53 protein-coding genes, 12 tRNA genes and 1 rRNA gene (1 of these 66 running past the window's edge) are annotated in these 57,671 nt (G+C 40.5%); 58 read left to right on the forward strand and 8 right to left on the reverse strand.

Annotated features, from left to right (window positions below; genetic code table 11):
- From rrf to EKM98_RS05155, 13 genes are all read left to right on the forward strand, one after another.
- A 5S ribosomal RNA gene (gene rrf / locus EKM98_RS12310) occupies positions 1–77 on the forward strand; the annotation flags it as partial.
- Positions 78–88: 11 nt separating this feature from the next.
- A tRNA-Asn gene (locus tag EKM98_RS05100) sits at positions 89–161 on the forward strand.
- 9 nt (positions 162–170) lie between these two features.
- A tRNA-Ser gene (locus EKM98_RS05105) sits at positions 171–261 on the forward strand.
- Positions 262–273: 12 nt separating this feature from the next.
- A tRNA-Glu gene (locus tag EKM98_RS05110) sits at positions 274–345 on the forward strand.
- Positions 346–351: 6 nt separating this feature from the next.
- A tRNA-Val gene (locus EKM98_RS05115) sits at positions 352–424 on the forward strand.
- Between the two features lie 6 nt (positions 425–430).
- Positions 431–504: transfer RNA gene (locus tag EKM98_RS05120), tRNA-Asp, on the forward strand.
- Positions 505–515: 11 nt separating this feature from the next.
- Positions 516–588: transfer RNA gene (locus EKM98_RS05125), tRNA-Phe, on the forward strand.
- 5 nt (positions 589–593) lie between these two features.
- A tRNA-Tyr gene (locus tag EKM98_RS05130) sits at positions 594–674 on the forward strand.
- Between the two features lie 11 nt (positions 675–685).
- Positions 686–759, forward strand: a tRNA-Trp gene (locus EKM98_RS05135).
- A 5-nt stretch (positions 760–764) separates the two neighbouring features.
- Positions 765–837 (forward strand) — tRNA-His (locus EKM98_RS05140).
- 10 nt (positions 838–847) lie between these two features.
- Positions 848–919: transfer RNA gene (locus tag EKM98_RS05145), tRNA-Gln, on the forward strand.
- Between the two features lie 31 nt (positions 920–950).
- Positions 951–1,021, forward strand: a tRNA-Cys gene (locus tag EKM98_RS05150).
- Positions 1,022–1,060: 39 nt separating this feature from the next.
- Positions 1,061–1,144 (forward strand) — tRNA-Leu (locus EKM98_RS05155).
- A 419-nt stretch (positions 1,145–1,563) separates the two neighbouring features.
- On the opposite strand, the gene EKM98_RS05160 is transcribed toward EKM98_RS05155, so the two are convergent.
- Positions 1,564–2,070 (reverse strand): monooxygenase, encoded by a 507-nt coding sequence (locus EKM98_RS05160; protein ID WP_125981011.1) that lies wholly within the window; start codon positions 2,068–2,070, stop codon positions 1,564–1,566.
- Between the two features lie 155 nt (positions 2,071–2,225).
- On the opposite strand from EKM98_RS05160, the gene EKM98_RS05165 reads away from it, so the two are divergent.
- From EKM98_RS05165 to EKM98_RS05180, 4 genes are all read left to right on the forward strand, one after another.
- The gene (locus tag EKM98_RS05165; protein ID WP_125981013.1) at positions 2,226–2,966 is read left to right on the forward strand and encodes an MBL fold metallo-hydrolase; all 741 of its coding nucleotides are present in this window, start codon (positions 2,226–2,228) and stop codon (positions 2,964–2,966) included.
- Between the two features lie 177 nt (positions 2,967–3,143).
- On the forward strand, positions 3,144–3,542 hold the full coding sequence (gene spx / locus EKM98_RS05170; protein WP_125981015.1) for a transcriptional regulator Spx: 399 nt from the start codon (positions 3,144–3,146) through the stop codon (positions 3,540–3,542).
- A 503-nt stretch (positions 3,543–4,045) separates the two neighbouring features.
- The gene (locus EKM98_RS05175; protein ID WP_125981017.1) at positions 4,046–4,738 is read left to right on the forward strand and encodes an adaptor protein MecA; all 693 of its coding nucleotides are present in this window, start codon (positions 4,046–4,048) and stop codon (positions 4,736–4,738) included.
- Between the two features lie 164 nt (positions 4,739–4,902).
- Complete coding sequence (locus EKM98_RS05180) at positions 4,903–6,009, forward strand: competence protein CoiA (protein ID WP_125981019.1); 1,107 nt, start codon at positions 4,903–4,905, stop codon at positions 6,007–6,009.
- Between the two features lie 554 nt (positions 6,010–6,563).
- Here EKM98_RS05180 and EKM98_RS05185 read toward each other — a convergent pair.
- Positions 6,564–7,196, reverse strand: a complete 633-nt coding sequence (locus tag EKM98_RS05185) for a DsbA family protein (RefSeq protein ID WP_125981021.1) — start codon at positions 7,194–7,196, stop codon at positions 6,564–6,566.
- A gap of 153 nt (positions 7,197–7,349) precedes the next feature.
- Entirely contained in the window at positions 7,350–7,925 is a 576-nt protein-coding gene (locus EKM98_RS05190; protein WP_125981023.1) for a CYTH domain-containing protein, read from the reverse strand.
- A 143-nt stretch (positions 7,926–8,068) separates the two neighbouring features.
- Here EKM98_RS05190 and EKM98_RS05195 point away from each other — a divergent pair, with 143 nt between their 5' ends.
- The 4 genes from EKM98_RS05195 to mgtE all read left to right on the forward strand — a co-directional run bounded on the left by EKM98_RS05195 (position 8,069) and on the right by mgtE (position 11,911).
- On the forward strand, positions 8,069–8,758 hold the full coding sequence (locus EKM98_RS05195) for a GTP pyrophosphokinase (RefSeq protein ID WP_125981025.1): 690 nt from the start codon (positions 8,069–8,071) through the stop codon (positions 8,756–8,758).
- A gap of 8 nt (positions 8,759–8,766) precedes the next feature.
- A complete protein-coding gene (locus EKM98_RS05200) occupies positions 8,767–9,576 on the forward strand; it encodes an NAD kinase (protein WP_125981027.1) in 810 nt (269 codons plus the stop codon).
- Positions 9,573–10,475 (forward strand): RluA family pseudouridine synthase, encoded by a 903-nt coding sequence (locus tag EKM98_RS05205; RefSeq protein ID WP_125981029.1) that lies wholly within the window; start codon positions 9,573–9,575, stop codon positions 10,473–10,475. The genes EKM98_RS05200 and EKM98_RS05205 overlap by 4 nt, the downstream gene beginning before the upstream one ends.
- A 62-nt stretch (positions 10,476–10,537) precedes the next feature.
- Positions 10,538–11,911, forward strand: coding sequence for a magnesium transporter (mgtE, locus tag EKM98_RS05210; protein WP_125981031.1), 1,374 nt, complete (start codon positions 10,538–10,540; stop codon positions 11,909–11,911).
- Between the two features lie 128 nt (positions 11,912–12,039).
- Here mgtE and EKM98_RS05215 read toward each other — a convergent pair whose 3' ends face one another.
- Complete coding sequence (locus EKM98_RS05215) at positions 12,040–12,684, reverse strand: copper homeostasis protein CutC (protein WP_125981033.1); 645 nt, start codon at positions 12,682–12,684, stop codon at positions 12,040–12,042.
- A gap of 11 nt (positions 12,685–12,695) precedes the next feature.
- Positions 12,696–13,733: a lactonase family protein gene (locus EKM98_RS05220; protein ID WP_125981035.1), complete on the reverse strand. Its 1,038-nt coding sequence runs from the start codon at positions 13,731–13,733 to the stop codon at positions 12,696–12,698.
- 193 nt (positions 13,734–13,926) lie between these two features.
- Here EKM98_RS05220 and EKM98_RS05225 point away from each other — a divergent pair, with 193 nt between their 5' ends.
- Together EKM98_RS05225 and EKM98_RS05230 are read left to right on the forward strand one after the other, a co-directional pair.
- The gene (locus EKM98_RS05225) at positions 13,927–14,304 is read left to right on the forward strand and encodes a PTS glucitol/sorbitol transporter subunit IIA (RefSeq protein ID WP_125981037.1); all 378 of its coding nucleotides are present in this window, start codon (positions 13,927–13,929) and stop codon (positions 14,302–14,304) included.
- A gap of 214 nt (positions 14,305–14,518) precedes the next feature.
- Positions 14,519–15,676, forward strand: coding sequence for an AI-2E family transporter (locus tag EKM98_RS05230; protein ID WP_125981039.1), 1,158 nt, complete (start codon positions 14,519–14,521; stop codon positions 15,674–15,676).
- Between the two features lie 67 nt (positions 15,677–15,743).
- Here EKM98_RS05230 and rpsN read toward each other — a convergent pair whose 3' ends face one another.
- On the reverse strand, positions 15,744–16,013 hold the full coding sequence (rpsN, locus tag EKM98_RS05235; RefSeq protein ID WP_125981041.1) for a 30S ribosomal protein S14: 270 nt from the start codon (positions 16,011–16,013) through the stop codon (positions 15,744–15,746).
- A gap of 74 nt (positions 16,014–16,087) precedes the next feature.
- Positions 16,088–17,065 (reverse strand): GMP reductase, encoded by a 978-nt coding sequence (locus EKM98_RS05240; RefSeq protein WP_125981043.1) that lies wholly within the window; start codon positions 17,063–17,065, stop codon positions 16,088–16,090.
- A 439-nt stretch (positions 17,066–17,504) separates the two neighbouring features.
- Here EKM98_RS05240 and EKM98_RS05245 point away from each other — a divergent pair, with 439 nt between their 5' ends.
- The 14 genes from EKM98_RS05245 to EKM98_RS05310 all read left to right on the forward strand — a co-directional run bounded on the left by EKM98_RS05245 (position 17,505) and on the right by EKM98_RS05310 (position 35,746).
- Entirely contained in the window at positions 17,505–18,341 is an 837-nt protein-coding gene (locus EKM98_RS05245; protein WP_125981045.1) for a methyltransferase domain-containing protein, read from the forward strand.
- Between the two features lie 269 nt (positions 18,342–18,610).
- The gene (gene trmL / locus EKM98_RS05250) at positions 18,611–19,120 is read left to right on the forward strand and encodes a tRNA (uridine(34)/cytosine(34)/5-carboxymethylaminomethyluridine(34)-2'-O)-methyltransferase TrmL (protein WP_125981047.1); all 510 of its coding nucleotides are present in this window, start codon (positions 18,611–18,613) and stop codon (positions 19,118–19,120) included.
- A 22-nt stretch (positions 19,121–19,142) separates the two neighbouring features.
- Positions 19,143–21,212, forward strand: coding sequence for a DNA topoisomerase 3 (locus EKM98_RS05255; RefSeq protein ID WP_125981049.1), 2,070 nt, complete (start codon positions 19,143–19,145; stop codon positions 21,210–21,212).
- Positions 21,213–21,229: 17 nt separating this feature from the next.
- On the forward strand, positions 21,230–21,631 hold the full coding sequence (locus tag EKM98_RS05260; RefSeq protein ID WP_125981051.1) for a DUF1149 family protein: 402 nt from the start codon (positions 21,230–21,232) through the stop codon (positions 21,629–21,631).
- Positions 21,632–21,985: 354 nt separating this feature from the next.
- Positions 21,986–24,343, forward strand: a complete 2,358-nt coding sequence (locus tag EKM98_RS05265) for a DNA translocase FtsK (RefSeq protein WP_225418526.1) — start codon at positions 21,986–21,988, stop codon at positions 24,341–24,343.
- Positions 24,344–24,424: 81 nt separating this feature from the next.
- Positions 24,425–25,696, forward strand: coding sequence for an EF-P 5-aminopentanol modification-associated protein YfmF (gene yfmF / locus EKM98_RS05270; RefSeq protein ID WP_125981055.1), 1,272 nt, complete (start codon positions 24,425–24,427; stop codon positions 25,694–25,696).
- Positions 25,696–26,994 carry an EF-P 5-aminopentanol modification-associated protein YfmH gene (gene yfmH / locus EKM98_RS05275; RefSeq protein WP_125981057.1) on the forward strand — a complete coding sequence of 433 codons (1,299 nt, stop codon included), beginning with the start codon at positions 25,696–25,698 and terminating at the stop codon, positions 26,992–26,994. Before yfmF ends, yfmH begins: the two co-directional genes overlap by 1 nt.
- A gap of 3 nt (positions 26,995–26,997) precedes the next feature.
- Positions 26,998–27,726, forward strand: a complete 729-nt coding sequence (ymfI, locus tag EKM98_RS05280) for an elongation factor P 5-aminopentanone reductase (RefSeq protein ID WP_125981059.1) — start codon at positions 26,998–27,000, stop codon at positions 27,724–27,726.
- Positions 27,727–27,811: 85 nt separating this feature from the next.
- Entirely contained in the window at positions 27,812–28,816 is a 1,005-nt protein-coding gene (locus EKM98_RS05285; RefSeq protein WP_125981061.1) for a helix-turn-helix domain-containing protein, read from the forward strand.
- 168 nt (positions 28,817–28,984) lie between these two features.
- Positions 28,985–29,572, forward strand: a complete 588-nt coding sequence (gene pgsA, locus EKM98_RS05290; RefSeq protein WP_125981062.1) for a CDP-diacylglycerol--glycerol-3-phosphate 3-phosphatidyltransferase — start codon at positions 28,985–28,987, stop codon at positions 29,570–29,572.
- A gap of 334 nt (positions 29,573–29,906) precedes the next feature.
- Entirely contained in the window at positions 29,907–31,154 is a 1,248-nt protein-coding gene (locus EKM98_RS05295; protein WP_125981064.1) for a competence/damage-inducible protein A, read from the forward strand.
- 104 nt (positions 31,155–31,258) lie between these two features.
- Positions 31,259–32,419, forward strand: a complete 1,161-nt coding sequence (gene recA, locus EKM98_RS05300; protein WP_125981066.1) for a recombinase RecA — start codon at positions 31,259–31,261, stop codon at positions 32,417–32,419.
- Between the two features lie 299 nt (positions 32,420–32,718).
- Complete coding sequence (gene rny / locus EKM98_RS05305) at positions 32,719–34,281, forward strand: ribonuclease Y (RefSeq protein WP_125981068.1); 1,563 nt, start codon at positions 32,719–32,721, stop codon at positions 34,279–34,281.
- Positions 34,282–34,672: 391 nt separating this feature from the next.
- Positions 34,673–35,746, forward strand: coding sequence for a glycosyltransferase family 4 protein (locus EKM98_RS05310; RefSeq protein ID WP_125981070.1), 1,074 nt, complete (start codon positions 34,673–34,675; stop codon positions 35,744–35,746).
- A 106-nt stretch (positions 35,747–35,852) separates the two neighbouring features.
- Here the strand turns inward: EKM98_RS05310 and EKM98_RS05315 are convergent, their stop codons facing one another.
- Positions 35,853–36,491: a YigZ family protein gene (locus EKM98_RS05315; protein WP_125981072.1), complete on the reverse strand. Its 639-nt coding sequence runs from the start codon at positions 36,489–36,491 to the stop codon at positions 35,853–35,855.
- Between the two features lie 46 nt (positions 36,492–36,537).
- Between EKM98_RS05315 and EKM98_RS05320 the strand changes: the two genes are divergently transcribed.
- The 21 genes from EKM98_RS05320 to EKM98_RS05420 form a co-directional block, all read left to right on the forward strand.
- Positions 36,538–37,857 (forward strand): DEAD/DEAH box helicase, encoded by a 1,320-nt coding sequence (locus EKM98_RS05320; protein ID WP_125981074.1) that lies wholly within the window; start codon positions 36,538–36,540, stop codon positions 37,855–37,857.
- Between the two features lie 155 nt (positions 37,858–38,012).
- Positions 38,013–38,543, forward strand: coding sequence for a ComF family protein (locus EKM98_RS05325; protein ID WP_225418527.1), 531 nt, complete (start codon positions 38,013–38,015; stop codon positions 38,541–38,543).
- Positions 38,544–38,720: 177 nt separating this feature from the next.
- Entirely contained in the window at positions 38,721–39,284 is a 564-nt protein-coding gene (gene hpf / locus EKM98_RS05330; RefSeq protein WP_068225324.1) for a ribosome hibernation-promoting factor, HPF/YfiA family, read from the forward strand.
- Between the two features lie 179 nt (positions 39,285–39,463).
- Positions 39,464–41,827 carry a preprotein translocase subunit SecA gene (gene secA, locus EKM98_RS05335; protein ID WP_125981078.1) on the forward strand — a complete coding sequence of 788 codons (2,364 nt, stop codon included), beginning with the start codon at positions 39,464–39,466 and terminating at the stop codon, positions 41,825–41,827.
- Between the two features lie 147 nt (positions 41,828–41,974).
- Positions 41,975–43,091, forward strand: a protein-coding gene (gene prfB / locus EKM98_RS05340) for a peptide chain release factor 2 (protein WP_191983368.1) whose coding sequence is annotated in 2 segments (ribosomal slippage) — positions 41,975–42,046 and positions 42,048–43,091 — 1,116 coding nt in all. Because the reading frame shifts where the segments join, the coding sequence is not laid out codon by codon here.
- 338 nt (positions 43,092–43,429) lie between these two features.
- A complete protein-coding gene (locus EKM98_RS05345; RefSeq protein ID WP_125981082.1) occupies positions 43,430–44,539 on the forward strand; it encodes a PDZ domain-containing protein in 1,110 nt (369 codons plus the stop codon).
- Between the two features lies 1 nt (position 44,540).
- Positions 44,541–45,239: a response regulator transcription factor gene (locus EKM98_RS05350; protein ID WP_125981084.1), complete on the forward strand. Its 699-nt coding sequence runs from the start codon at positions 44,541–44,543 to the stop codon at positions 45,237–45,239.
- On the forward strand, positions 45,226–46,893 hold the full coding sequence (pnpS, locus tag EKM98_RS05355; RefSeq protein ID WP_125981086.1) for a two-component system histidine kinase PnpS: 1,668 nt from the start codon (positions 45,226–45,228) through the stop codon (positions 46,891–46,893). Before EKM98_RS05350 ends, pnpS begins: the two co-directional genes overlap by 14 nt.
- A 297-nt stretch (positions 46,894–47,190) precedes the next feature.
- Positions 47,191–48,051: a phosphate ABC transporter substrate-binding protein PstS family protein gene (locus EKM98_RS05360; protein WP_125981088.1), complete on the forward strand. Its 861-nt coding sequence runs from the start codon at positions 47,191–47,193 to the stop codon at positions 48,049–48,051.
- A 1-nt stretch (position 48,052) separates the two neighbouring features.
- The gene (pstC, locus tag EKM98_RS05365) at positions 48,053–48,976 is read left to right on the forward strand and encodes a phosphate ABC transporter permease subunit PstC (protein ID WP_125981090.1); all 924 of its coding nucleotides are present in this window, start codon (positions 48,053–48,055) and stop codon (positions 48,974–48,976) included.
- Positions 48,973–49,860: a phosphate ABC transporter permease PstA gene (pstA, locus tag EKM98_RS05370; protein WP_125981092.1), complete on the forward strand. Its 888-nt coding sequence runs from the start codon at positions 48,973–48,975 to the stop codon at positions 49,858–49,860. The genes pstC and pstA overlap by 4 nt, the downstream gene beginning before the upstream one ends.
- A gap of 2 nt (positions 49,861–49,862) precedes the next feature.
- Positions 49,863–50,672: a phosphate ABC transporter ATP-binding protein PstB gene (gene pstB / locus EKM98_RS05375; RefSeq protein ID WP_125981094.1), complete on the forward strand. Its 810-nt coding sequence runs from the start codon at positions 49,863–49,865 to the stop codon at positions 50,670–50,672.
- A 37-nt stretch (positions 50,673–50,709) separates the two neighbouring features.
- Positions 50,710–51,465 carry a phosphate ABC transporter ATP-binding protein PstB gene (gene pstB, locus EKM98_RS05380; protein ID WP_125981096.1) on the forward strand — a complete coding sequence of 252 codons (756 nt, stop codon included), beginning with the start codon at positions 50,710–50,712 and terminating at the stop codon, positions 51,463–51,465.
- Between the two features lie 104 nt (positions 51,466–51,569).
- Positions 51,570–52,244 carry a phosphate signaling complex protein PhoU gene (gene phoU, locus EKM98_RS05385; RefSeq protein WP_125981098.1) on the forward strand — a complete coding sequence of 225 codons (675 nt, stop codon included), beginning with the start codon at positions 51,570–51,572 and terminating at the stop codon, positions 52,242–52,244.
- A gap of 186 nt (positions 52,245–52,430) precedes the next feature.
- Entirely contained in the window at positions 52,431–53,909 is a 1,479-nt protein-coding gene (gene liaX, locus EKM98_RS05390; protein ID WP_125981100.1) for a daptomycin-sensing surface protein LiaX, read from the forward strand.
- Positions 53,910–53,931: 22 nt separating this feature from the next.
- Positions 53,932–54,180, forward strand: coding sequence for a PspC domain-containing protein (locus EKM98_RS05395; RefSeq protein ID WP_225418528.1), 249 nt, complete (start codon positions 53,932–53,934; stop codon positions 54,178–54,180).
- Positions 54,180–54,473: a hypothetical protein gene (locus tag EKM98_RS05400; protein ID WP_125981102.1), complete on the forward strand. Its 294-nt coding sequence runs from the start codon at positions 54,180–54,182 to the stop codon at positions 54,471–54,473. Before EKM98_RS05395 ends, EKM98_RS05400 begins: the two co-directional genes overlap by 1 nt.
- Positions 54,473–54,823, forward strand: coding sequence for a phage holin family protein (locus EKM98_RS05405; RefSeq protein ID WP_125981104.1), 351 nt, complete (start codon positions 54,473–54,475; stop codon positions 54,821–54,823). Before EKM98_RS05400 ends, EKM98_RS05405 begins: the two co-directional genes overlap by 1 nt.
- Before the next feature lie 283 nt (positions 54,824–55,106).
- Complete coding sequence (gene hprK / locus EKM98_RS05410) at positions 55,107–56,144, forward strand: HPr(Ser) kinase/phosphatase (protein ID WP_125981106.1); 1,038 nt, start codon at positions 55,107–55,109, stop codon at positions 56,142–56,144.
- A gap of 2 nt (positions 56,145–56,146) precedes the next feature.
- Entirely contained in the window at positions 56,147–56,968 is an 822-nt protein-coding gene (lgt, locus tag EKM98_RS05415) for a prolipoprotein diacylglyceryl transferase (protein ID WP_318531610.1), read from the forward strand.
- A 27-nt stretch (positions 56,969–56,995) separates the two neighbouring features.
- Positions 56,996–57,671, forward strand: partial view of an NAD(P)H-dependent glycerol-3-phosphate dehydrogenase gene (locus EKM98_RS05420; protein WP_125981110.1) — the 5' portion only. 341 nt of this gene lie beyond the right edge of the window; the window shows 676 of its 1,017 coding nt (coding positions 1–676); it begins with the start codon at positions 56,996–56,998; its stop codon lies beyond the right edge, outside the window.

Consider the following 57,671-nt stretch of genomic DNA (forward strand, 5'->3'; position numbering starts at 1 on the left):
CGAACACAGAAGTTAAGCTTCTTAGCGCCGAGAGTAGTTGGGGGAGCACCCCCTGCGAGGGTAGGACGTTGCCATGCTATTTGCTTATTCCGGCTTAGCTCAGTTGGTAGAGCACCTGACTGTTAATCAGGTTGTCGTTGGTTCGAGCCCGACAGCCGGAGTTTTTCTGTGGAGAGTTGTCCGAGTGGCTGAAGGAGCATGATTGGAAATCATGTATGCGGGCGCAAACCTGTATCAAGGGTTCGAATCCCTTACTCTCCGTCACGAGATCTCGGCCCGTTGGTCAAGTGGTTAAGACACCGCCCTTTCACGGCGGTAACATGGGTTCAAATCCCGTACGGGTCACTTAATGGAGGTTTAGCTCAGCTGGGAGAGCACCTGCCTTACAAGCAGGGGGTCACAGGTTCGAACCCTGTAATCTCCATTCCACGGTTCCATGGTCTAGTTGGTTATGACGCCTGCCTGTCACGCAGGAGATCACGGGTTCGAGTCCCGTTGGGACCGTTTATCATAATGGCTCGGTAGCTCAGTCGGTAGAGCAATGGATTGAAGCTCCATGTGTCGGCAGTTCGATTCTGTCCCGCGCCATTTATGGAGGAGTAGCGAAGTGGCTAAACGCGGCGGACTGTAAATCCGCTCCTTCGGGTTCGGTGGTTCGAATCCACTCTCCTCCATTTTTTATAATAGGGATATAGTTCAATGGTAGAATAGCGGTCTCCAAAACCGTTGATGTGGGTTCAACTCCTACTATCCCTGCCATTATGGCGGTAGTGGCGAAGTGGTTAACGCACCGGATTGTGGCTCCGGCACGCGTGGGTTCGATTCCCACCTACCGCCCTTGTTTTATTGGGATATAGCCAAGTGGTAAGGCAACAGACTTTGACTCTGTCATGCGCTGGTTCGAATCCAGCTATCCCAGTTAGCTTTTATGGGATTTGTTCCTTAAAGATGGCGGTATAGCCAAGTGGTAAGGCAAAGGTCTGCAAAACCTCTATCACCGGTTCAAATCCGGTTACCGCCTTTTATCTTTTAAGTGGTAATCTACAAAATGGCTTAATATGCCGGTGTGGCGGAATTGGCAGACGCGCTGGATTCAAAATCCAGTTCCTTCACGGGAGTATCGGTTCGACCCCGATCACCGGTATAGTTAATGGATCGATATTTTTGAAAAAATATTGGTCTTTTTTTATTTCAAAAATTTGATCTGTTTCACTTTAATTCTGTCAAATTACACTAGGCCTTTAAGTGAATTTGATCTTGGGAAATTGGCTAGATAGTGGTCTGGTCATCGATTAACGATGATATAACAAGTGATATTGTAATCAAATAATTGGTTAATTATAATTAGATAACCGTTTGGTTTCTTATCTAAATAGTGATCTAATTCATCTAAAAATGAATTAGATCACTATTTATTTGGTACCAAGTATTAAGGTGAAAATACATAATTATTTAAATGGCTACCTTTGGGGTCCATACAAAAGCTCCTTTCTAAATAAACAGACCGAAATTATTTGTCTGTCTACCTAGAAGGGAGCATATCTCTAGGATTCTTATTTTAGATTAATTTGTTTGTTCAAGTGTATAGGTTGTTTGGTGAAATTGTTGAATATTTGGGCCGGCCTGCAAATAAGGTAGTAATGGGGAAAAATCCTGTGAATTGCGCCAATTAAAGTAGTCGGCTTCACGTTGCCAAATTGATAGAATAACAAATTGAATTTGCGGTGCGTCTAATCGTAGTAAAAATAAGCTATTAAGACCGATAAAGCCGGCCGCTTGGTTACCAACCCGATCAAATTGTGATTGAAATACTTTGACGGCATCTTCAGAAGGAAACGTGAAATACATGAAATTAAAGAAGCCACTAAATTCTTGTTTGCCTAAATGTTGGCGAACAGAATAAGAAATTGGACTATTAAAAAAATTTTCTTGACCCGAAACGTCAAGTAATTGAAAATCATTAGTGGATTCTGCAGGTCGTAATAGTAATAAGTTTCGTTGAGGTTCACGATCGAAATAGTCAGTTAAGATATCCTGTGAACCAAATGTTGCCTGAATTTTTTTTAGCATAATAATTCCTCCTTGAGTATAAATAATTACTCCACTTACATTATAACGTGATTTCTTTTAATTAGTGTAGTAAATACAAGCACTTTGTATTTTGTCTTGCCACTAGAACGTTGTAAGATAGAGGTAAAGTAAATTTATTAAATGGAGGCTTTATTATGAAATTGACTGTACTTGGATTTTACGGTGGCTATCCTTATAAAGGGGTGGGAACCAGTGCTTATTTGCTACAAACAACTGACTATAATTTATTACTTGATTGCGGTAGCGGAGCCCTTTTAAGTCTCCAAAAGCATTTGGACCCACTGCAGCTAAACGCGGTAGTTCTGAGTCATTATCACCATGATCACATTGCTGACGTTGGAGTATTGCAGTATTATTGGCAGTTACATCAGGGTAAAAAGCGTGAAGCTGAGTTGCCAATTTACGGACACACGGCCGACCCATTGCATTTTGCGGCGTTAACTTTACCTGGCGTTACACAAGGTGAAGGCTATACAGCAGGACAAGCAACAAAATTAGGGCCATTCTCATTGACTTTTTTACCAACTGTTCATCCAGTGCCAGCTTATGCCATAAGGATTGTTGAAGTCAAAACTGGCGCAACGCTAGTCTATACGGCAGATACGGCTTATTTTCCTGAACTTGTTGAATTTGCTAAGGGTGCTGACTGGCTAATTACGGATACTAATTTCTTACAAGCAAAAACTGGAAAAATTGCACACATGACGTCGGCCCAATCTGGTTTAGTGGCTAAGACGGCCGGTGTTGAGCACTTATTAATCAGTCATCTGCCCCAGGATACTGACTTACAACAGTTATTGACCGAAACCCAGGCAGCGGCCGGCAATGATTGCCAAGTTGTTCGAGCCGAACAAGGACTTCAAATTAAATTATAGTTTTAAATCAAGTAATATTCTTTAGTTGCGTTTTTGGACTATCATGTCAATATTAATAATAAATATTTATCTTATATGATATAGATTTTTACTATGAAATCGCTTATACTATTCCTTGAAGACAACCAATTAATAGCTATTAAGGCTAAATTGAACTTTGACGAAGGGGCGAATAGAATGGTAACACTTTATACATCCCCAAGCTGTACTTCCTGTCGTAAGGCTCGTACATGGCTTGCGGTACATGATATTCCATTTACTGAACGCAATATTTTCGCTAAACCACTTGAAGTTGCCGAAATAAAGGAAATTTTGCGCATGACTGAGCGGGGAACAGAAGAGATTATTTCAACGCGATCTAAGGCCTTTCAAGAATTACAATTAGATTTGATGACATTGTCGTTAAGCCAATTAATTGCACTAATTGCTAAATATCCAGGTCTGTTGCGCCGGCCAATAATCATGGATGATCGGCGTTTACAGGTTGGTTACAATGAAGATGAAATTCGACGTTTCTTACCGCGTGAAGTCCGCGCAATAGAATTAAAAAAGGCTCAAATATTAGCAGGATTATAAAAAAATAATTTTTAAATTTAATTTATCTAGGTTGAAATTGATAATACGTTTTTAGTAGCGATTAATCTAGGGAGTGTTTAGTACATTTATTAGTATTCATTAAGCTAATTTAGTGTAAACGCACTTGAAAAAGTGGCTTCCTGTGCTTGCCATGTTTCAACTTGCCGAATTGTGCCGTAGTTGAATGACAACGTTAGTAATGCTCGGGCCCTAGGCGCTATTCCGGACATCCCCTAGAATTATTTAACTTAATGAAAGAGAAGTGAGGTTAATAACCGTGCTTCTCTCTTTGTTTACTGACGATCAATTTAATTAACCAATATCTGTTTCAACGATGATCTGGTTAAATTTCATTAAAAGCGCTTTATTACTTATGTTTCTTGACGTAATCAGTTACTATAAATACCCGAATGAATCAGTTGTGTTACTTTACAAACTAGTATTTTCAGGTACAATATATTTGTATAGTTTTACCTGAATTTGGGAAGCGGGGTGCAACAATCATGGAAATGGAACGAATTAACGAAAATACGATTCGAGTCTTGCTAAAAAATGAGGATCTGACTGAGCGGGGCATTACCGTACTTGATTTATTAGGTAATCATAAACAGATTGAAAATTTCTTTTACTCAATTCTTGAGGAAGTTGACACCGATCATCAATTCCAATCAAATGACGCTGTGACCTTTCAGGTTTTGCCGAATAAGAATGGTTTGGAATTATTCATCAGTAAAAACGCGCCGGCTAACGGCACGCCAATTAATGATCTTAGTGATACTGACCATGAGGCTGTTTCGGATATATTAAAAAAACAACTATTGGCGCGAGATGATAATGGGCAGCAGGAGAGTTCGGCGGCTGATTCAGATGATGAGTATGGTACTTACCTGAATGATCCTGATACACCGACTAAAGAAATTGTTTTAAAATTACATGATTTTGAAGATATGGTTCAATTGGCTAAGATTCTACACTTGGATGGTGCAATTTCTAATTTATATCGTTACAAGGATTCCTTCTACCTACACTTAATTTTCTTCGTCGATGAGACGTCTGAATCTTCAGTTAAGGATGAAATTGCTATTGCAATGGAATATGCGGATAAAACGACTGTTACGCCAGATGTCCTTTCCGAATATGGTAAGCGTATTATGGAAAAGAGTGCTTTAGAGTTAACTCGGTATTACTTTAAATAGTCTAACAATTTTGGAGAGTGTGACTAAGGCAAGTTTGAGTATTGGTCTTTGCTTTCATTGGAATAGTTAAAATTATAAATAGGTATTGTGACAAAATTTATTTTTTGGCACAACGCCTATTTTTTTATCCACTTTACGGAGTTTATTCATAAAGGGATGAGAATATGTTAATTGCAAAATTCGAGGACGGTACACTCTGTTACGCTAATCAATACACTAGTGCCGAGTTACAAGAGATTAGACGGCAGCATCAATTTTACTGTCCGAGTTGTGCTGCTAAAGTAACATTGCGCGTGGGAGCGTCTAAAATTGCTCATTTTGCTCACCAAAATAAGTGTACTAGTGGTAATGAGGGGGAAACCAGTGAGCACTTGGCTGGCAAGCTTTTTTTATTTGGCTATTGTCAAAGGCAAGGGTGGACCTGTGCACTAGAGGCCTTTTTACCCAAGTTACAACAACGGCCTGATATTTTGGTCACCTTGCCTCAGGTTAAAATAGCCTTGGAATTTCAGTGTAGTCCAATTTCCATTAAGCAATTATACAAACGGACAGAAATGTACCGCCAAAATGGGTACCAAGTTTATTGGTTACTTGGTAGGCGGTACCACGATTTACGTCACTGGTCAGCAAAGAAACGGGCATTTTTGCGTTATTCTAAGCAAGCCGGTTTCCACTTATTTTTATTGGAGGCCGTTCAAAAAAGGCTTTGGTTAGTCCATCACGTCCGGCAGTATGGTGTACCAATTAAAGTGAGCTATCAACGTCAGCGTTTTTTGGACAATTCGTTTGTAGTAACGAATCACCGGCCGCCAGCTAATGCCGTTGTGATTGAGGCCCAAACTATTTATAAGCAACTATATCGGGGGGCACCAAACGTGCAAGGGTTACAGGCGACTTGTTATCTTGCGGGGCACCATCTAGCAGGGGCTCCTTGGGCGTGTCATTCAACTTGGCCGACACCGCCAGTTCACCGGGAGTCGGCCTTTAATTTACGGGTCCGGTTACTCCTGTTCTGCGAGAAGAAAGTTGAATTAACTGATGTGCAGGTTACTTCATTTTGCCGGCAGCACAAACCGTGTTTTTTTGAGCTACCATTATTAACCAAAACGCAAAGAAATTATTGGCAGCAACAAGTTGTTCGACTACTTTTAGCTGAATTTAGTCAATTTGGTTTCTTAAAAAGAACAATTTTCGGGTGGCAAATTTGCTGCTTACCAATTTGGTATCCTGATTATTTTTCCAAGTTAAAAATGTTAAAAAGACTAGAATAGCCCTGCCAATCTGTATTTGTCATATATTCTGGCGGTAAAATTGATAGGTCCTCACAATCGTTATTACAAATTAGTTTGAGTTCTTTAACGATTTACGCGAAATACTAGTTTTTTATTATAATATTACCTGAATAAGCCTATTTTATAGTACATAAAAACCTAGCACTAATATCCAAGTTTGACTCAGATACCAGTACTAGGTTAATTAGCGAATGGTTGGAAACACCTTTATTAGTATTTTTCTGATTTATTTGGTGTAAACGTGCTTGAAAAAGCAGTTCTTTGCGGTGACCGGGACGAACTTAATATGGACTTTGTATTTGTAACTGTGTTCCATGGCTTTTGCCACAAGAATAAACAACATTCGTAGCATCAAAAGTTATTTGTGTCATTTGCAAATAACTAACTGTAATTGCGAGAAGTAGTAGTTGAATGGACAACGCAGGGAACAGCAAGATTATGAGCGTACTTGGCTGTAATTCGGACTTCGGTCCATTTTAGTCCGTAGTAAGCCTTAAAAATTTAACCGCCCTTTCAAACACGCCCTAGATGGATTAAAGTGTATGCAGCTTGTGTGATTTATCAGTGAGATTTGGCCGACCTAAGGCAGTTACTCCCGCAAGATTACCATCACAAACTTGATTTAGTAAATCAAATGATTGGCAGTCCTCAATTAGAATTCCATAATCTTGTTCCGGATTGTCGTAGTTGAAGATTACTGTTGACGGGTGCGTTTGAATGTTCATTTCGCAAGCGACGTGTTGATCGGATTCAAAACTTTCCTTAGCTAAAGCAGATTGGCGATCTTCTAGAAACATGTCAACGTCAAGCTTATTGGTCTCAGCCAATTGTTTGATCAAGTCAGTAGAATAGCTATAGTGATCAAAATTGAGGGCTGATTGCAGACCAATTAGGAAATTCTGGCCCCGGCGCTTTCCCTGAAATAGCGCCGCCTTATAATCTAATGAGGCTTGGTAAATGGTTTGAAAAACTTGATTTCGCAGTTGAAGATTATGGCTATCAAGATTTTGATGTAGCATGATATCTTTGATCGTATTTAAATTAACTAGCGGTAAAAATTGGTAATGAATTTTTTCGGAGCGTGCACTAACAAGTTCCAACACGGAATTTTCAGCCGCCAAGCAATGTTCGCCGATTGGATTAACAAATAAATAGACTTCTAACACGATTGTGTCCCCCATAATCTAACAAAAAATTTCAATTAAAAATAAATTAGTCAACGTCATTTCTAATATTCATAGTAACAAATCATGGCGAATTTTCAATCAAAATGCTCAGACAGTGAACTTTACATGTAAACGTTGGGTATTAAGAGATAATTATTGGTGCTGTAATGTGCGGACAATTTTGTTTTGCACCGGCCGCTTTTGAATATTTTGTTTTACTAGAATGTCTCGGAACGCACTAGTATTAGACTGTGTGACCTCAAGCTCCAACTCATAGTCACTTGTAGTATCCGGGTAAATCGTTTGGTCTAAAACAAGTAGACCAGCGGCTAATTGGCTTTGACGACGGATAGTTGTAGCGTGGCCGATCACACTTAATTCTTTAGGATTGATCTGTAAGGCATTTAACTTGGTCGCAACCTGACTTGGAACTAAGACTGTTTCGGCCAACCAAAATTTTTTTGCCTGTGCCAAGGTAAGTGTGTCCGTTATTTCGGTTAAACTGTGTTGTGATTTAGTGAGTGGCACTTTCAAAGTTTGTTCGGCTGAGGTGGCAAAAAGGCGAATTCGAAGTCCCAAGGATTGTTTCTTTAACTGTTTTTCCTTAGTGTCATAATAAACGTTGGTCTGTTTGAATGAGTGCGTGAATGATGGGTATGCCGCAAGTAGGCGCTTAGCTTCCGCCTGGGTTAGTAAATTTTTAAATTCAATTTCTTTTGTTTGACTCAAAACTAGTCCCTCCATTGGCAATAGTTTACCACGAGCCACAGTTGTTAAACAACTGATTGAATTACCTTGCTGGCGCGATTTATGCTAAAATATATTGGTAGTAAAATTAATTAAAATGATAGTCAATAAATGAGGGAAACACCATGCCAAAAGATTGGGATCTATTTTTAATGCCTTATAGGCAAGCAGTTGATGAATTAAAAATTAAATTACGGGGGATGCGTAAACAATTTCAACAGGAAAATTCGCATACACCAATTGAGTTTGTGACTGGCCGGGTTAAGCCAGTAGATAGTATTATTGAAAAAATGCAACGGCGACAAGTAACGGATGACCTTCTAGAGCAAGATATGCAAGATATTGCTGGTCTGCGTATTATGTGCCAATTTGTGGAAGATATTTACCAGGTGGTCGATCTAATTCACCAGCGGGCTGATCTTGAAGTGGTTGAAGAGCGTGATTACATTACCAACGTTAAGCCAAGCGGTTACCGGTCGTACCACATTGTTATTTCTTACCCTGTTCAAATGGTTCACGGAGAAAAGCACATTTTGGCCGAAATTCAAATTCGGACGTTGTCAATGAATTTTTGGGCAACCATTGAACACTCGCTGAATTACAAGTATCAGGGAGCATTTCCGGAAGAAATTAACGAACGATTAAAGCGGGCTGCAGAGGCTGCATTTATGCTGGACCAAGAAATGTCGGCGATTCGCGAGGAAATACAAGAGGCGCAACAATTATTTTCGTACGGCAAAGGACAACAAACAAGTGACGATCAAGTGACTGGTAATCAGGTCACGGATAATGATCATGAGGATAAGCGAAAGTAGGGGTGCACATGCGGGTAAGTGTCTTTTGTAATTCGGGAAAGAAGTCACAACAGGTGGCGACTAAATTAATAAACAAGTTGGTTGATTGTGCTTTTAAAATTGACGATAAGAACCCGGATATCGTTATTTCAATAGGTGGGGATGGTACTTTACTATCTGCCTTCCATAAATTTGCAACGCGGTTAAATCAAGTCCGCTTCGTTGGGGTCCACACCGGGCACCTGGGTTTCTACACTGATTGGCGTGATTATGAAATTGATGATTTAGTTGAAAGTTTGAAGCACGATACCGGTCAGCAAATTAGTTACCCATTACTTGATGTTGGCGTTCAATACGTTGGTGAGCGTGACCAAAAGCATTATTTAGCACTCAATGAATCTACTTTAAAGCGGGTTTCTGCAACGATGGTAACCGACGTTTACATTCGGGATGAGTTGTTCGAAAGTTTTCGGGGAGATGGCCTTTGTGTCTCAACACCAACTGGCTCAACCGCTTACAATAAATCGATTGGTGGGGCCGTCTTGCATCCCCGACTAGAGGCCATTCAACTGACTGAAATTGCTTCTTTGAATAACCGAGTTTTCCGAACATTGGGATCACCAGTAGTCATTGCACCAGATGAATGGATTGATATTAAGCCTGATCAAACGGCACAAGATTATATCATGACAATTGATCAATTTATGCCACAACAAAAGCCAATTGAACGTATTCGTTACCGAATCGCTGATCAACGCATTGCTTTTGCACGTTACCGCCACATGCATTTTTGGAATCGGGTCGAGGATGCCTTTATTGGCGAAAAACAAGGTTCATGATCTTTAATTGGACATTTACGGGAAAGGATCCGCAAAAGGTCAAGTATTTTTTAAACCGCCAGGGAATTTCCCGGACTTTACTAAAAAAGATTAAGTATCACGGTGGTGCCATTAAGGTCAATGATCAGGATGTAACGGTATTATATCTATTGCAGTCAGGAGACAGGCTGACGGTTTTATTGCCGGCTGAAGAGCCCTTAGAGCGAATTGTACCTTCTGCTTTACCGATAACGGTTGTTTACGAAGATACGCATTTTTTAGTTGTTGATAAACCAGCGCAAGTGGCCTCATTACCAGCGCACCTTTACCCGCTTGATACGATGGCAAATCGGGTGAAGGGGTATTATTTGCGGCAAGGTTATTCCAATCAAGTTATTCATATTGTGACGCGGTTAGATCGAGGGACCTCTGGGCTGATGTTGTTTGCCAAGCATTCGTACGCACATGCCGTATTAGATCAAGAACTACAACACCACCAGTTGCATAAAACTTACTTGGCATTTGTTGCTGGGCAGTTGGTTCATGATCACCAAATGATTACTTTTCCAATTCAACGGCAAGCAGGCTCATTTATTAAGCGAACGACTGGTGCTAGTGGCCGTGAAGCACAAACCGAGTATTGGTGTGTCCGCCGTTTTCGCAATGCAACGTTAGTTAAAGTTCAGTTGCACACTGGGCGAACCCACCAGATTCGCGTACATTTTACTGCAATTGGGCACCCTTTATTAGGGGATCATTTGTATGGTGGACCCAAAATAGGCGCGTTGGAGCGGCCGGCACTACATTGTCAGCAACTTCGTTTTTATCATCCCTTTTTAAAACGAGAAATTAAATTAACAAGCACAATGCCAAGTGATTTAATGGCCCTAGAAAAATTCTTAGCGAAGCAATCAAATTAAAAAACTGGTTATTTAAAATTGGCAATTAGGTTACAATCAAAAACTTTGGAGGAGGGAAATCAATGCCAGTTGCCCAAGAAACAGAAATTTGGCAAAAACAGACTAACGAATTAAAAGAATTTCTAGCAACTGGTGACGCCAAAGCATTTCGCAGTGCCTTTCTTGAATTGCATAATTGGGAACAAGCCCAATTTTTCTTGAGTTTGGACCATACGGAGCGATTGGCACTTTACAATACCTTAACGACCAAAGAAGTCGGTGATCTATTTGATGATATTGATGACGATCAAGTGCAAATACCGGATTTTTTGAGTGAAATGGAACCCAGTTATGCGGCGGAAATGTTAACGGAAATGTATACCGATAATGCCGTCGATATTTTAGAACATTTAGATAAGGCAACTGTCCAGCGTTTGTTAACGCGTATGCCACATAAAACCGCAGCAGAGATGCGAACACTTCTTCATTATGGTGATGAAACTGCCGGCGCCATTATGACAACGGAGTACATCACTATTGTGGCCAATCAAACGGTTGCTTCAGCGATGGCCGCTTTACGCGCCGAGGCTAATGAGGCTGAGTTAATCTACTATGTTTATGTTTTGGATAACAATCACCGTTTGGCGGGTATTATTTCTTTACGTGATCTGATTGTGAATGATCAAGAAGCAATGATTAGTGACGTCATGAATGAACGGGTTATTTCGGTGCAGGTGACTGATGATCAAGAGGATGTGGCTCAGACAATTCGTGATTATAATTTTTTGGCCATTCCAGTTACTGATCCTGGTAACCACTTGTTAGGCATTATTACGGTTGATGATGTCATTGACGTTATTGATGATGAAGCTGCGGCTGATTATTCTGGTTTAGCCGGGGTTGATGTTGAAGCTAAGCTGGAAAGCCCACTTAAATCGGCGCTTAAACGCTTGCCTTGGCTCATTACACTGCTATTTTTGGGGATGTCCACTGCAAGTTTAATTAGTCATTATGAAAACTTAGTCAGTGAGGCCAGCGTACTGGCGGTCTTTATTTCATTGATTACTGGTACGGCCGGGAACGCTGGGACACAAAGTTTAGCCGTGGCCGTTCGCCGGCTGGCCTTCAAAAATGAGCAAACCTCATTACTGCGTACTTTAGTGGTGGAATTAATAACCGGATTGATGATTGGGGTTGTCACCGGATTGACGATTACAGTGGTGGTTGGTCTTTGGAAACATACCTTTGTTTTGGGATTTGTTATTGGGCTAGCAATGTGTTGCGCAATTATTGTCGCTAATTTGGCGGGAAGTTTCATTCCCAGTTTAATGGAGCGTTTAGGCTTTGATCCGGCAGTCGCTAGTGGGCCCTTTATTTCGACGCTTAGTGATTTAACTAGTGTGCTGATTTATTTTAGTATTGCGCAATACTTCATGCCATTTTTTATAAATAAATAAGCAACAGAACAAAAAAAGTCTGAACAAACGAATAATACAGTACCGCCCCAATAAATTGATTGGGACACGAATTATTCTTGTTCAGACTCTTTTTTAGTATGCATTAAAGTGTTGTCGTGCTAGTTTTTTTAGTGAAGTTCACCAACAATTTTACTACCATGAGCTTCGTTAACACCTAACGCAGTACTGATTGTTGCAAGGTTATCCTGCGTAATTCCGCCGCCAGGCAGTACCGTCAAGCGATTAGCCGCGTAAGCAATGGTATCTTTTAAGTGCTTATAATTGGCCGTAATTGGTGTTGTTAGGGGACCACCGTGAGTTAAAATTCGGCTAACTTGGTGATCACTCAGCCAGTCGATCGTTTCGTGTTGTTTTGCAACCGGAATCGAATCAAAGGCCATGTGGAAAGTAATCTCCATTCCACCGGCGGCGCCAATTAGCATCTCCATGGCCTCTTCGTCAAGCTGATCGTCCTTGGTTAAACAACCAAAAACGGCCCCATCGGCACCTAGTTGTTGCGCCTCAAATAAATCGGCCTCCATCATGCGTAGTTCCAAATCATTATAAACAAAATTACCACCACGGGGACGAATCATTACAAATAACGGGATATTTTTTTCGTGTGCGTAGCGACTGGCCTCGGCCATAACACCTTTGCTGACAGTAGTACCACCAACGGCAAGATTGTCGCAGAGCTCAATTCGTTTGGCACCATTTTTAATGGCTTGGGGTAAATGAGTGTAGTTTTCTAAACAAACTTCGGTAATTAGCATTTTAGTCTCCTTTACTCAGTTAAGAAGTGAACGCAAACTGGTTCCGTACAGGGAATTTTATTTTGTTTCAGTGTTAGTTTACCATTAGTTGAATCACGTTGGTAAAGGGTCAAATTGTTTGTGTTTTGGTTAGCCGCTAGTAAAAAAATTTCAGTGGCATCTAAGGCAAAGTCCCGGGGAAATTCGCCTTCAGTTGAAATTTGTTGGGTTAGGCTTAATTTTTGGCCATCAGGTGAGATTGCGAAAGTGGCGATTGTATTAGCACCACGGTTAGAGGCGTAAAGAAAACGCCCATCACCTGAAATTCGAATGGCGGCACCACCATTGTGGCCGGTATAGTTCTCCGGGAGGGTAGCGATTGTTGAAATTTCTTCTAATTGACCATTTTTTGGATCATAGTTAAGGACCATGATGACGCTACCTAGTTCACCAATCAAATAAACGATCGGTTTTTGGGGATGGAAGACTAAGTGGCGGGGACCAAAACCGGGTGTTGTTTTAAAAGTGGCATCTAACGTTAATTTACCCGTACTCGTAACATGATAGGTAAGTACTTCATCGCTACCGAGATCGCAGACAATTAAGCGTCCATCAGGTGTTAAATCAGTAAAATGAATGTGCGCGGCTTCCTGTTCCGGCTTAGGTCCTTTGCCAGTCCGCGTAACAGTTTCAGCCAATTTAAGGCTGCCATCCGGTAAAATATGGTGGACGAGAATCTGGCCCTTATGGTAATTCGCTGAATAGACCAACTGGCGTTTTTCATCGATTGCAACGTAGGCCGGTGAGGAACCAGGTTGGACGGACTGATTAATAACTTGTGGTTGTTCAAAGTTTTGAATGTTAAAGGCGGCCAAACCACCTTCACTATCCGCTGTTGTTAAAACGCTATAAAGACGGTGGGCCAGCGAAGTCGCCAAGTAGGTCGGATTGCCAGTTGTGATGTAAGGCTGTACTGGCGTTAGCGCTCCCGTTATTGTATCCAGTGTTGTTTGGTAAATGCCAGTACCAGTATTTCGTGTATAACTGCCAAGAAGAATTCTTTCTTTCAAAATTAGCCTTCCTTTCAAATGTTTATTCATTTCCCTATTTTAGCATAGCTACCGTTTTTGTGGGATTAGAAAGAATAGTATTTATTCAGCTAGTTCAGTGTTAATATGCTAAACTAAAAAGAGTAGTTTGATTAGAAAGTTCCGTGTCTGCTAATCAATTTTTGCATACACCGGATAATAAAGGGGAATAAACATGGAATTAGAAGCAACGGTCACGGCGATTGGCGAAAGCGCGATTACTGCGGAAGATCCGTTGGTCATTCTTTTTGATCAGGATGCAACTGCGGCTTTGAAGAAGGTTGCCATCATTCAAAAATTTTCAAGCTTGGCTCAAATGCAGCAAGTTCATTTAACCCAGGGCGATAAATTACTAATTGATGATAACAGCTATACAGTCGAGTTTGTGGGTGAAGTTGTAAATACTAACTTAGTGACGATTGGTCACGTGGCCTTGATTTTTACGCCAGTGCCCGATGAGGATCGATTAGGTAATGGGGTTTATTTAGCACCGGCTAGGAAGCCCGAATTTAAATTGGGTACCAAAATCATCTATCAAATGAAAACCGATTAAGGAACGGTTGGAGTGTTATTTTTTGCGTACGGATCAACCAAAAAATATTAGCAAAAGTAATTTTTAAACATGCTGGGTGGCCATATAATTTATGAACTAAATCATTTGCTGATTTTAGTTAGCTTCAGGAATATATCTGGGGCGCACGTCCTGGCCAACAATTAATGAAAGATGGCTATTTTTTGCCATACTTTAAAAAAGAGGAGGCCTTTTTATGGTTAATAAAACACGAACTTGGTTTCGCCAGTGGTTCTTAAACAGTAAGACAGTGATTGTTTTATTAATCACATTGCTGTGTCTGTTGATTGTCTGGACTTTTACGAAAGTTGCGTGGCTATTTAAGCCGGTGGGACAATTTTTTAGTGTTATTGCCTTACCCGTCATTTTTGCCGGGATTTTATACTATTTGTTAAATCCAATTATCGATTGGCTTGAGCGCCGACACCATGTTTCACGAACACTTTCAACGATTGTGGCGTTTGTTTTAATCGTCTTATTACTAGTGTGGGGGATAATAAGTGTGGTTCCGTTCTTTCAGGAGCAGACTTTAAGTCTTTTAAAAAACTGGCCAACTTATTGGGCAACTCTAAATCGCGAAGTGACTCATTTATTACACGATCCAAATTTAGGTGTCCTAAAAAAGCAATGGGATCAAGCTAGTGGTGATCTTTTTAAAACGACTTCAGAAAAATTATCACCGTTTTTAACAACCACATTTTCTCATTTGGGTAATGTAGTTGGCGTTGTCGGTAACATCGTTGTTGGTTTGGTAACAATGCCATTTATCTTGTTTTACTTATTACGTGATGGGCACAATTTACCAAATTATTTAGTTCATTTTTTACCAACTAAATTTCGTAAATCAACTCTAAAGGTATTACGCGAGGTTAATACGCAGGTCAGTCAATATATTCGGGGGCAGATAGCAGTTGCCTTCTTTGTTGCTTTATTGTTCATTGCCGGGTACCTGCTGATTGGTTTGAAATACGCGGTTGTCCTAGGTGTATTAGCTGGGATTCTTAATCTAATTCCGTATTTAGGGTCATTTTTGGCCATGATTCCATCAATTGTGGTGGCAGCTGTGATCTCGCCGGTTATGCTGATTAAAGTGTTATTGGTATTCGCGGTTGAGCAAACACTTGAAGGCCGAGTAATTTCGCCGTTGATTTTAGGCAGTTCACTGCATATTCACCCCGTTACAATTATTGTTGTCTTGTTAACATCTGGTAAAATTTTCGGTTTGGCTGGAGTTATTTTAGGCATTCCTGGTTACGCGGTGTTAAAAGTATTAATTGGCCATTTATTTGAATGGTACCAGGATGTTTCAGGACTCTACCACGAGCCACCGGAAGAAAAAGCAGCGAAAAAATAAGCAGTCCTGATTACATGTCCGTCATTTATTTGACGAAATGTAATTGGACTGCTTTTTTGGATGTCTTTTACCAACTTGCTTTTTTAACACCCGGAATTTTACCCTGTAACGCTAATGTCCGAAAATTAATTCGCGATAGTCTAAACTTACGCATATAGGCGTGAGGCCGACCATCTAAATTATCTCGATTATGCATTCGTGTGGGTGATGCATTCCGGGGAAGACGTGAAAGTGCAGCGTAGTCTCCGGCTAACTTATATTGTTCGCGCAAACTGGCATAATGTTCGACGGTTCGTTGAATTTTCTTTGCCTTTTCAATTTTTGCTTTCTTTGCCACTAGTAAGACTCCCTTAATAAATTTGTAGAAAGTAAGCCTACCATAAAAGAATGGGCGCCCCCAAGCAGTTAGCTTTAAAATTGATCACCATTGAAAATTGAATTCTTGACGATTACGTAGTCAACCTTGGTTAAGGCCTGCAAATCGCGACCACCAGCATATGAAATTGCCGATTGTAGGTCCTCTTGCATTTCCGTTAACGTATCTTCAATATCACCTTTATAAGTAACTAGCATTTTTTTACCTTCAACATTATGGTGCTGGCCCTTTTGGTCTTCTGAAGCTGAGCCAAAGTATTCTTTATACAAAACGCCATCACGTTCAACTGATTTACCAGGTGATTGTTTGTGGCCAGCAAAAAGGGAGCCAATCATAACCATACTGGCGCCGAAACGAATTGATTTAGCAATGTCGCCATCGGTTCGGACACCACCGTCAGCGATGATCGGCTTACGTGCGGCCTTTGAGCACCAACGTAGAGCGGCTAATTGCCAGCCACCAGTGCCAAAACCAGTTTTTAATTTAGTGATGCAAACTTTGCCTGGGCCGATGCCAATTTTAGTTGCGTCCGCACCAGCATTCTCTAGCTCGCGAACTGCCTCTGGAGTCCCCACGTTTCCAGCAATGACAAAACTCTGGGGTAGATATTTTTTGATGTGGTGAATCATATCAATGACGCGCTGGCTATGGCCGTGGGCGATATCAATTGTAATGTACTCAGGAACTAAATCGGCCGTCGCCAAATCCTGAATGAAAGTATATTCATCCACCTTAACACCAACACTAATTGACGCAAATAGTTTCTTTTCGTGCATCTGTTGAATAAAGTTGGCACGACGTTGTGGTTCAAAACGGTGCATAATGTAAAAATAATTATTTTTGGCTAGCATTTCAGCTAGGGGTTCATCGATGATGGTTTGCATGTTAGCAGGGACGACTGGTATTTTAAATGTTCGGTTACCGAACTTAACACTAGTGTCACATTCGGAACGACTATCAACGACACATTTATTCGGAATTAATTGAATATCTTCGTAATCAAAAACTTGCATAAGGCATTTCCTCCAGATTAAAGACGAACATTATTTGCTTTAATTGTCTTTTTTGTACGTAATTAAATTAACTTAAAGTGAATGCTTTGTCAATCCTATTTAAAGAAATAAGTGATAAACATGAATGATATAGCCAAATTATTTAAAATTGATCGAAAATAAGGGGCAAACACGTTTCTTTTGATAAAAGATTGGAATGGATGAGACTATTTAAATTTAAGGCGCAACTTTTCTTAAACCAGCTATGTCTTACCATTTACTAAAAGGTTAAAGTATTCTAAACTAAAGCGTATTTGAAAAAGTATACGAAATTGTGTTTGTGGTGTGCTTAGGCTCAATTGTTGGTAAGATGCTTGAAAAAGTAGTTTTCAAACACTCCACTCCACTAGGTCACTGCCATTTAAGCACATGACAATTAATCTGAATAAGGATCAAAAAAATGAAAAAAATTGAAAAAGCAGCACTATTTTTAAAACAGCACCGGCAACTATTTCGTTGTCCTGTTTGCCAAGCGGCCTATACATCGGTAACGGATAAAAGCATTATTTGTCCTAATGGTCACCGACTTGATTTAAACAAAAAAGGGACCCTCTATTTTTTGCGGCGGGCAATTGCTCCTGAATACGACAAAGAGATGTTGCTTTGCCGTCGGCGCATTTTGCAAGCGGGTCTTTTCGATCCTTTTGTTGATTTGATCAAGACACAGTTACCTCCCGCAGCCACTGCTTTAGATGTTGGCTGCGGCGAAGGGACAACGCTGAATCAAATGGAGGACCAACTTGCAACTGCGGTGGGTTTTGATATTTCAACTGATGGTATCAATTTAGCAACACAACAAGCAACTAAGGCTTTTTTCTGTGTCGCTGATCTGGCCCACCTACCTTTTAATGAGCACACCTTTGATGTTATCTTCAATATCTTCTCACCGTCTAATTACCATGAATTTAGCCGAATTTTACGGCCAGCGGGGAAGGTCATCAAAGTAATTCCAAATGCTGATTATCTGAAGGAACTGCGGCAGGCCCTATACGCCGATGATGCGCAGAACAAGACTTATTCCAACGAGGCTGTGTTAACTCATTTTAAAGAAAATTACGCAAAAGTAACGGCAAAGCAAGTTAATTACCAGTTTCCACTGACTCCTGCTTTAAGTCATGACTTGTTGTACATGACACCTTTACATTGGCACGCAAAACCAGAACGCATTCAAGGGGTTTTGGCCGAACCGTTTTCAAAAATAACCGTTGACGTCACGGTTTTAACGGGTGAAAAATAATTTAGACCTCATCAAGAAATGTCATCAATTTGTAATTTTAAACGGTTGTTAAAGTGATAGGTGGGTGTTATATTAGTGGTAAGGAATTTTTTTCATTGACTTTTATCAGAATAACCTTTAAGTTTTGATAAAAATGAGTGATTAATACTTCACTAACGTAGCGTTTCGCCGTGCCCACACCGAAGCGATACGTTTTTTTGTTGTCTTTTTTACGTAATGTGTCATTTAGTTTATACTTAAAAGTAAATTTAAAAAAGGAAGTTCACGTTATGACGAATCATATTGCACTTTATGAACCACTGATGCCAGCTAATACAGGAAATATTGCCCGAACTTGTGCGGCAACGGATACCCACCTTCATCTAATTGAACCACTGGGCTTTTCAACGGATGATAAGCATATGAAGCGTGCCGGCCTTGATTATTGGAATAAGGTTGATATTACTTATCATGAAAGTCTGGACGCTTTTATAGCGTCTTTACCCGCAAACGCTAAGTTATATTTAATTAGTAAATTTTCTTCTAAAGTTTATTCTGATGTCGATTATACGGATACGCAATTAGATCATTATTTTTTGTTTGGGAAGGAAACAACTGGTTTGCCAGAGCCGTTTATGCGGGAAAATCCAGAAAAAGCGTTACGAATTCCGATGACTAACAAAGTGCGGGCGTTAAATTTATCAAATACAGCTGCCATTATTATTTATGAGGCTTTACGGCAACAAAGTTTTGCTGGTTTAGAGCGGAGTCATACTTACGAACACGATAAATTAAAATAACCAACGATAAAGGAGACAATTTTTGAAAACTTTAGTTGTTGCGGAAAAACCGAGTGTTGCCGAATCACTGGCAAAGGTTTTAAGAGCAGATCAAAAGAGTCGGCATTATTATGAGGGTCAAGATTACATTGTAACTTGGGCGTTAGGTCATTTGATGACGCTAAAAATGCCGGAAGATTACAAAAAGGAATGGCAAACTTGGACCTTTGATACCTTGCCGTTGCTACCAAAAAAAATGGAAACTAAGCCGTTGCCTAAAACGCGCGCACAATTAAAGGCCATTCAAACGCTAGGCAAGCGGTCAGATATTAAAGAAGCAGTTATTGCAACTGATGCTGGCCGTGAAGGTGAGTTAGTTGCCCGTTGGATTTTAGAGTATATTCGTTTTAATAAACCAGTTAAACGTTTGTGGATTTCGTCGCAAACGGATAAGGCAATTAAGGATGGATTTGCACATTTACGTCCGGCTAAAGATTACGATAACTTATATTCTGCGGCTAAGGCACGTGCTACGGCCGATTGGTTAATTGGATTGAACGTTACCCGAGCGCTAACCGTAAAATACAACGATAATCTATCGGCTGGCCGGGTTCAAACCCCAACTTTAGGGTTAGTAGCTAAACAAGAGGCACTGATTAATCAATTTAAGCCCCAAATGTACTATACTTTGAGCTTTGTGACCAAGCATGGTGACGCACAAATGCAAGGTAATCCACGTCTGACTTTAGAAAAGGCTCAGGCTCTCCAACTTGAATTACAGGACGAAACGGCGTTAGTGACGGAGATTAAGGCGAAGAACAAACGACAAAAAGCACCATTACCTTATGATTTAACTGAATTACAGAAAGACGCTAATCAACGTTATCAATTTTCAGCAAAGAAGACACTTAACTTGTTACAGACGCTTTATGAACAATATAAAGTAGTGACGTATCCGCGGACTGATTCTAAATATTTAACCAGTGATTTAAAGAATACGATGCAGGAACGTTTAATTGCAATTAGTCGTTATGAACCTCAACCTCAGGCTAAAAAATTAGCGGCCAAAAAGGCACCAGTATTGCAACAACAAGTTTTTAATGATGCTAAAGTCGGCGATCATTATGGGTTAATTCCCACTGAACAAATGCCCCAGGCTGAGCGTTTTTCCAACGATGAACAGAAAATTTATAATTTAATCGTTGAGCGCTTCATTGGTTTATTTTTACCTGACTATCAAGAAGCGCAGCAGCAATATTCTTTACGGCTAAAAACAACGACTTTTGTCCTCAAAGTGACGCAAGTGACCGTTGCTGGGTTTAAGCAAGTTGAGTTAACTTCACAGAATATTACGCAATTTAAGAAGGGGACGGTAATGGCCGGTAAACTTACGTTAAATAAGCAATTAACGCAAGCACCGAAACCGCTCAGTGAAGCAACGTTATTAGTCCAAATGGAAAAAGATGGTTTAGGAACGCCAGCAACACGAGCCGAGATTATTGAAAAAATAATTTCCACCGGTTTGATGGAGCGAACTGGGCGGCACGTAAAGGTGACGCCAAAGGGTAATCAGTTGCTTAAATTAGTTAATCCCAGCCTAACGTCACCTAAATTAACGGCACAGTGGGAAACTGAATTAGAACAAATTGCTGCAGGACAGTTATCACAACAGAAATTTGTCACGCAAATTCGTGACGCAACAGTTGACTTAGTTAAAGAAGTTAAAAACAGTTCGGCTGATTATAAGGACTTTAATTTAACGGCCAAGGTGTGTCCTAAATGCGGGGCCCATTTACGTGAAAAGCAAACCCGTAATGGTGTATTATTAGTTTGTAGTAATCAGAATTGTGATTATTATCGCCGTCGTGATCCTAAGGTAACCAATCATCGCTGTCCGCAATGTCATAAAAAGATGATCTTGCTGACTGGTGAGAGGGGGGATTACTTTAAGTGTACTAATTGTAATTTGACCCAAAAGGTAACTGATATTAAAAAGCACAAAAAAATGAGTAAACATGAAGAGACGCAACTGTTAAAGAAAGTTAATGCAGATGATGAACCACAGGAAAGTCCGTTAGCGCAAGCGTTGAAGGCCGCAATGGCCCGAAAATAGCAAGGAGGAAGTCCAGTATGAAAACCAAGGCGGAACCAATTATTGTTGAACATTTCCATTATGACAGTGTAGATTCCGACACTAAGCCCAAAACCGACGTTCAGGTTTCGTTAACGGAAGTTGAAGCAACTGGGGATGGTGCCGAAGAAAAGATGGCTGCAGGAAAGATTTTTCAGTTTTCAGTTCCATTTACGGTTACTCTGGATGGTTTTCAAGTTAGTGGCTTAATTCGGCGAATTGTTCAGTTGTTGGATTTTAATGGGGAGCCTAGTGATATTTCGGCCGAAGAAATGCAAAAATTATCCCGGCCACTGGTAGAATATATTGAAACCTTAACTTATCAAGTCACGATTGTTGCCATTGATCATGGTGTTCAACTGGATTTTCAACCTAACGATGCAGATTCTGATAAGCAGTAATTACTTGACGTACGATTATTTCAAATAAAGCGCAAGACAAAGATCAGCTTAACCACATTACTTAGGCCGTGTTTGAACATTACTTTTGTTAGCCCGTTTCTGACCAATTTGGTTGAAGCGTACTTGAAAAAGTAGTTCCCGTTTTTTTCAATCACGACTTCAGTTTGTTAAAATTAGGGGCTACTAGCCACGTGGTTTAAGCAGTAAATTGACTTTGTTTTGTGCTTTTTTATTGAATACCAATATAATCTGCTTTTGTTGCCTGTTCTTTAATTAAATAACGTTAAGTTTTCTTCCGGTGCAAACAAAAGTTTGTGTATAATGGGTGAAGAAGTCTTGAAAGTAGGTGTTTTTGTGGCAACTCAAAAACCACGACGTAAACGAACAACACGTAAACGTCAAAGTACGGCCACACGAAAAAGAAAAGCTAAAAGAACAACGCGTTCCGTAAACGGAATTGGTGTTTTCTTTATTTTAATTAGCATTTTTGCAATTTTTAAATGGGGTTTTATCGGGAATCTATTCGCCAATTGTTTTCGCTTTTTAGGTGGTGACACTTTTCAATTTTTGGCCGCGTTACTGGCCATTTACGGCCTATTTCTATTAGTAAGCGGTCGGGGACCTGTACTGCCTAAGAAGCAATTGGCAGGGCTTAGTTTGGCCTACCTTAGTTTGTTACTGTTACTAGAAGCACAATGGTTTATTCAACTAAATCTCCACAGCCATTTTTGGAGTGTCGCTTGGCGATTCTTAATGGCCGATTTTCAAAAAGGTAGCGTAACTGTTACGCTAGGCGGCGGAATGACTGGGGCTGCTCTTTATAGCTTAAGTTATTTTTTAGTGGCTCAAATTGGTACTTATATTATAGCCGGATTAGGTTTACTAGCCGGTGTGATGCTGATGCTGGATATTCCATTTCAAGCAATAACCAAGTTGTTAACTGGCTTGGTAAGCGGCATTAAGCATTGTACTCAGTGGTTAATTAGTGGCCTACAAACGCTTGCTCAGGCGGTTAGAAGGATTGTTCCTAGTTGGTCGACAACGTTACGACCACCAAAAAAGAAAGCCGAGAAGCCGGCGGTTATGAAAAAGACACCCGTGACAGTGGACAAAGATTTACCAAAGCCAGTTGCACAAAAGGCCGCAGACGCTGCACCAACGATTAATGTTGCCACACAGCAGAGCCAACAACAGGCAACGGTTGATCCTATTTCGTTAGCAAAAACCACGGCTACAAAAGAAGAGACACCGGCCCAAACATTGGTTCAACCAACGATGACGGCTAGCGATTATGTCCTTCCTAGTCCTGATTTATTACAGGCAATTCCACCAACTGATCAAAGTGATGAGTACCGGGCAATTAAAAAAAATAGCGTTAAGCTGAAACAAACTTTTGATAGCTTTGGAATCGATGTTGAAGTGAAAAATGTTAACTTGGGGCCGGCAGTTACTAAGTATGAAATAAAGCCGGCGATTGGTGTTAAGGTCAGTAAAATTGTTAGTTTAACGGATGATTTGGCACTAGCACTTGCAGCAAAGGATGTCCGAATTGAAGCGCCAATTCCTGGTAAGTCCTTAATTGGAATTGAAGTTCCAAATCGACAGATCTCAACGGTCTCTTTTCGTGATGTGATTGAATCCCAACCGAAACACCCAGGAAAGCCATTAATAGTGCCAGTTGGACGTGATATTTCTGGTAATGTGATCATGATTGATATCACTAAAATGCCCCATTTATTAATCGCTGGGGCTACCGGTAGTGGTAAGTCAGTTATGATTAATGACATTATTACGGCAATTTTGATGGCGGCCAAGCCTGATGAAGTTAAGCTAATGATGATTGATCCTAAAAAGGTTGAGTTGTCCGTTTATAACGGGGTACCGCACTTAATTACCCCAGTCGTTACTGATGCCAAAAAAGCGGCTCAGGCACTGCACAAAGTTGTTGCCGAGATGGAACGACGCTATGAATTATTTGCTCAGTTCGGTAAACGTAATATTACAGAATATAATCAAGGCATTCAGCAGCAAAATCAAACTGCTGATGAAAAGCAACCAACAATGCCGTATATCATTTCAATTGTTGATGAATTAGCGGACCTGATGATGGTAGCGTCAAATGAAGTTGAAGACGCCATTGTGCGCTTGGCGCAGATGGGACGTGCTGCTGGAATTCATATGATTTTAGCGACGCAACGTCCCTCAGTTGATGTTATTACTGGTTTAATTAAGGCTAATGTTCCCAGTCGGATGGCCTTTGCAGTTTCATCAGGCGTTGATTCGCGAACAATTATTGATAGTACAGGGGCCGAAAAATTATTAGGGCGCGGGGATATGTTATACTTACCAATCGACCAGAATAAGCCAATTCGTGTTCAAGGCGCGTTTATTGCTGCTAAAGACGTTGAGGCCGTTGTTAACTTTATTAAAGAACAACAAACGGCCGAATACGATGATAATATGTTACCTGATGATGAAAACAAAGAAGAGTTAGATAATCCTGACGATGAGTTATTCCCAGATGCCGTCCAATTAGTTGCAAAGTTACAGACTGCAAGTATTTCCATGCTGCAACGTCGATTTCGAATTGGTTACAATCGTGCTGCACGGATGATTGACGAAATGGAACAGCGTGGAATCGTTGGACCTTCAGAAGGTAGTAAGCCACGAAAAGTGTACATTCGCGATCAAGACGATGCGACAAAAGAATAAGAGGATTGCATGATTTTTGGTAATCTCGTATGATTATAGTATCCTAAAAAATTAGGCGGTTTAAAAATAGGAGGATTTTCTTTGATACAAACTTTGACCGATGGTGTCACTTTAAACGTTATACCATCAAAGCAGTTCAAAACAATTAGAGTTGTGCTGACCTTTTTGGCACCCTTAGATAATAAGACAATCACAAAGCGTTCATTGTTAGCTAGTTTACTAGAAACTAATAGTGCCGACTACCAAACCCAGACTGATTTAGCAGCCAAGTTATCGGCGATGTACGGTGCAAACTTTGGTATTTCAGTGAATAAGCGCGGGAACGCCCATTTCTTTACCGTCACTTTAACGCTAACTAATGATAAGTTTTTACCGGTGCAAACTAATTTGTTAACCGAAGGGCTTGAGTTCTTAAAGTCAGTTTTATATCGACCTAACATTGTTGACAATGCCTTTGAGGCAGCCACTTTTCAGCGGGAAAAAGAAAATATGACCGCCTATTTGGCGTCGGTTTACGATAATAAACAGGCTTTTGCCAGTTTGAAATTACAGGCCCTCTATTTTAAAAATGATGAAAATCAACGCGTTCCTAGCTTTGGTAGTCAGTCTGTTTTAGATCAGATTCAACCAGATGAGCTTTACCAGTATTACCAAAAGATGTTACGTGAAGATCAAATCTTGATCAATGTTTTAGGCGATGTTGATGAGTCCGTTGTTCGTGAAGCGTTTGCTGGCTTTTCTTTTGCGGCGCGGCAAGTACCAACAATGCCACTTTTTTATCACCAACCAGTTTTTGATCAAATTCAGGAAGAAACCCAAACACAGGCAGTTGTACAGGGAAAACTAAATTTGGCCTACCAAGTTCCGACCTATTATTACGAACCGAATTATTTACCAATGTTGGTTACTAATGGTATTTTTGGCGGTTCACCGTTGGCCTTACTATTTACCAATGTTCGTGAAAAGGCTAGTTTGGCCTACTATGCTTCTAGTTCCTACGATGCTTTTCGCGGGATAATTACCGTGCAAACTGGAATTGATTCAAAAAATAAGACTCAGGTACTAGAAATTGTGGCCAAACAGCTTGCTTCCGTTCAAGCGGGGGATTTCAGTGATGATCTAATCGCTAAAACTAAGGCAATGATTATTAATCAGTATATTTCTGGATTAGATAGTACGGGGTACTTAACAAATCAACAGTTAATTCAAACGCTGGTACCTACATCCAAAATAGCTATTGCTGATTTCCAGCAGCAAATTATGTCAGTTACGAAACAACAGATTCAAGCGTTGGCTAAGCAGATTAAGTTACAGGCCATTTATTTTCTAAATGGTGAAGGAGGACAGGCCTAATGCAGGTTAAGCACTATAAAAATCTTGATGAAACACTTTATACGGAGACTTTGGCTAATGGCTTAAAGGTGGCGCTTTTACCTAAGGCTGGCTTTCACAAAACTTACGCTGTATTTACCACTAATTACGGTTCCATTGACAGTAAATTTGTGCCGTTGGGTCAACAAGAGCTAACAACGGTGCCAGACGGAATTGCACATTTCTTAGAACACAAAATGTTTGATAAAAAAGATGGCGACGTATTTGAAGTATTTGGTCGTTATGGCGCTAGTTCAAATGCGTTTACTAGTTTTACACGAACCAGTTACCTTTTTTCGGCGACAAACCATGTTCAGGAGAATTTAGCGACTTTATTAGATTTTGTGCAAGATCCTTACTTTACTCCGAAAACGGTTGCTAAAGAAAAGGGGATTATCGGACAAGAAATTGAAATGTACGATGATGATCCGAATTGGCGTTTGTTCTTTGGAATTGTCCAAAATCTTTACCCTAAACATCCCGTAAGAATTGATATTGCTGGTACGGTGGAATCCATCGCCAAGATTACTGCAGATGATTTATACCTTGCTTACCAGACGTTCTATCATCCTAGCAACATGAACCTGTTTGTTGTCGGGAACATTGATGCAAATGAAACTTTAAAATGGATAACGGCAAATCAGGAGACTAAAACTTTTGCACCTGCCGCACCAATTCAACGCCAATTTCCAACTGAGGCAGTTGATGGCAGTGATATTATTCCTTATCGAGTGATTGAAATGCCGGTTAACCGGGGCAAGAGTGTTGTTGGAATTAAGGGTCTAGATCAAGTTAAACAAGATCGTAGTGGACTCGTTTACCGAACAACTTTAAATTTATTGTTTGATCTGTTATTCGGCGATTCTTCTGCTAATTACCTGCGACTTTATGATAAGGGCGTTATTGACGATACGTTTGGTTATGAACTTAACGTTGAGCGTACTTTTCATTTTGCGGCCTTAAGCGGTGATACGGATAATCCACAGGAGTTGTCAGACGCAATTATTGCTATTTTGGATCACGCTGCGGCAAGCCCAGAATTAGCTACGGATCGTTTAGAATTGGTTAAAAAAGAAGCGTTAGGTCGTTTACTGCAATCATTTAATAGTCTAGAATTTATTGCTAATGAATATTCAGGCGATCATTTTGGGGATGCAACATTATTTGATCTTGTCCAAATTATTGAGCAAATTACTTTAACTGACGTTAAGCAGGTTGCCAAAAGTTTTATTCGCCAAGAGGCAATTAGTGTATTCCATATTGAACCCAAAGAAGGTTAAAAGATGCATCAATCAGCATTAATTATTGGCGCTTCAGGGGATATTGGTACAGTGGTGGCAAGGCGATTAGCTAAAGCCGGCTGGTCACTATATTTACATTATTTTCATAGTGAGCAACGGGTTTTGCAGTTACAGGTGGAATTACAGCAGACTTATCCGAAACAGGATTTTTTCGTCTTGCAGTACGATTTAACTGAGGAAACGCATTTAGATGAGCTAACTGAACGATTATTTCAGGTTGATGCGTTGATTTTTGCGGCGGGGATAACAACGTATGGTTTATTTTCCGAGACGACTAGTCAACAAATTGAACAGTTGTGGGAAATGCACATCAAATTACCGATGTTATTATGCCAACGATTGGCACCTAAATTAGCTAAAAATCAGTGCGGGCGAATTATTTTTGTGGGCTCTGTCTATGGTGGCAGTGGTAGTGCAATGGAAGTTGGTTACAGCACGGTTAAGGGGGCACAATCGGCCTTTGCCAATGCGTACGCCAAAGAAGTTGCTTCCCTAGGAATTACAGTTAATGTCGTTGCACCAGGTGCTGTCGATACCCAAATGAATAAGCAGTTTTCAACAGCGGCGAAAGAAAATCTAAAAATGGAAATTCCGGCTAGTCGTTTAGCGCAGCCAGATGAAATTGCCTATTGGGTCGCGGCATTACTAGATCCTGCTGCTGGCTATTTAACTGGTCAAACGATTTATGTGAGTGGTGGCTGGCGTAAATAAAAGAAATTCTTAATGAAACGGGCTTTTAGGTTATGCTATACTAGAATTGAATTTTTGTGAAAAGGGCTGTAGGTGAAAATAAGCAATGAGTGAAATCGGACAGAAATTACGTGATGCACGTGTTGAAAAGGGTTATACCCTGGATGATTTACAACAGATCACTAAAATCCAAAAGCGTTATTTGATCGCAATTGAGGAAGGGCACTTTGATCAGTTGCCTGGTGATTTTTACGTACGTGCGTTTGTTAAGCAATACGCAGATACCGTTGGGCTTGATAGTGAAGAGTTATTAACTGAATTTAATGACACTATTCCGCAGGTACGACCCCAGGAAGAAACAACTCCGGCAGCAGGTAAACCGGATACGCGAACGGCCAGTCGCCCATCTAATCAGGTGCTGGGCCAATTACAGCGTTATTTACCGACGATTATAGTGGTCGTCGTCGTAATTATTATTTTAGGCGTTGTTTTTGCTTTTACTCGCGGTAACCGGCAGCAAAGTAAGGCTGTTATTGATAGTTCCTCTGTCTCAGTTTCAGTCCAATCTAGCTCAAAGAAACAGTCGAGCTCAAACGGATCTAGTCAAAGTCAGGCTAAAAAGGCAGCTAAGAAGCAAACAAAGGCGGCCACACCAAAGCTTGAGAATTTGACAAATACGACAACAACGGCAACCTTTAACTATACGAATGCGCCGACAACTAACAAACTGGCTCTCTATGCGGATGATTCTAAACAGGCATGGTCTTCAGTTACTGCTGGTGGTAAGACGGTTTGGCAAGGAACGTTGAAATCGGCCGAACAGACGATTAATTTACCGGCAGGAACAACCTCCTTTGTGATTCAAACCGGAAATGCGACGAACACCAAGGCTAAGTTAAATGATAAAACCGTTAATCTTGATCCGAAGAATGTTGGCGGAATTGTTAAGAAAATTACGATTAACATTCAAAACGCGGCCAATGCTACTAGTAGTTCTACTACTAGCTCGGCGGCGTCAAGTAGTTCAGTTGCCAGTCAAGGTACGAGCACACAGAGTAGTTCAGTAGCACAACAAAATACAACTAGTACATCCGCTACGACAACACGTTAATTGTTAAGTGAGTGGGCAAAGGCAAATTATAAGTGAAACTCTTATGATTGATTTTAAAAGAAACCTTTGGTCGCTCTTTTTTCTTGGCCGCTAAATAAAGATAGCGCTTTGAGCACTACGTAAGTTTATTACGGGGTAGAACTGATTTAAAATTAAGGAGGAATCCTCATGAATTTACCAAACCGTTTAACTGTCATTCGAATTTTTTTAATCCCTATTTTTATACTGGTTGTTCTTGTCCCTTGGAGCATCGGTAGTGTGGCCATTGCTGGGACTTCAATTCCTTGGACCCAGGTTATTGGCACATTGATTTTTATAGTTGCGTCATTGACCGATTTAATCGATGGCCGCATTGCTCGTGGCCGCCATTTAGTCACAAATTTTGGTAAATTTGCTGATCCGTTGGCCGATAAAATGTTGGTTATGACGGCCTTTATTATTCTAGTGGGCATGGGCAAGGTACCTTCTTGGGTTGCCTCAATTATTGTTTGCCGTGAGTTAGCCGTGACAGGTTTACGCCTACTTTTGGCCGAGAGCAATGAACATGTTGTTCTTGCGGCAGAAATGCCTGGAAAAATAAAAACAACGACTCAAATGCTAGCCATTATCTTTTTATTTCTAAATAATGTTTTCTTTAATAATATTCATTTTCCAATGGCGTTAACTTTACTTTATATTTGCCTGTTCTTTACAATTTATTCAGGCATCCAGTATTTTTACGAAAGTCGCCATATTTTTGCGGATTCATTTCATTAAGTAGGAACCGAATGACAGAACAAACGAAGTTAGATTTTAAAATTAATTTAGACTAAGGTACTTTAATTCAGATTAGTGCTAATAATTTTAGAACTAGACGTTTGTTCTTTTATTTTACTTATAATTGCTCAATAGGTTTCTGAACTTTTTCGATAATTAATTTTAGAATAATTAGCCAGGGGAGTGGTTGAAAAAGTGCACAGGAACCTGCCTTTTCAATCACGTTTACACCAAATTAGTCAGGAAAATACTAATAAAGGTCTTTTTTAAACCTTTCCTGGGCAAAAATAATCAGTCATTTTTTGCAGAGGTTACTAAGTGTGGAGGATAAAATATGCGTGCAGAAATTATTGCAGTTGGAACAGAAATACTTTTAGGTGAGATTACGAACACAACGACACCCTTTATTGCTCGACAATTGGCCGATTTAGGGATTGATGTTTACTATCAGAGCGTTGTGGGTGATAATGCAGATCGTTTGGAACAGGCAATTCAACTTGCGGATACGCGAAGTGATTTAATTATTTTAACTGGTGGACTAGGACCAACTAAAGATGATTTAACAAAACAAACTTTGGCGAAGCATGTAAATGAAAAATTAGTGATTAATGACGCGGCCATGGACGTCATTAATCAGTATTTTGTGCGGGCACAGCACCCAATGACGGAAAATAATCGAATTCAAGCAATGCTGCCCGAGCATAGCCAGCCACTGGATAATCCTGTCGGTATGGCCGTTGGTGCACTCTACAAAGCAACTAAGCATACTTACATGTTATTGCCAGGACCGCCAAGTGAGCTGATCGCAATGTTTGAACAATCTGCTCGGCCCGTACTAGTAAAACTTTACTCACAGAATAATGTTTTGGTTTCCCGGGTTTTACGGTTCCACGGGATTGGGGAGTCGGAATTAGTTACGCGTTTGGCCGATCTAATTGATCACCAGACTAACCCAACCGTTGCTCCTTACGCAAAAACTAACGAGGTAACCTTGCGAATTACTGCTGAAGCAAAGCAAGAACAACTTGCCAATCAAATGCTGGATCAAATGGAAATTTCAATTAAAGCTCAGGTTGGAGATTATTTTTATGGTTACGGTGAGCATAATTCCTTGCCAGCCGTAGTAGTGAACTTACTAAAGCAGCGCCAGTTGTCAATAACTGCGGCCGAGAGTTTAACTGCTGGCATGTTTCAAAGTGAAATTGGTAGTATCGCTGGTGCATCGAGCATTTTTAGTGGCGGTTTTGTAACTTACTCCTTGGCCGAAAAGGCACATTTACTAAATATTCCTACGGCCGATTTAAAGAAATTTGGTGTCGTTAGCGAAGAAACAGCGATTGCAATGGCCCAGCAAGCTAAGGCTACATTACAAACTGATATTGGGATTTCCTTTACTGGTGTGGCTGGGCCTGACGAGTTAGAAGGCCAGCCAGCCGGCACAGTTTATATTGGTGTCGCGTATCGTGATCAGGCGCCGGAAGCACATTTGTTCCATTTTTCGAGAACACGTAATTTTGTTCGGCAACAAAGTGTTTTAACTGGTTTCGATTTGTTACTGCATAAGTTGCAGGCCGATAAATAAAAGTGAGAACACTTGTTCACTTTATTCTTGCTTTTTTGAATTTAGTTCTGTATCATTGTTAATGAAATTGGTGAATAATTCACTTTTAACAAGGAGGATATCGCTTGGCTGATGAACGTAAGGCGGCTTTAGATGCTGCATTAAAAAAAATCGAAAAAAATTTTGGTAAGGGTTCAATTATGCGTTTAGGGGAAAAGGCGGATACACAGATCTCGACAATTCCGTCTGGTTCACTGGCATTGGATGAAGCTTTAGGTGTTGGTGGTTATCCTCGAGGTAGAATTGTTGAGGTTTATGGCCCTGAAAGCTCTGGTAAGACAACCGTAGCGTTACACGCAGTTGCTGAAGTTCAAAAACGTGGTGGAACTGCGGCGTACATTGATGCTGAAAATGCAATGGATCCTAAGTATGCCGCAAATTTAGGGGTTAATATTGATGATCTATTACTTTCCCAACCGGATACCGGTGAACAAGGTCTAGAGATTGCCGATGCATTAGTTTCCAGTGGTGCGATTGATCTTGTTGTAGTGGATTCGGTAGCCGCCTTGGTACCACGAGCTGAAATTGAAGGCGAAATGGGCGATGCGCACGTGGGCTTGCAAGCACGTTTGATGTCGCAAGCACTGCGTAAGCTTTCTGGAACAATTAACAAGACAAAAACAATTGCTATTTTTATTAATCAAATTCGTGAAAAAGTTGGTATTATGTTTGGTAATCCCGAAACGACTCCAGGTGGTCGTGCTTTGAAGTTTTATTCAACCATTCGGCTGGAAGTTCGACGGGCGGAGCAAATCAAGAATGGTACGGACATAATAGGTAATCGAGTTAAGATTAAGGTTGTTAAAAACAAGGTTGCACCACCATTTAAGGTTGCACTAGTCGACATTATGTATGGTGAAGGTATTTCACAAACCGGTGAGTTAGTTGATATGGCGGTTGAAAAAGATATTGTCGATAAAAGTGGCTCTTGGTACTCTTATGGTGAAGATCGAATTGGTCAAGGACGTGAAAACGCTAAGCATTATTTAAGCGATCATCCTGAAGTTATGGCCGAAATCAAACAAAAAGTTCGTGAAGCTTACGGCATTGCTGAAGCAAGTGAGACACCTACGGAAACAAAGGCGGATGCTAAAGCGACAAAAGCAGAAAATAAGGTAGAATCAAGTGCTAATGCAAAGTCGGCGGCCAAAACAGATGCAAGTGTTAAGGCCAAAACAAATGCAAAAACACCAGATACAAAAGATCCTAGTCAATTAGATATCTAAAGGTATGATCAGGAAGAGAAGTGGGACGAAGGTCGGTTTTGGGTTTACCGCGTAGCTTAGTTAGGCACGCGAACCCAGACTTTTGGTGCACGTTCTAGAGTAACGCTCAGAAATAGTAAGAGGCGGGGATAAAAATCCTAGCCTTTTTTATTTTGTAATAATGTTACTAACTTTTAATAAAGTTGACATGACAGTCATTCAACTATAAAATAAAGGTTGTGTAAATAATCAAATAATAAACATCTTAAAATTTATATACGGTTAGTAATAATCGTTTTTGATGATGCGGAGGTGAAGATATGAATCTATCTATCGCGATAATCCTCGCAGTCATCATGTTAGTTGTCGGTTTGATCTTAGGATATGTTCTACGTAAGCAGTTTCTTGAAAAACAATTAGATGCTGCACGTACAACTGCTGATAGCATCATCGCTGATGCAAAAAAAGAAGCTAAAACAAAGAAAAAAGAAGCTCTTTTAGAAGCAAAAGATGAAAATCATCGCTATCGGGCCGAGGTTGAAAATGAGTTAAAGGGGCGACGTGCTGACGTCACCAAGCAAGAAAATCGTTTAATTCAACGAGAAGAAACTATTGACCGCAAGGATGATACGCTTGATAAGAAAGAACGTTCTCTTGAAGATAAAGAGAATAAAATCAATGCGCGACAACAACTCATTGATGAAAAGCAAAAGGAAGTATCCTCGTTAATCGAGAAGCAACAAACAGAGTTGGAACGGGTGGCAGCACTTTCTAAAGATGATGCTCGTAATATATTGATGAATCAATTGAAGTCAGATTTATCTGATGAACGAGCTGTTATGATCAAAGAAAGTGAAGATAAGGCAAAGGAAGAAGCAGATCGTAAGGCTAAGAGCTTAATTGCCTATGCCATTCAGCGTAGTGCAGCTGATTCTGTTTCTGAGACAACTGTTTCAGTTGTTAATTTGCCTAATGATGATATGAAAGGGCGCATTATTGGTCGTGAAGGACGTAATATTCGGACACTAGAAACCTTGACTGGTATTGACCTTATTATTGATGACACTCCGGAAGCTGTTGTTTTAAGTGGTTTCGATCCTGTTCGGCGTGAGATTGCCCGAATAGCACTTGAAAAGTTAATTCAGGATGGTCGTATTCATCCAGCTCGGATTGAAGAGATGGTTGAGAAGTCGCGTAAAGAAATGGACGAACGAATTCGTCAGATTGGTGAAAAAGCTACTTTTGATCTTGGAATTCACAATCTGCACCCAGATTTAATTAAGATCTTGGGTCGGCTCCACTTCCGGACTAGTTACGGTCAAAATGTATTGGATCATTCGATTGAAGTTGCCAAGTTAGTTGGAGCACTTGCTGCAGAACTAGGCGAGGATGTTACATTAGCGAAACGCGCAGGATTATTACACGATATTGGTAAAGCTTTAGATCATGAAGTTGAAGGATCACACGTTGAAATTGGCGTTGAGATTGCTCGTAAGTACCATGAAAATGAGGTTGTCGTTAATGCGATTGCTTCACATCATGGGGACGTTGAACCAACATCTGTTATTGCTGTTTTAGTGGCGGCAGGAGATGCTATTTCAGCTGCTCGACCAGGAGCTCGTTCTGAATCGTTAGAAAACTATATCCACCGTCTTGAAAAATTAGAAGCAATTACAAATAGTTTTGATGGGGTTAAGAATAGTTACGCGATTCAGGCTGGACGTGAAGTCCGAGTGATGGTTAAGCCAGAGGAAATTAGTGATTTAGACGCTGTTGTATTAGCTCGTGATATTCGCAAGCAAATTGAAACGGAACTAGATTATCCTGGGCATATTAAAGTAACTGTAATTCGTGAAACAAGAACAATTGAATATGCTAAGTAGGGTTAGTAGGGGTAGTGACGAAAGTATTTTTGTCATGGCCCCTATTTTTTTGAGTATTGAGATCAAATTTTAAGTCAGAGGATATTTATTTATGCACCTTTTTGTTTCAGTGTCTAACGGGTATGAATACTGTTTACAAAATATTGGCCTATTATTGATTGGTTAATATTAGGAAATCGGTAAAATTAATTAATAAGCGGCAGGGTACAAAGGTGCGCTTAAAAGGCCACGTTACATATTTAGGAGAATAATTTAAAATTTGCCATATCTAGTTGGACTGCCAACTTCACTTTATTTAAACGAATATTAACTAGTTTAAGCTTGTGCAAGAAAATAGCAATTTGTATAATGAAACTCAGTAGGTAGTGTAATTAGAAAGCGAGCGTACTTTATGTTCAACATTTTCGTCAAACTATTTTTAACCGTATTTATTGCCGCAGTCTTGACGCCAATTGTTCGGCGGATTGCGATAAAAGTGGGTGCTGTAGATGACCCTAATGCTCGCCGGGTTAATAAAATTCCAATCCCAACAATTGGTGGATTAGCGATTTTTATAGCCTTTACATTTTCAACGTTTGTTTTGTTGCGCGAGCAATTTCCAACACCTATCCTTTACAGTATCTTTCTAGGTGAAGCGATCATTATTATCACAGGCTTGTTGGATGATATGATTGAGCTTTCGCCGTGGCAAAAACTGACGGGAATGCTATTAGCTGCTTTGGTTATTTATTACGTCGCTCAAATTCGGATTTTAACAATTAGTTTGCCGTGGATTGGGAAAATAAACTTAGGTATTTGGGGATTACCACTAACAATTTTATGGATTTTGGCAATTACTAACGCAATTAATTTAATTGATGGGCTTGATGGCCTAGCAACTGGAGTTTCGTTAATTGCGTTACTGACAATGGGTTTAATTGCATACTTCTTTTTAAACGTTGATAATATTGATGTTCCAATTATGATCTTTGCTCTAGTAGCAAGTTTGATCGGCTTTTTACCATTTAATTTTCATCCGGCAAGTATTTTTTTAGGAGATACAGGGTCCTTATTCATTGGTTTTATGATTTCAGTTCTATCATTACAAGGTTTAAAAAATGCCACCGTAATTTCTGTTGTCATGCCCGTACTCGTTTTGGGCGTTCCGATCACGGATACCTTCTATGCCATTGTTCGGCGTTTATTAAACCATCGGCCGATTATGGAGGCTGATAAGCATCATTTACACCATCGTTTGATGCAAATGGGCCTAACCCACCGACAAACAGTTATTGCGATTTATGGAATTGCCTTAATCTTTTCATTAATTGCACTATTACTACCGCTATCTAGTTTTTGGGGATCGATTGCGTTAACCGTGGCGGTGTTAATCAGTTTAGAGATTTTTGTCGAGGAAATTGGGTTGATTGGTCCTAAACGACAACCCTTGTTAAAGCTAATCCGGTATATAATCCATAATAAATAAAAAAACGAACTGTATTTCCACAAGACTCCGAAGTGAATTCCAAGATTGGGTAAAAAGACCAATTTTTGGGGTTCACTTCATTTTTGTTGAAAAGATAGCTCGTTTTTTATTGTTCGAAGGGAACTTCATGGTAACGTGTATGGCCTAATTTAAACGTAACTTGGCCGCTGAGTAGGTTAGTGATGGCTGCTTTAGTAACTTCTACTTGTTCGCTAGCAACTAGGATAATTAGGTTGACGTTAACTGCGTAGGTGGTATCGGTGACCGTTAAATGATTGGCCTCAAGGTAGTGTTCTAGGGTGCCTTGTTGCTTATAAGTAATTTGAACTTGTAATTCTTGTTGCAAGGTTCCCTGGACTAACCCAATTGCCGCAGTTGCTTCGGACACTGAATGGCTGTACGCACGAATTAGGCCACCGGCGCCCAGTTTAATTCCCCCAAAATAACGGGTTGTTACCACAAGTGTGTTTGTCAAATGTTGCCGTTGTAAAACGTTAAGCATCGGCGCACCGGCAGTTCCGGATGGTTCACCATCGTCACGCATATGCTGGATATCATTATGATCACCTAATACATAAGCACTACAGTGGTGGTTGGCCTTGTAATGTTCCTTTTTTATTTGTGTAAGAATTGCGTCTGCTTCAGCAGAATCCTTTATTCTAGCTAAATAACAAATAAAGCGGGACTTCTTAATTTCAATTTCGTGGGTGCCATTATGAGCAATGGCAACATAATTTTTTAGCATTTTTATGACTCCTTAAACGTAATTTAATATTAGAGGGGGACTATTAATGAATTGTGAAGCATTATTCGGTCGTTTAGAAATTGTTGATCAAACAACTTGCAAGGCCTGGCGGGATCTTTTTCCAGAGTTAATCGTTCAACCGGCGATGCTACTTACTAATACTGTCGTCACTTGCCAGCGCTGTCAAGCACGACACAGCAAAAAAAGAGTTCAATTGCCTAGTGGGACTTATTATTGTCCAACTTGTTTGTTACTGGGACGCGTTTGTTCCAATGAATACCTAGTTAACCTTCCAGAAAAAAATTGTTTTAAAGGACCAACGGAATTAACTTGGCAAGGAACGCTAACGCCGGCACAAGCTGAGGCGGCAGAGATGATCAAACAAATTTTTAAGCAGCACCGACAGCATTTATTGTGGGCTGTTACTGGCGCGGGTAAAACGGAGATGTTGTTTCCAGGATTATTTGCTGCGCTTAAGCAAGGTAAGCGCGTCGCAATTGCCTCACCTCGAATCGACGTTTGTTTGGAGTTGTTACCGCGCTTACAACAAGCATTTGCAAAAACGGAAATTATGTTACTGTACGGCGATCAACCTGAACCGTACCACTACACCCAATTTGTATTGTGTACTACGCATCAATTACTGCGCTTTTACCAAGCTTTTGATGTCTTGGTTATTGATGAAGTCGACGCCTTTCCCTTTGCGCAGGATCAACAGTTACATTTTGCCGTTGGGCAGGCGCGCAAAAAAACAAGTGCCTGTTTGTATCTAACGGCAACACCTGGGCCAGCGTTGTTGCGGCAAGTTAGCAAAGGTTCATTAAGTCTCAGCTATTTACCACGACGTTATCACGGCCATCCGTTAGCGTTGCCCCACTGTCACTTGGCTCTTAGGTGGTATCAACAGTTAATGAAGGGCCAATTGCCTTCAGTATTAAACCATCTATTAGAAGATAAGGTTCAACGGCGGCAGTCCTTTTTGTTATTTGTCCCCAAAATTGCACTTTTAGAGCCTTTGGCAAAGTTGCTGGGCAATAATTTTTCCGACTTGAAATTCACTACGGTCTATGCCGCCGATCCAAAGCGAGCCGAGAAAGTACAGGCCATGCGACAGGAAAAACTAACGGCGTTACTTACAACAACTATTCTGGAACGCGGTGTAACCTTTAAGAATATTGAGGTGATCGTACTGGGCAGTGATGATGGCGTTTTTACAATGAGCGCGTTAGTGCAGATGGCAGGGCGGGTTGGCCGCCATCGTGATTACCCAACTGGCCGCGTTGATTTTATTTGCGCTGGCTACAGTTGTGCGATGAAGCAGGCGAGTAAACAAATCAAGCAGATCAATAAGAAGGCAGGGTTTTAATGCGCTGTCTGTTGTGCCAACAATCATTTATTCAGTCACTAACTTTGGCTGATATATTCTATTTTAGAGCTTTAACAACGTCACCTATTTGTTTAAACTGTCAGCGTAAATTTCTCCGAATTAGGCCCAATTTGGCTTGTTCTGGGTGTGGTCGGTTGCAGACGCAGCAAGGCTTGTGTCAGGATTGTTTGACCTGGCAAAAAAATTACCCCCAATTACTTCATAATCGAGCCTTATTTTCTTACAATGCTGCAATGCAGGATTTTTTTAAACAGTATAAGACAAGTGGTGATTATCAATTGAGCACTTGTTTCACCAGTGTGCTGGGACAATTTTTTAAAAAGGTGTCAGCCGATATTTATGTGCCGGTACCAACTGATACGAGGAGCTATCAAAAAAGAGGTTTTAATCCTGTCTGCGGTATTTTTGGCGCGGTTGTCCCTCTTTATGATTGCCTGAACAAACGTGAATTACCGGTTAAACAGGCACATAAAAATCGAGGTGAACGGCTGGCAATGGCGCAACCCTTCCAGGCTAATATGGATAAGTGTCGGCCACTTGCAAGAAAACAAATTATTTTGTTGGATGATGTTTACACAACGGGGCGAACCTTATTTCACGCCCGAGATTGTCTTTTAAAGGCAGTTCCTGGCCTAAAAATAACAACCGTGACCTTAGCCCGTTAACTCAAAGCTGACTATTAGTGCACTCTTTTTTCCAAACACGTCGTAGTTTTGTTTAGGTTAAACATTGTTAATTGCAGCGCTTTCCATTATAATCAGTATATAAGCAAGGCATCAAGGCTTTTCAGCTTTGATCCTGTTTGCCCAGCGCAAACTTGCAAGTGAAAGGGGAGAAATTCTATGCTTAACTATAATGTTCGTGGAGAAAATATCGAGGTAACTGGTGCTATTCGAGACTACGTTGAAAAACGTTTGGACAAGTTGAACAAGTATTTTCCAAGTTCAGCTGATTCGCAGGCCCACGTTAACTTGAAAGTCTATCCCGATAAAACCGCTAAGGTCGAGGTTACAATTCCGTTACCTTATCTGACCTTGCGTGCAGAAGAAACTTCACCAGATTTGTATGCGAGCGTTGATCTTGTCACAGATAAGCTTGAACGTCAAATTCGAAAATATAAGACAAAGGTTAATCGTAAGTCCCGTGAAAAAGGGCTTAAGGATTTCAACTTAGCAAATTCTGATGAAGCGGCCGAGGATTCCTCCGATAATGCGGATGACAAACTTGATATTGTAAGAACGAAACGTGTTTCGTTGAAACCAATGGATAGCGAGGAAGCAGTTTTGCAGATGAACATGTTAGGACACAATTTCTTTATTTTTGAAGATGCTGAAACTAATGGTACAAGTATTGTTTATAAGCGGCGTGATGGCCGTTATGGTCTGATTGAAACGGATGAACAATAAGTTGATGGCACCCAAAAACGGAGTAGGAGAAATCCTACTCCGTTTTTGTGCCGGTTGATTATTAATCTTTCGCTAGCAAAGCTATTTTCAAGCATCAATTTTCATGCTAAACTAGTAAGAGTATCTTTTTGGATTTATAAAGTTAACATTTGTCATACATGACAAGAAGGGACTTTACAATGGCAAATATTTTAAAGAACTGGGTCGAAAGCGATAAGCGTGAAGTCAAACGAATGGGCAAAATCGCCGATAAAGTTGAGGTCTTAGCGGATCAAATGGCCGCATTATCAGATGATGATTTAAAGGCCGAAACGCCAAAATTAAAAGAACAATTAAAAAATGGTAAAACCATAGATGATATCTTACCCGAAGCATTTGCAACGGCTCGTGAAGCCGCCAAGCGTGTCTTAGGTTTGTACCCGTTCCGGGTTCAAATTATTGGTGGTATTACGTTACATGAAGGTAATATAGCCGAGATGAAAACTGGTGAAGGTAAAACCTTAACGGCAACGATGCCAGTTTATTTAAACGCATTAGCGGGCAAAGGAGTCCACGTTGTAACAGTTAATGAATATTTATCTGGTCGTGACGCCAAAGAAATGGGCGAATTATATAATTGGCTTGGTTTATCAGTTGGGTTAAATTTAAATTCATTGAGCTCAGAAGAAAAGCGAGCTGCTTATGGGGCCGACATTACTTATTCAACTAATAGTGAACTTGGTTTTGATTATTTACGGGATAACATGGTGGTTTATAAGGAACAAATGGTCCAACGGCCGCTTAACTTTGCGATTGTCGATGAAGTTGATTCAATTTTAATTGATGAATCTAGAACGCCGTTAATTATTTCGGGACAGGCTGAAAAATCCGCCGGCCTATACATTCGTTCTGATCGTTTTGCTAAGACACTTAAAGAAGACGATGACTATAAGATCGATTTACAGACGAAGACGGTCAGCTTAACCGAACAAGGTATTCAAAAGGCTGAAAAGAATTTTGGCCTGGATAATTTGTACGATGCAGATAATATGGCACTTAATCACTACTTAGATTCGGCATTACGTGCGAATTATATTATGTTGAACGATATTGATTACGTTGTTCAAGATGGTAAAGTTATGATCGTTGATTCTTTCACTGGCCGTGTCATGGAAGGTCGGCGCTATTCAGATGGCTTGCATCAAGCAATTGAGGCAAAAGAAGGCGTTGAAATTCAGGATGAGTCTAAGACAATGGCCAACATTACTTACCAGAACTTTTTCCGGATGTACAGCAAGCTATCTGGGATGACCGGGACGGCTAAAACAGAACAAGAAGAATTTCGTGAAATTTACAGTATGGAAGTTATCACCATTCCAACTAACCGACCAATTGCCCGAATTGACCAACCTGATTTACTTTACCCAACGTTATCAAGTAAGTTTAATGCAGTTGTTGAGGACATTAAGCAGCGGCACGAAAAGGGCCAGCCCATGCTAATTGGGACGGTTGCTGTTGAAACTTCAGAACGCCTATCACGAATGTTAGACCAAGAACACATCTCCCACGCTGTTTTAAATGCCAAGAATCATTTAAAAGAAGCCGAGATTATTATGAATGCCGGTCAACGTGGCTCAGTTACGATTGCCACTAATATGGCCGGCCGAGGAACAGATATTAAGCTGGGACCTGGTGTTAAAGAACTAGGTGGCTTATGTGTTATTGGGACAGAACGACATGAATCGCGGCGGATTGATAATCAGTTACGTGGTCGTTCTGGTCGGCAAGGTGATCCTGGTGAAACGCAATTTTATTTATCACTAGAAGATACGTTGATGCGCCGCTTTGGTTCTGATCGAATTAAGACATTATTGGAACGGATGAAAGTCAGTGATGATGATGCGGTCATTCAAAGTCGAATGATTACACGACAAGTTGAGTCCGCACAAAAGCGGGTCGAAGGTAATAATTACGATACACGTAAAAATACGTTACAGTATGACGATGTTATGCGTGAACAGCGTGAAGTAATTTATGGTCAACGGATGCAAGTTATTAATGAAGATGATTCATTAAAGTACGTCTTGGTGCCAATGTTTGAACGAACTATCAAGCGGATTGTTGAATCGCATACGCAAGGTGAAACTGACAAGTGGGATTTACAAGCAATTTACGATTTTGCAGTTAACGCAATGGTGGCTGAAGATACGATTAGTATGGAAGACTTAACCGGTAAAACAAGTGATGAAATTAGTGATTACTTGTTGGATCGTGCCAATAAAAGTTATGCAGAAAAAGAGAAACAATTATATGATCCTGCACAAATGTTGGAATTTCAAAAAGTTGTTATTTTGCGGGTTGTTGATTCACATTGGACAGACCATATTGATGCCATGGACCAATTACGTCAGGCTATTGGGTTACGAGGCTATGGGCAGATGAATCCATTGGTGGAGTATCAGTCTGAGGGTTACCGAATGTTTGAAGAAATGATCGCGGATATTGATTATGATGTGACGCGCTTATTTATGAAGGCAGAAATTCGCCAGAATATTAAACGTTAGATTTATGGGAGTGAGACAAAAGTCGGTTTTGGATTAGCGGTAGTTACGCAGTGAACCCAGACTTTTGGTGCACGCTCTAGAGTAACGTTTGGAAACAATAAGAGGCTAGGGACTTTTGTCCCAGCCTCTTTCGCTGGAGGCACAAAAATGGAATTAAGTGAAGGTAAGAAAATATTAGCGGGAATTAAAGCTAAGTTGGCTAATTTTAGGGGGTCGCTTTGACCTCGACGCGCTAAACGAAAGTATCGGCGAAAATGAAGCACAGATGGCGGAACCCGGTTTCTGGGATAATCAACAGGACGCTCAAAAAGTGATTGATGAAACTAATCAATTGAAATCTAAATTTGATTCTTTTCACGATTTAGAGGCCGGTTACGAAGATTTAAGTGTTTTGGCTGAATTGTTAAGTGAAGAAGATGACGCCCAGATAGCCGCGGAATTTGAAACTAATTTAGGTGAGTTACAGGCCAAAATGCAGCAGTATGAATTAAGCCTACTTTTGAATGGTCCCTACGATAGTCATAATGCAATTTTGGAAATTCATCCTGGCGCTGGGGGAACGGAATCACAAGATTGGGGCGAAATGCTACTGCGGATGTACACACGCTGGGCCGAAAAACACTTATTTTCAGTTGAAACCGTTGATTATCAAGCAGGTGATGACGCCGGAATTAAAAGTGTGACGTTATTAATCAAGGGCCATAATGCCTACGGTTACTTGCGCTCGGAACGGGGTGTACACCGATTGGTTCGGATCTCACCGTTTGATTCGGCCGGCCGCCGACATACGTCATTTGCGTCGGTTGATGTGATGCCGGAATTGGATGAAACGGTTAATATTGAAATTAACAGTGATGATTTACGGGTTGATGTTTACCGGGCTAGTGGCGCCGGCGGGCAGCACGTCAATAAGACGTCATCTGCGGTTCGTTTAACCCACTTGCCAACTGGAATAGTCGTTGCAAGTCAGGCCGAACGATCCCAATTATTAAATCGGCAGACTGCTATGAATATGCTACGGGCCAAGTTGTATCAACGTGAATTAGAGGCCAAAGAAAAACAAAAGGCCGAAATTCAGGGTGAACAAGCTGATATTGGTTGGGGCTCACAAATTCGTTCTTACGTTTTTCAACCTTATACAATGATTAAGGATCACCGTACTAATTATGAAACCGGTAATGGCCAAGCCGTTTTAGATGGCGACTTGGATCCGTTTATAAATGCTTATTTACAATTACAATTGCAAGAAGAAAATCCCAGTTAGTACTTAAATAAGTGCTGCTGAGGTTATGAGTTTTTACTTTTTAGTATCCGTTATTTAGAAATAGGGCTAGGTGTTACAGCAGAGGCAAACTTTGTTGTCACAGCGGGCTCTATTTTTGGGTTAAATAGTTTGGTTTTAAATATGCCGGTTTTTAGCTTGTCAGTTCGTAAACCGTATTCAATGGTAAGTAGGCTGCAGAAATACGGCTACAAATTTTATAACTGTGTTTCTTAATCTTGGTGCAAGAACAGGCGCTGTCCAATAAAATACCAGCTTTCTTTTCAAACGCTGGCAATGTTATACTGACATTAACTAAAAAAATGGGGTGTCGGTGAAATATGCAGATTGTTTCGGTTATTATGAGCCTACTTTGGCAACCTTTGTTGTGGCTTGGTTTACTTAGTGGCTTTTTAGTGAGTTACTTAAGGATAACAAAGGAACGAAGCTTATTTAGAATAGCGGTCGATAACCATTATCATGAGTTTCGTCACTTCTTCACTTGGGGTGTTCCATTTGGAATTGGCTTATCAATAGTTAGTCTACTGATTGGGTTTAAATTACCATTAATTTGGGTACAGATTTATGAGTTAGTTGCCTTTCTTGTTTTATTGTTAAGTATTTGGTGGTTCATACCATTTCTAGGGTTATTAGTCACTAGCTTAATCGTTATGCTGGTGGCGCCAAGTAGCTCCTCCCAGTTAATGTCCAATGTACTCGTACTTTCGGGGGTGGCTGCTTTATTTACTGCGTTGTTGGTCCATCGTTTAGGGGAGCAAACAGTTTCACCACGAATTCGCAAAAGTGCCCGTGGTCGGCGGACTGGTTTTTTCCGATTGCGGCAATTAGCGTTTGTGCCGTTAGTTGTGTTAGTCCCAGTGAAAGGGGTAACAACTAGTGTTTGGCCAACCTTCCAATTTGGGAGTGGTTCCTACAGTTTGTTTATTTTACCGCTCTTTTTGGGCTTTTTATTAACGGTTAAACACCAGCAAATTATGCTGGCCATTAAACAAACGACGCAATGGTATTTAATCGAGGGTGGTCTATTACTGATTCTTGGAATTGTGAGCCAATTCTTGACTAATTTGACCAATTTATTTTTAATTTTGGCAATTTGTCTAGAAATTGGCGGTCACATTTGGCGATACTTTTCGGCACGTTCTGGTTCAATTCATTATACCGAACCATTTGTGGGGATTAGTGTTTTAGGTATCCAGCCAGGTACACCGGCGGCCAAGATGGATTTGGTGAAAGGAGACACAATTCTGGACTGCAACCATATTGCAATTAATGATGAGGATTCCTTCTACCGTTCTCTAATGACTAATCCAACGTATTGTCATTTGCGGATTAAGACGATTACTGGCGATATTAAAATTACCGAAACAGCAATCTTTGCTGATTCACCACATGAAGTTGGGGTCATTACATTTCCGAAAAAAGGTGTTTAGGATGCAACGAGTATTAGTTGTTGATGATGAACCTGCGATTGTCACGCTACTAGCCTATAATCTAAAAAAGGCCGATTACGCGGTTACAACCGCTACAGATGGTGTTACTGCTCTAAAGTTGGCATCAGAACAACAATATGATTTTATTTTGTTAGATTTGATGTTGCCGGAATTGGATGGTATGGAGGTCACTAAGCGTTTACGGCAAGAAAAAATTCAAACGCCAATTATTATTTTGACGGCCAAAGACGATGAATTAGATAAGATAATTGGGCTGGAGTTAGGAGCCGATGATTATTTAACTAAGCCGTTTAGTCCCCGCGAAGTTTTAGCACGCATGAAGGCCATTAATCGGCGCCTAAATCAGCAGGCGTTAGCACAACAGGTTATTAAAATTGGCGAATTAATTATTGACCCAGACAAATATACAGTTAGTCGAGGTGGGGTATCATTAAATCTGACGCCCCGCGAGTACCAATTGCTCATCTATTTTGCCAAGCGACAACACCGGGTACTTAGCCGTGAACACTTACTTAATGGTGTCTGGGGGTATGACTATGCCGGTCAAACGCGAATGGTTGATATTCAAATCAGTCATTTACGGGATAAAATTGAAGTCGATCCGAAAAGGCCTAAATATTTAGTTACGGTTCGTGGATTTGGTTATAAATTGGAGGAGCCGCAGGATGAAACAAATTAGGCACTTAGGCGAATTGATATTAGGGGTGATTATTGTTGGTGTGACAATGATCATTCTTTTTTTAAACCAAAGCTATTTAGCCAGTCAAAAAAAGGATCTGAGTGATAAGGCCCAGTTATTTCAAGGACAAACGCTGACCCAAATGAGGGTTCAGGCCAAACAGACTAATTGTCAGGTGATGGCCTTTAACCGAAAAAATCAATTGGTAGTTTCTGCGGCCGGTGTTACTGCCAGAGAAGCACTTCCGGCTGTTTTACGTTATCAAACGACTGGAAAAAGACAGGCCATTGTTCAGACGCGACAACAAGATCAACTGGTTTATTTAATAACTAAACACGATCAAACAATTTTATTAGTACAACCAAAACGAAATTTGTGGGAGCCGTTTTGGCCACACGCGGCTTATGTTATTGGGGTAACGTTGGGTATGATTGGCCTGATTGTTTTAGTATTATTGGGTCATCATTTGGCCGTGGAACGTTCACTCAAACGATTAAAACAACAATTACAACAAATTAAACATTCAGAAAAAATGGCGCCGGCGTTACTCAAGCCAACGGATCGTTATTTTGACTTGGAACAACAAATTGTTCAGGTTAACGATGTTGTTGGCCAGGCAAAACAGCAGGAATTGAAAAGGCAGACTGATTTCAATCAATTATTAACTCAATTGACGGTTGGCATTTTGCTACTTGACCACACAGGCTTGGTCGTGAATAGTAATCCGGCCAGCGCACAATTACTGGAGACCAAGATCATTTCCCGGCCGCACCCTTACGTTAATGACATTCAAGATTACCACTTGAGTCGCTTAATAAAGCGTGCTCTGCGGGACCGAGAAGCCCAGCACCAGGAAATAACTTTAACCTTAACTAAGGAACAAATTGTGGATGTTCACGTTGTTTGGTTGACGGCAGATCGACTGGCTGTTTTATTATATGACGTTACGGAAATTAAACAAATTCAACAAATGCAATTGGATTTTGTTAGTAATGTGTCCCACGAATTAAAAACACCAGTAACTGCAATTACTGGCTTTACTGAAACCCTATTAGCAGGAGCACAAAATGATCCAAAAGATCGGCAAGCGTTCCTAGAAATTATTGCGACGGAAAGTCAACGCTTGACGAGTTTAATTCAAGACATTATTGCGTTGGCCCGTGGTGAACAACGACAACCTAAGTTGACTACATTTGACGTTCCAAATTTAATCGAGCAGTTGTTACCGGCGCTACAACCACAAATAGATGCAAAAAGAATTCAACTTAAATTGGACTTAGCGATCGCACCTAATTTAAAAACGGACGCTAATCAATTTGAACAGATTATTAAAAACTTACTAGTTAACGCAATTAATTACAATCGTGTTGGGGGACAAATTACGCTGACGAGTCGTTTAGTTTCCGCTGGTTGGCAGCTTAAAATTTGTGATAGCGGTGTCGGAATTGCTAGTGCAGATCAGGCACGTGTTTTTGAACGCTTCTACCGGGTTGATAAAACACGTAGTCGGGATACAGGTGGCACTGGCTTAGGGCTGGCAATTGTTGCGGCGTTGGTTACTGGCTTAGGTGGGACAATTAGGCTACAGAGTCAGCTTGGTGTAGGTAGTTGCTTTACAGTTGTACTACCAAGTGAAGAAGCGGGTTCAGAATGATTAAGTTTTGGCTTTTTCACAAAGATATTTTAGGCTTATTAGTTTAGTGTAAATATGTTCTAAAAGTGGAAACTGCGGGTTATCAGTAATGTTATAACTTTACTGATAACCCGCAGTTTTTTTGAATAAAATTGGAATCAATATTTATTCAGGCATAGGCATTTTTCTTGCTTTTACCTGTCCAGATAAGGTCCAATTAAGCTAGAGCATAAACCTCAATTTACATAATTTTTACATTAGAAGTGCTTTATTTTTACGTTCGTTGGCTAAACTATAAAATGGATAGGGGGGTTAACTGTGAAGAAAAAGATCTTAACTGCTGCGGCGCTTTTAATCAGTCTTATTGGTTTGACAGCTTGTCAGAAACAATCAAGCGGTGAATCAATTACTGCCGTTGGTTCTTCTGCCTTACAGCCGTTAGTGGAAGCAGCCGGTGAACAGTACAGTAATGACCATTTAGGTAAATTCATTAATGTTCAAGGTGGCGGTTCTGGAACCGGGCTCAGCCAAATCCAGGCCGGAGCAGTTGATATTGGTAATTCTGATGTGCATGCTGAGGAACAAAGTGGGGTTGACGCAAAAAGATTAGTTGATCATCGTGTTGCAGTTGTAGGAATCACCCCTGTCGTTAACAAGAAAGTTGGCGTTACTAATTTAAGCTTTGCCCAGTTAAAAGCAATTTTTACGGGCCAGGTCACCAATTGGCGCCAACTTGGCGGTGCTGACCTACCAATTGTTTTAGTTAATCGTGCCGCGGGTAGTGGCACGCGGATTACCTTTGAAAAATGGGTCATGCAAGGGAGTCAGGCTAAGCAGGCACAAGAACAGGATTCGACGGGAATGGTGCGGCAAATAGTGGCCTCAACCCCTGGTGCAATCAGTTACCTCGCTTTTTCTTACGTTGATAAGTCGATTGCTGCGGTAAAAATTAATCATGTTGCTCCAACGGATAAAAATGTTTTAACGAATAAATGGAAAATTTGGTCTTACGAACATATGTATACAAAAGGGAAACCAACGGGCCTAACTAAAGATTTTATTGCCTACGTGTTGAGTCCTAGAATCCAAGAAAAGGTTTTACCACGTTTAGGTTACATTTCAATTTCACAAATGAAGGTTGAGCGTGATGTGACCGGTCACGTTACGAGGAGGTCATAAGATGGATCCAATTCGCGAAAGTTTATTAAAAAAGTCGCACCAGAGTAAAGTTGAACGTTTGGGTAAGTTGGTTAGCTTCTGTTGTATTGCTTTAATTGTGATTATTGTCCTAGCCATCTTTTACTTTGTGGCCTCCCGAGGACTAGCAACTTTTTTTCACGATAAAGTAAATTTATTTGATTTTCTAACTAAGGATGTCTGGAATCCAAGCGTAAAAGATGCCCGTGGATTACCTGAAGTTGGTGCCTTACCAATGATTGTGGGTTCCTTTTTAGTTACGATTCTGTCCGCCTTAGTAGCGACACCTTTTGCAGTTGGTGGGGCCATTTTTATGACTGAGATCTCACCCCGACGCGGGATGCAAATTCTGAAACCAGTGACTGAATTATTGGTTGGGATACCATCTGTTGTTTATGGTTTTATTGGTTTATCAGTAGTTGTTCCTTTCGTGCGCGGAATTTTTGGTGGCACTGGATTTGGTATTTTAGCGGGAACCTTTGTCCTGTTTGTCATGATCTTGCCAACTGTAACCTCCATGAGCGTTGATGCACTGCAAGCAGTACCACGTTATTACCGCGAAGCATCGTTAGCATTAGGTGCAACACGTTGGCAAACTATTTATAAGGTTGTTTTGCGAAGTGCGACACCGGGTATCTTAACGGCAATTGTTTTCGGTATGGCCCGGGCATTTGGGGAGGCTTTAGCCGTTCAAATGGTTATTGGTAACGCGGCCTTGATGCCGCATAATTTAGTCTCACCGGCTTCAACTTTGACAAGTGTGCTAACAATGGGTATTGGTAATACAATTATGGGCTCACTACAAAATAACGTTCTCTGGTCACTGGCCTTATTATTACTATTAATGTCCCTGGTCTTTAATCTACTTATTCGCTTCATTGGTCGAAAGGGGGCGTTGAAGAAATGAACGTCAAACGGCAAGATAAAATCGCAACAGTTGTCCTTTACCTAATTTCCGGAATGATTATTTTAATTTTGGCCGCTCTACTACTTTATATTTTGGCCGCTGGCTTACCCCACGTTTCTTGGCATTTTTTAACTTCTCCGGCCCGGGCATTTGAAGCCGGCGGTGGGATTGGTATTCAGTTGTTTAATTCGTTATACTTACTCGTTTTAGCAATGTTGATTTCAATGCCAATTTCCTTAGGTGCAGGAATTTATTTATCAGAATACGCTAAGAAAAATTGGCGTACAACTTTCGTCCAAACGGCAATTGAAATTCTAAGTTCGTTACCATCAGTTGTTGTTGGCCTGTTTGGTTTCTTGATTTTTGTTGTTCAGTTTAAGTTTGGTTTTTCAATCCTGTCTGGCGCACTGGCACTGACTTTCTTTAATTTACCGCTATTGACGCGAAATGTAGAAGAATCGTTGGCCAGTGTTCAAGGTAGCCAACGTGAGGCCGGTTTAGCACTAGGCCTATCCCGTTTTGAAACTGTGACGCGGGTTATTGTTCCTGAAGCATTACCCGGCATTACGACAGGGATGATTCTTGGGGCCGGACGTGTTTTTGGTGAAGCCGCAGCTTTGATCTACACTGCAGGACAGAGTGCGCCGGCACTGGATTTTAGCAATTGGAATCCTTTTTACATTGCCAGTCCCTTAAATCCATTACGGCCTGCCGAAACACTAGCCGTTCACATTTGGAAAATTAATTCAGAAGGTATTATGCCAGATGTTGCGGCGGTTTCTGCGGGAGCTTCGGCAGTCTTGGTGATTGTGGTCTTAATTTTTAATCTCAGTGCGCGTTGGTTTGGAAAATGGTTATTTAAAAAAATGACCGGAGGCGACTAAGAATGCAAAAATACGATGTAACCAAGACTGCGATTAAAACTTTTTCGCAACCAGAACACGAGATTGCTTTACAAACTAATGATTTACACGTTTATTATGGGGACCATGAACAGATTAAAGGTGTTGCTTTGCAGTTTGAACGGTATAAAATTTCGGCAATCATTGGTCCTTCTGGTTCAGGAAAATCAACGTATTTACGGGCGTTGAACCGGATGAATGATGAGATTCAATCTGCGAAGGTTACCGGCTCAATTATGTACCGTGATTTGGATGTGAATTCTCCGCAAGTTGATGTTTATGAAATGCGTAAACACATTGGAATGGTATTTCAGCGGCCGAATCCATTTGCAAAATCAATTTATGATAACATTGCCTTTGCCTTACGCCGCCATGGAATTAAAAAGAAGGCGACATTAGACGAAATAGTGGAAAAAACATTGCGTCAGGCAGGTCTTTGGAAAGAGGTTAAAGATAGCCTATCCAAAAGTGCCTTAGCACTTTCGGGCGGGCAACAACAACGTTTATGTATTGCGCGTGCGTTAGCCTTGAAACCGGATATCTTATTACTTGATGAGCCTGCTAGTGCGCTTGATCCAATTTCCACAAGTGTCGTGGAAGATACGTTAACCCAATTAAAAAAAGATTACACGTTAATCGTTGTGACCCATAATATGCAGCAGGCTGCCCGAATTAGCGACTATACGGCGTTCTTTTATGACGGTTACGCCTTGGAATATGGTGCAACAAATCAAATTTTTACGCAGCCAAAGCTTAAGGCAACTGATGATTATATCTCGGGAAATTTTGGCTAATTAGCATAAGGCGCAGCAAATGGAGGGGTGTAGTTAAATGACTGCTATTATCGAAACCAACGACACACATTTATATTACGGAAAAAAAGAGGCACTAAAGGGAATTAGTATGGCTTTTACTGCCAACGAAATTACGGCATTAATTGGCCCCTCTGGTTGTGGTAAATCAATACTGCTCAGAACGTTGAATCGAATGAATGATTTAATTCCTAACGTCACGATAACTGGAAAGGTCACCTTAAACGGACAAGATATTTACGCGCCAGAAATGGATATAGTGGAATTACGAAAGGAAGTTGGCATGGTTTTTCAACAGCCAAATCCGTTTCCTTTCTCGGTTTATGATAACGTCGTTTATGGACTCCGCTTAGCCGGTATTCATGATAAAGGACAATTGGATGAGGCCGTTGAAACAAGTTTAAAGGCTGCTTCAGTTTGGGAAGAGACGAAGGATGTTTTGCACCAAAGTGCTTTGGCCTTATCTGGTGGCCAACAGCAACGCGTTTGTATTGCTAGAGTTTTGGCCGTTAAGCCGGCCGTTATTTTACTAGATGAACCGACCAGTGCCTTAGATCCAATTTCTAGTTCTAAAATCGAAACCATGTTGCTGACTTTGAAAAAGGACTATTCAATTATTTTAGTAACGCATAATATGCAGCAGGCTGGCCGAATATCTGACCGAACGGCGTTCTTTTTGGATGGTCGTCTAGTCGAATATACCAACACAACAAAATTTTTCACCAATCCAAACAAACAAGAAAGTGAAGATTATATTTCTGGTCGTTTTGGTTAAAAAAAGGATTGCGGTAAAAATTGTTAACCATTAATATCAATATCGTCTAGAGGCACAGTTTTATGTTTAAACAAAAAACCTTAGAAATTGAGGAGGAGTCAATAATGCGCGAAATTTTTGGCAGCGAGTTACAAGAGCTACACACGCGTTTTTCCGAAATGGGAATGATGGTTAATGAGGCAATCTACAATGCTGTTAAGGCCTTTGTCGATCATGATCGCGAATTGGCACAGAAAGTAATAAACAATGATAATCAAATTAATGCACGGGAAGTCGATCTTGAACAACGAAGTTTTGAAATGATTGCTTTACAGCAACCAGTAACCTCTGATTTACGAATGATTGTGACGATTATGAAAGCGAGTAGTGATTTGGAACGAATGGGTGACCACGCTGTTAGTATTGCCCGGTCGACAATTCGCGTAAAAGGTAATCCACGTGTTCCCGAAATTGAAGCGGATATTGCAAAGATGGCCCGTTTTGTTGAGAAAATGGTGACCGCTATCTTAGATGCCTACGTTAAAACAGATGCCAAAAAGGCAAAAAAAATTGCTGGTCAAGATAAAAAAGTGAATCAGGCCTTTCAGGATATTTACACGGATTGCATTAAACAAATGCAGCAATCACCTGAAACTGTTATTGGCAGTTCTGACTACATGATGGTGGCCAGTTATTTAGAACGAATTGGTGATTACGTGACCAACTTGAGTGAATGGATCATTTATTTAAAGACTAATAAGATTGTTGAATTAAATAATAATGATAATGAAAGAATGTAATCTAAACGGCGAAATAAATTGGTGCTGACCAAATTATTTCGCCGGTTTTATTGGCACAGGTGTTTATCAGTGCTTTAGACCAACTGCTTAGCAGAAAATCCAACTTAGGCCCTATGTTTTTTGGAACGGTTCAAGCGATAATAGACTCATAGCAAAAAGAAGTCATGCTTAAGGAGGCTATTAGCCATGAATGAACGTGAACGAATTTTAGACTTAGTAAAAAAAGGGATCATTTCAACTGATGAAGCTTTGAGCTTATTAGAAAATAGCGCCAAAGATAAAAGTACCGCAGAACAACAGACGACAACGAAGGTAACACCAGAGAAATCAACTGAGGAACAATCAACAGATAAAAAAAATGAGCAGGAACAAGATGAATTAGCTAATGAAGTTGAAGAACTTCAAACTAAGACACAACAGATTAATGAACAATTAACCCAGAATACTCGCGATTTAAAGACTCAGCAAGAACACTTACAGGTTTTGAATACAATGGAAGATTTAGAAACGTTATCCACCGAAAAAGTTCAAGATCGGGATGAGACAAAAGAAAAGATTGGCCAATTAGAAAGCAAGCAGGCTAATTTAACTGATTCAAAGCGTCACTTACAGCATGAACTGGCTGCAAAGCGTCACGAACAACGGGATAAAATTAAAAATCACTTGGCCGACAAACTTAATTTAGGTGACGAGTGGCGGGACAACGCAACGGATACGTTAAATCAAGTGGGCGAAAAAGTTGGTGAGGCTGGCAGTCAGTTTGGTCAGTTCATTAAGGGTACGGCACAGACGATTATGGATAACGTTGACTGGAAAGACGTTAACATTAAGGTACCTGGTATTGCGACAACAAAATTTGAACATGAGTTTAATTACGCTGACACGACGGCCTCAATCTTAGATGTTAAGGTTGCTAACGGGGACGTTAAGCTGAAGACTTGGGATGGTAATGACATTAAGGTCAGTGTTAGCGGTAAGCTGTACGGTAAGATGGCAGACGTTAGTCCGTTAGAAAATTTCTTACAGCGGAGTGAGATTGCGATTGATGCAGATGTTTTTACCTTTAAAGTGCCAAATAAGCGAATTCAGGCCAATCTAACCTTCTACCTACCTAAGCGGACCTATGATCACACCACAATTAAGTTATTAAATGGTGACGTTGATCTAACCGATTTTGAGGGCGAAGATTTATATATTAAGAGCACCAATGGCCAGATGACGTTTACTGGCGTTAATGCCTCAATGCTTGAAGTTGAAGGCGTTAATGGTAATATTAAGGTAAATGGTGGTCGTTTGATTGATGCCTTATTAAATACAATTAACGGTGAGGTTAAATTCATGAGTAACGCTGAGTCAGTAGAATTGACCACTGTTAATGGTGAGGTTAAGGCTACTGTTAATGAAACAACGTTAACCAAGTTGGTCGCCAGCTCTGTTAATGGTAACGTCAAAATTGCTTTGCCAGAGGATCTAGCAGTTACTGGCCAAACTAAGACACGTTTTGGCGCGATCAAATCACGTTTAAGCGAAGTCACGGTAACTAATGAACGGCATAATACCGGTAATTCAGTTTACGATTTTGAACGTGATCTTAGCACGCCACCGGCAAAGTTAACTTTAAGTACAACTTCAGGGAATATTTTATTAAAGAATACTAAGGCGTAGTTTAGATGATTAAGGAGTGTAAATGATGCAGGCAAAAAGATTAGTAAAATCAAACAACCGGATTTTAAGTGGCGTTTTAGGAGGCATTGCGGACTATTTCAATTTAGATAAGACATTGGTTCGCTTGATTTATGCTGCCGCGGGGCTACTCACGGGCGTTGTACCTGCTGTTGTTATTTACCTCATTTTAGCGCTTGTCATGGCTGATGATCAGACTCCAAAGCAGACAACGACTGATCAAAGCCATGATGATGATTGGAGTGATTTCTAATGATGTTTTTACTATTACTATTATTGGGCGCAATGATGCTCGTCTTTAGTCCAGCAATTGCACTTGTTTTATTGTTGGTCTTGTTGCTTTGGTTGCCATTACGATTTTTAGCCGTTCCAATTTTATTAATCGTTATTTTCCATTTAGTAACAAAGAAGAATCATCATAATTACCATCATCGCCACTATAATTGGCGCCAAAGTAATTACCGCACGCAACCACATTCGGCTGGCCGAGAACGTAAGGCGGCCCGAGATGTTAAAGTAGAAGACGATGACTGGAGTGATTTTTAATGGGTTTTTGGCAGCGAATTTTGGTGAATGCCATTATCTTTTTGGCAATTGCTGGTTTTTTCCCCAACGCCCTCTTTGTTTCTAGTATTTGGATGGCCATCGGCGCTAGTTTAGTCCTGGGAATTTTAAATGCCCTGGTTAAACCTATCCTGACGCTTCTTTCTCTGCCCATCACACTATTAACATTGGGTCTATTCAGTATTATCATCAACGCGATTATGTTGCGCTTAACTGCCTTTTTCGTTGGGAGTGGTTTTGCTTTCAGCAGTTTTAGTTCAGCAATACTAGTTGCGATTGTTATTTCATTAGTTAATATGATCATTAGTAGTCATTTTGGTCGGGCGGCATAACTAAATAAATGGGTAGTCGAGACAAAATAGATTTTTTGTCCTGGCTACCCATTTTTTTGATTATTAGGGGGAACGTTTAGGCCAAATTAGTTAAAAAAATTCCAACAGAAGTTGTTTTTAAATGTGGTTACTTTTGACATAATGTCTTTTACTTTGTATGTTGATCTTAGTAAGTGCAGTCTTTATATAGTAATTCATTAGAAAAGCAGTGCAGGGACCATGTGGCAATGTTAAAATAAAGAATATTGTTGTTTAATTACTTTTTATGATAGGAGCAATTGTAATGGTTGAAAGTGTTAAAGTCAGCGAGCTTGTTGACCGTGCTAAACTCAAAGTTTATGCAGGCCAAGAATTTTTAGAGCAGCGCGGCATTACGGTCAGTGATATTTCCCGACCGGGCTTAGAATTAACCGGGTATTTTAATTATTATCCCCACGAACGAATTCAATTATTTGGTCGGACTGAGATTTCTTTCGTAAAAAAAATGACACCTGAAGAACGGTTGATGATTTTTAGAAAAATGGCTGCTGAAGATACGCCAGCGTTTGTTGTCTCCCGGTCATTAGCGGCACCAGATGAATTATATCAAGCAGCCAAGGACGCCAAAATTCCGGTGTTGGGTTCAAAACTTGCGACGACTCGTTTATCAAGTTTGATGACCGATTATTTGGATGGCCGCCTAGCTGAACGACGGTCAATTCACGGCGTTTTGGTAGATATTTACGGAATTGGTGTCTTAATTACTGGTGATTCAGGAGTTGGTAAAAGTGAAACTGCTTTGGAATTAGTTAAGCGGGGCCACCGGCTAATTGCCGATGATCGGGTTGAAGTTTATGAACAGGATGAACAAACTTTAGTTGGTGAAGCACCAGCTATTTTACGCCATCTGCTTGAAATTCGAGGTATTGGTATTATTGATGTCATGAATTTATTTGGCGCCGGTGCAGTTCGTAGTGATACACCAATTCAATTAGTGGTTCATTTGGAGACTTGGACGCCAGAAAAGAACTTTGATCGTTTAGGTAACGGTGAAGAAGCAATGCAAATCTTTGACGTTACGTTACCACGGGTTACGATTCCGGTTAAAACTGGACGTAATTTGGCGATTATTATTGAAGTTGCGGCGATGAATTTCCGGGCCCGAGCAATGGGTTATGATGCAACGAAGACGTTTGAATCTAATTTGAATCAATTGATTCAAAAAAATTCGGCAGTTGACGAAGCAGCAGATGCAACACCAAATACAACAACTAAACCGAATAATGGTGCTAGTTTAAAGCCGAAAACAGATGAAACAAAGAAAGGTGGTGCTGACGCCTAATGTTGGTAGCCGCGCTTAACCCTATCGCTTTAAAATTTGGACCATTTGAGATTCATTGGTATGGCGTGATTATTGCAACTGGTGTAGTTTTGGCCGTTGTGTTAGCAATGCGTGAGGCCGATCGCCGCCAAGTTTCTTCAGACGATTTATTTAACCTTATTTTATGGTCCTTGCCTTTTGCTTTAATTGGGGCCCGACTTTATTATGTTCTTTTTGAATGGCCGTATTATGCGGCCCACCCAGGTGAAATCATTGCAATTTGGCACGGGGGAATGGCAATTTATGGTAGTTTGATCGCATCAGCAATCGTTTTTTACGTATTTTGTCGGCGGCATCAGTTGCCAATTTGGTTAGTGCTGGATATTGCCGCGCCAACCGTCATTTTAGGGCAAGGTATTGGTCGCTGGGGGAACTTTATGAATCAGGAGGCCTTTGGTGCGCAAACATCACTTGCCTTTTTGCAGGGATTACACTTACCTAATTTTATCATTCAACAGATGTTTATTAATGGTGCTTACCGCCAACCTACTTTCTTGTATGAATCAGTTTGGGACCTGCTCGGTTTTGTTGTAATTATGAGCTTGCGTCATCGTAAAGGATTGTTTAAGCAGGGTGAAGTCTTTTTACTTTATGTTAGTTGGTACGCGTTTGGCCGTTTCTTTATTGAAGGAATGCGAACGGATAGTCTAATGCTCTTTAATCTACTCAGAGTTTCACAACTGCTTTCGCTTATTTTCTTTATTGTTGCAATTGGTTTATGGATTTGGCGCCGCTACAATGATCCGCTGCTGGTTGATTATTTAGCTGGCAATCAAAAGAAATAAACGATTTAAGAAGGAGTTTTTAACGTTATGACAGAAAAAATTGCTGTACTTGGTGCCGGTTCATGGGGGACCGTTTTAGCAAATCTATTAACGGAAAATGGTCACCAGGTCTCTCTTTGGGCTAACAAAGAAAAGTTAGTTACGGAAATTAATCAAGAGCACACCAACGTTCATTATTTACCGACATTCAAAATTAATCCTAAAGTGATAGCGACACTTAGCCTTGCAACAGCCTTACAAGACGTTGATCTAATTTTATTTGTAGTCCCAACTAATGCAATCCGCGAGGTGGCAAAAAAAGTAGTTACCGTTTTGAATGAAAACGGACGTAAACCATTGATTATGCACGCCAGCAAGGGATTGGAACAAGGAACACATAAGCGCTTATCGCAGGTGTTAAGTGAAGAGATTCCTGAAAGTGAACGGCAAGCTTTAGTCGTGTTATCCGGTCCAAGTCACGCTGAAGATGTTGCTAATCGTGATTTAACCTCAATTACGGCGGCCTCCGCCGATCTTGAAGCAGCTAAGCAAGTCCAGCAGTTGTTTATGAATGATTATTTCCGGATTTACACCAATGATGATGTTATTGGTGTAGAAATGGGCGCAGCTTTAAAAAATGTCATTGCAATTGGCGCTGGTGCCTTACACGGTTTAGGCTACGGTGACAACACTAAGGCTGCTTTGATAACCCGGGGTTTGGCCG

The organism is Loigolactobacillus iwatensis, assembly GCF_003950295.1.
GTDB classification, from domain to species: Bacteria; Bacillota; Bacilli; order Lactobacillales; family Lactobacillaceae; genus Loigolactobacillus; species Loigolactobacillus iwatensis.

Bases quoted from the DNA above. Each gene is read 5' to 3' on its own strand.
- EKM98_RS05160 (WP_125981011.1), bottom strand. From the start codon at position 2,070: ATGCTAAAAAAAATTCAGGCAACATTTGGTTCACAGGATATCTTAACT.
- EKM98_RS05165 (WP_125981013.1), top strand. From the start codon at position 2,226: ATGAAATTGACTGTACTTGGATTTTACGGTGGCTATCCTTATAAAGGG.
- spx (WP_125981015.1), top strand. From the start codon at position 3,144: ATGGTAACACTTTATACATCCCCAAGCTGTACTTCCTGTCGTAAGGCT.
- EKM98_RS05175 (WP_125981017.1), top strand. From the start codon at position 4,046: ATGGAAATGGAACGAATTAACGAAAATACGATTCGAGTCTTGCTAAAA.
- EKM98_RS05180 (WP_125981019.1), top strand. From the start codon at position 4,903: ATGTTAATTGCAAAATTCGAGGACGGTACACTCTGTTACGCTAATCAA.
- EKM98_RS05195 (WP_125981025.1), top strand. From the start codon at position 8,069: ATGCCAAAAGATTGGGATCTATTTTTAATGCCTTATAGGCAAGCAGTT.
- EKM98_RS05200 (WP_125981027.1), top strand. From the start codon at position 8,767: ATGCGGGTAAGTGTCTTTTGTAATTCGGGAAAGAAGTCACAACAGGTG.
- EKM98_RS05205 (WP_125981029.1), top strand. From the start codon at position 9,573: ATGATCTTTAATTGGACATTTACGGGAAAGGATCCGCAAAAGGTCAAG.
- mgtE (WP_125981031.1), top strand. From the start codon at position 10,538: ATGCCAGTTGCCCAAGAAACAGAAATTTGGCAAAAACAGACTAACGAA.
- EKM98_RS05215 (WP_125981033.1), bottom strand. From the start codon at position 12,684: ATGCTAATTACCGAAGTTTGTTTAGAAAACTACACTCATTTACCCCAA.
- EKM98_RS05225 (WP_125981037.1), top strand. From the start codon at position 13,927: ATGGAATTAGAAGCAACGGTCACGGCGATTGGCGAAAGCGCGATTACT.
- EKM98_RS05230 (WP_125981039.1), top strand. From the start codon at position 14,519: ATGGTTAATAAAACACGAACTTGGTTTCGCCAGTGGTTCTTAAACAGT.
- EKM98_RS05240 (WP_125981043.1), bottom strand. From the start codon at position 17,065: ATGCAAGTTTTTGATTACGAAGATATTCAATTAATTCCGAATAAATGT.
- EKM98_RS05245 (WP_125981045.1), top strand. From the start codon at position 17,505: ATGAAAAAAATTGAAAAAGCAGCACTATTTTTAAAACAGCACCGGCAA.
- trmL (WP_125981047.1), top strand. From the start codon at position 18,611: ATGACGAATCATATTGCACTTTATGAACCACTGATGCCAGCTAATACA.
- EKM98_RS05260 (WP_125981051.1), top strand. From the start codon at position 21,230: ATGAAAACCAAGGCGGAACCAATTATTGTTGAACATTTCCATTATGAC.
- yfmH (WP_125981057.1), top strand. From the start codon at position 25,696: ATGCAGGTTAAGCACTATAAAAATCTTGATGAAACACTTTATACGGAG.
- ymfI (WP_125981059.1), top strand. From the start codon at position 26,998: ATGCATCAATCAGCATTAATTATTGGCGCTTCAGGGGATATTGGTACA.
- EKM98_RS05285 (WP_125981061.1), top strand. From the start codon at position 27,812: ATGAGTGAAATCGGACAGAAATTACGTGATGCACGTGTTGAAAAGGGT.
- pgsA (WP_125981062.1), top strand. From the start codon at position 28,985: ATGAATTTACCAAACCGTTTAACTGTCATTCGAATTTTTTTAATCCCT.
- EKM98_RS05295 (WP_125981064.1), top strand. From the start codon at position 29,907: ATGCGTGCAGAAATTATTGCAGTTGGAACAGAAATACTTTTAGGTGAG.
- rny (WP_125981068.1), top strand. From the start codon at position 32,719: ATGAATCTATCTATCGCGATAATCCTCGCAGTCATCATGTTAGTTGTC.
- EKM98_RS05310 (WP_125981070.1), top strand. From the start codon at position 34,673: ATGTTCAACATTTTCGTCAAACTATTTTTAACCGTATTTATTGCCGCA.
- EKM98_RS05315 (WP_125981072.1), bottom strand. From the start codon at position 36,491: ATGCTAAAAAATTATGTTGCCATTGCTCATAATGGCACCCACGAAATT.
- EKM98_RS05320 (WP_125981074.1), top strand. From the start codon at position 36,538: ATGAATTGTGAAGCATTATTCGGTCGTTTAGAAATTGTTGATCAAACA.
- hpf (WP_068225324.1), top strand. From the start codon at position 38,721: ATGCTTAACTATAATGTTCGTGGAGAAAATATCGAGGTAACTGGTGCT.
- secA (WP_125981078.1), top strand. From the start codon at position 39,464: ATGGCAAATATTTTAAAGAACTGGGTCGAAAGCGATAAGCGTGAAGTC.
- EKM98_RS05345 (WP_125981082.1), top strand. From the start codon at position 43,430: ATGCAGATTGTTTCGGTTATTATGAGCCTACTTTGGCAACCTTTGTTG.
- EKM98_RS05350 (WP_125981084.1), top strand. From the start codon at position 44,541: ATGCAACGAGTATTAGTTGTTGATGATGAACCTGCGATTGTCACGCTA.
- pnpS (WP_125981086.1), top strand. From the start codon at position 45,226: ATGAAACAAATTAGGCACTTAGGCGAATTGATATTAGGGGTGATTATT.
- pstC (WP_125981090.1), top strand. From the start codon at position 48,053: ATGGATCCAATTCGCGAAAGTTTATTAAAAAAGTCGCACCAGAGTAAA.
- pstA (WP_125981092.1), top strand. From the start codon at position 48,973: ATGAACGTCAAACGGCAAGATAAAATCGCAACAGTTGTCCTTTACCTA.
- pstB (WP_125981094.1), top strand. From the start codon at position 49,863: ATGCAAAAATACGATGTAACCAAGACTGCGATTAAAACTTTTTCGCAA.
- pstB (WP_125981096.1), top strand. From the start codon at position 50,710: ATGACTGCTATTATCGAAACCAACGACACACATTTATATTACGGAAAA.
- phoU (WP_125981098.1), top strand. From the start codon at position 51,570: ATGCGCGAAATTTTTGGCAGCGAGTTACAAGAGCTACACACGCGTTTT.
- liaX (WP_125981100.1), top strand. From the start codon at position 52,431: ATGAATGAACGTGAACGAATTTTAGACTTAGTAAAAAAAGGGATCATT.
- EKM98_RS05395 (WP_225418528.1), top strand. From the start codon at position 53,932: ATGATGCAGGCAAAAAGATTAGTAAAATCAAACAACCGGATTTTAAGT.
- EKM98_RS05400 (WP_125981102.1), top strand. From the start codon at position 54,180: ATGATGTTTTTACTATTACTATTATTGGGCGCAATGATGCTCGTCTTT.
- EKM98_RS05405 (WP_125981104.1), top strand. From the start codon at position 54,473: ATGGGTTTTTGGCAGCGAATTTTGGTGAATGCCATTATCTTTTTGGCA.
- hprK (WP_125981106.1), top strand. From the start codon at position 55,107: ATGGTTGAAAGTGTTAAAGTCAGCGAGCTTGTTGACCGTGCTAAACTC.